Source organism: Enterobacter cloacae complex sp. 677-3DZ2D5B (genome assembly GCF_004136695.1).
In the GTDB taxonomy this organism is placed as follows: domain Bacteria; phylum Pseudomonadota; class Gammaproteobacteria; order Enterobacterales; family Enterobacteriaceae; genus Enterobacter; species Enterobacter hormaechei_C.
The window spans coordinates 1-43,449 of the sequence record NZ_QFLS01000020.1 but is presented as its reverse complement, the minus strand read 5'-3'; the positions used below and the strand labels follow the sequence as shown (position 1 = coordinate 43,449).

The 43,449-nt window shown below is 46.3% G+C and carries 53 protein-coding genes and 2 pseudogenes; 9 read left to right on the top strand and 46 right to left on the bottom strand.

The window, feature by feature from the left end:
- The first annotated feature begins 15 nt into the window (after nt 1–15).
- Together cutA and DD597_RS22865 are read left to right on the top strand one after the other, a co-directional pair.
- On the top strand, nt 16–150 hold the full coding sequence (gene cutA, locus DD597_RS22870) for a divalent cation tolerance protein CutA (RefSeq protein WP_023408307.1): 135 nt from the start codon (nt 16–18) through the stop codon (nt 148–150).
- 4 nt (nt 151–154) lie between these two features.
- Nucleotides 155–1,186, top strand: a complete 1,032-nt coding sequence (locus tag DD597_RS22865; RefSeq protein WP_004201169.1) for a protein-disulfide reductase DsbD domain-containing protein — start codon at nt 155–157, stop codon at nt 1,184–1,186.
- Nucleotides 1,187–1,196: 10 nt separating this feature from the next.
- Here DD597_RS22865 and DD597_RS22860 read toward each other — a convergent pair whose 3' ends face one another.
- The 3 genes from DD597_RS22860 to DD597_RS22850 are packed head-to-tail and all read right to left on the bottom strand — an operon-like array spanning nt 1,197 to nt 3,021.
- Entirely contained in the window at nt 1,197–1,835 is a 639-nt protein-coding gene (locus tag DD597_RS22860; protein WP_004201168.1) for a phosphoribosylanthranilate isomerase, read from the bottom strand.
- A 4-nt stretch (nt 1,836–1,839) separates the two neighbouring features.
- The gene (gene ble, locus DD597_RS22855; protein ID WP_004201167.1) at nt 1,840–2,205 is read right to left on the bottom strand and encodes a bleomycin binding protein Ble-MBL; all 366 of its coding nucleotides are present in this window, start codon (nt 2,203–2,205) and stop codon (nt 1,840–1,842) included.
- Between the two features lie 3 nt (nt 2,206–2,208).
- Entirely contained in the window at nt 2,209–3,021 is an 813-nt protein-coding gene (locus DD597_RS22850; RefSeq protein ID WP_023408309.1) for a subclass B1 metallo-beta-lactamase NDM-5, read from the bottom strand.
- Between the two features lie 234 nt (nt 3,022–3,255).
- Here DD597_RS22850 and DD597_RS22845 point away from each other — a divergent pair, with 234 nt between their 5' ends.
- Nucleotides 3,256–4,236, top strand: coding sequence for an IS5-like element IS5 family transposase (locus DD597_RS22845; protein WP_000019402.1), 981 nt, complete (start codon nt 3,256–3,258; stop codon nt 4,234–4,236).
- Between the two features lie 108 nt (nt 4,237–4,344).
- Here the strand turns inward: DD597_RS22845 and DD597_RS22840 are convergent, their stop codons facing one another.
- Both DD597_RS22840 and DD597_RS22835 read right to left on the bottom strand, forming a co-directional pair.
- The gene (locus DD597_RS22840; protein ID WP_023408311.1) at nt 4,345–5,346 is read right to left on the bottom strand and encodes an IS30 family transposase; all 1,002 of its coding nucleotides are present in this window, start codon (nt 5,344–5,346) and stop codon (nt 4,345–4,347) included.
- A gap of 219 nt (nt 5,347–5,565) precedes the next feature.
- Nucleotides 5,566–8,583, bottom strand: coding sequence for a Tn3-like element IS3000 family transposase (locus DD597_RS22835; protein ID WP_004199413.1), 3,018 nt, complete (start codon nt 8,581–8,583; stop codon nt 5,566–5,568).
- 143 nt (nt 8,584–8,726) lie between these two features.
- Here DD597_RS22835 and DD597_RS22830 point away from each other — a divergent pair.
- Nucleotides 8,727–9,239 (top strand): annotated as a pseudogene (locus DD597_RS22830) (Tn3 family transposase); the annotation flags it as partial.
- 251 nt (nt 9,240–9,490) lie between these two features.
- On the opposite strand, the gene dqlB reads toward DD597_RS22830, so the two are convergent.
- The 6 genes from dqlB to DD597_RS22800 form a co-directional block, all read right to left on the bottom strand.
- A complete protein-coding gene (dqlB, locus tag DD597_RS25295) occupies nt 9,491–9,586 on the bottom strand; it encodes a DinQ-like type I toxin DqlB (RefSeq protein ID WP_000609145.1) in 96 nt (31 codons plus the stop codon).
- A gap of 804 nt (nt 9,587–10,390) precedes the next feature.
- Entirely contained in the window at nt 10,391–10,669 is a 279-nt protein-coding gene (locus DD597_RS22820; protein ID WP_001093608.1) for a hypothetical protein, read from the bottom strand.
- On the bottom strand, nt 10,666–10,941 hold the full coding sequence (locus tag DD597_RS22815) for a hypothetical protein (RefSeq protein WP_000557557.1): 276 nt from the start codon (nt 10,939–10,941) through the stop codon (nt 10,666–10,668). Before DD597_RS22815 ends, DD597_RS22820 begins: the two co-directional genes overlap by 4 nt.
- Before the next feature lie 17 nt (nt 10,942–10,958).
- The gene (locus DD597_RS22810) at nt 10,959–11,213 is read right to left on the bottom strand and encodes a hypothetical protein (RefSeq protein ID WP_000510385.1); all 255 of its coding nucleotides are present in this window, start codon (nt 11,211–11,213) and stop codon (nt 10,959–10,961) included.
- 109 nt (nt 11,214–11,322) lie between these two features.
- The gene (locus DD597_RS22805) at nt 11,323–12,144 is read right to left on the bottom strand and encodes a SprT-like domain-containing protein (RefSeq protein WP_000196235.1); all 822 of its coding nucleotides are present in this window, start codon (nt 12,142–12,144) and stop codon (nt 11,323–11,325) included.
- Nucleotides 12,141–12,320, bottom strand: coding sequence for a hypothetical protein (locus tag DD597_RS22800; protein ID WP_023408316.1), 180 nt, complete (start codon nt 12,318–12,320; stop codon nt 12,141–12,143). Before DD597_RS22800 ends, DD597_RS22805 begins: the two co-directional genes overlap by 4 nt.
- A gap of 272 nt (nt 12,321–12,592) precedes the next feature.
- On the opposite strand from DD597_RS22800, the gene DD597_RS22790 reads away from it, so the two are divergent.
- Entirely contained in the window at nt 12,593–13,243 is a 651-nt protein-coding gene (locus DD597_RS22790; protein ID WP_000351937.1) for a YkgJ family cysteine cluster protein, read from the top strand.
- Nucleotides 13,244–13,280: 37 nt separating this feature from the next.
- On the opposite strand, the gene DD597_RS22785 is transcribed toward DD597_RS22790, so the two are convergent.
- From DD597_RS22785 to DD597_RS22630, 31 genes and pseudogenes are all read right to left on the bottom strand, one after another.
- A complete protein-coding gene (locus DD597_RS22785; protein WP_001293458.1) occupies nt 13,281–13,736 on the bottom strand; it encodes an H-NS family nucleoid-associated regulatory protein in 456 nt (151 codons plus the stop codon).
- Nucleotides 13,737–13,747: 11 nt separating this feature from the next.
- Entirely contained in the window at nt 13,748–16,075 is a 2,328-nt protein-coding gene (gene topB / locus DD597_RS22780) for a type IA DNA topoisomerase (RefSeq protein ID WP_004199098.1), read from the bottom strand.
- Between the two features lie 3 nt (nt 16,076–16,078).
- Nucleotides 16,079–17,341 (bottom strand): ATP-binding protein, encoded by a 1,263-nt coding sequence (locus tag DD597_RS22775; RefSeq protein ID WP_000517490.1) that lies wholly within the window; start codon nt 17,339–17,341, stop codon nt 16,079–16,081.
- Between the two features lie 82 nt (nt 17,342–17,423).
- On the bottom strand, nt 17,424–17,918 hold the full coding sequence (locus DD597_RS22770; RefSeq protein WP_001215543.1) for a thermonuclease family protein: 495 nt from the start codon (nt 17,916–17,918) through the stop codon (nt 17,424–17,426).
- A complete protein-coding gene (locus DD597_RS22765) occupies nt 17,915–18,241 on the bottom strand; it encodes a hypothetical protein (RefSeq protein ID WP_004208538.1) in 327 nt (108 codons plus the stop codon). Before DD597_RS22765 ends, DD597_RS22770 begins: the two co-directional genes overlap by 4 nt.
- Before the next feature lie 85 nt (nt 18,242–18,326).
- The gene (locus tag DD597_RS22760) at nt 18,327–18,641 is read right to left on the bottom strand and encodes a TrbM/KikA/MpfK family conjugal transfer protein (protein WP_000754496.1); all 315 of its coding nucleotides are present in this window, start codon (nt 18,639–18,641) and stop codon (nt 18,327–18,329) included.
- An 87-nt stretch (nt 18,642–18,728) separates the two neighbouring features.
- Nucleotides 18,729–19,121 carry a cag pathogenicity island Cag12 family protein gene (locus DD597_RS22755; protein WP_000738524.1) on the bottom strand — a complete coding sequence of 131 codons (393 nt, stop codon included), beginning with the start codon at nt 19,119–19,121 and terminating at the stop codon, nt 18,729–18,731.
- Complete coding sequence (locus DD597_RS22750) at nt 19,118–20,953, bottom strand: type IV secretory system conjugative DNA transfer family protein (protein ID WP_000053822.1); 1,836 nt, start codon at nt 20,951–20,953, stop codon at nt 19,118–19,120. The genes DD597_RS22755 and DD597_RS22750 overlap by 4 nt, the downstream gene beginning before the upstream one ends.
- 2 nt (nt 20,954–20,955) lie before the next feature.
- Nucleotides 20,956–21,990, bottom strand: coding sequence for a P-type DNA transfer ATPase VirB11 (gene virB11 / locus DD597_RS22745; RefSeq protein ID WP_000650512.1), 1,035 nt, complete (start codon nt 21,988–21,990; stop codon nt 20,956–20,958).
- Nucleotides 21,987–22,184, bottom strand: coding sequence for a DNA-binding protein (locus tag DD597_RS22740; protein ID WP_000629109.1), 198 nt, complete (start codon nt 22,182–22,184; stop codon nt 21,987–21,989). Before DD597_RS22740 ends, virB11 begins: the two co-directional genes overlap by 4 nt.
- 1 nt (nt 22,185) lies before the next feature.
- The gene (gene virB10 / locus DD597_RS22735; RefSeq protein ID WP_001295060.1) at nt 22,186–23,400 is read right to left on the bottom strand and encodes a VirB10/TraB/TrbI family type IV secretion system protein; all 1,215 of its coding nucleotides are present in this window, start codon (nt 23,398–23,400) and stop codon (nt 22,186–22,188) included.
- The gene (locus DD597_RS22730; protein WP_000783386.1) at nt 23,397–24,326 is read right to left on the bottom strand and encodes a TrbG/VirB9 family P-type conjugative transfer protein; all 930 of its coding nucleotides are present in this window, start codon (nt 24,324–24,326) and stop codon (nt 23,397–23,399) included. The genes virB10 and DD597_RS22730 overlap by 4 nt, the downstream gene beginning before the upstream one ends.
- A gap of 5 nt (nt 24,327–24,331) precedes the next feature.
- Nucleotides 24,332–25,060 (bottom strand): virB8 family protein, encoded by a 729-nt coding sequence (locus tag DD597_RS22725; RefSeq protein WP_004199085.1) that lies wholly within the window; start codon nt 25,058–25,060, stop codon nt 24,332–24,334.
- A 194-nt stretch (nt 25,061–25,254) separates the two neighbouring features.
- Entirely contained in the window at nt 25,255–26,310 is a 1,056-nt protein-coding gene (locus DD597_RS22720) for a type IV secretion system protein (protein WP_000235886.1), read from the bottom strand.
- Nucleotides 26,311–26,321: 11 nt separating this feature from the next.
- The gene (locus DD597_RS22715; RefSeq protein WP_000759841.1) at nt 26,322–26,579 is read right to left on the bottom strand and encodes an EexN family lipoprotein; all 258 of its coding nucleotides are present in this window, start codon (nt 26,577–26,579) and stop codon (nt 26,322–26,324) included.
- Nucleotides 26,580–26,588: 9 nt separating this feature from the next.
- Nucleotides 26,589–27,359 carry a type IV secretion system protein gene (locus DD597_RS22710; RefSeq protein WP_000716326.1) on the bottom strand — a complete coding sequence of 257 codons (771 nt, stop codon included), beginning with the start codon at nt 27,357–27,359 and terminating at the stop codon, nt 26,589–26,591.
- Between the two features lie 9 nt (nt 27,360–27,368).
- Entirely contained in the window at nt 27,369–30,122 is a 2,754-nt protein-coding gene (locus DD597_RS22705) for a VirB3 family type IV secretion system protein (protein WP_015060057.1), read from the bottom strand.
- A 24-nt stretch (nt 30,123–30,146) separates the two neighbouring features.
- Nucleotides 30,147–30,437, bottom strand: a complete 291-nt coding sequence (locus DD597_RS22700; RefSeq protein WP_000916156.1) for a TrbC/VirB2 family protein — start codon at nt 30,435–30,437, stop codon at nt 30,147–30,149.
- On the bottom strand, nt 30,421–31,065 hold the full coding sequence (locus tag DD597_RS22695) for a lytic transglycosylase domain-containing protein (protein WP_000953538.1): 645 nt from the start codon (nt 31,063–31,065) through the stop codon (nt 30,421–30,423). The genes DD597_RS22700 and DD597_RS22695 overlap by 17 nt, the downstream gene beginning before the upstream one ends.
- Nucleotides 31,066–31,297: 232 nt before the next feature.
- Nucleotides 31,298–31,807 (bottom strand): transcription termination/antitermination NusG family protein, encoded by a 510-nt coding sequence (locus DD597_RS22685; protein WP_000455437.1) that lies wholly within the window; start codon nt 31,805–31,807, stop codon nt 31,298–31,300.
- 352 nt (nt 31,808–32,159) lie between these two features.
- On the bottom strand, nt 32,160–33,320 hold the full coding sequence (gene mobP1 / locus DD597_RS22680; RefSeq protein ID WP_004199101.1) for a MobP1 family relaxase: 1,161 nt from the start codon (nt 33,318–33,320) through the stop codon (nt 32,160–32,162).
- 2 nt (nt 33,321–33,322) lie between these two features.
- Nucleotides 33,323–33,868, bottom strand: coding sequence for a DNA distortion polypeptide 1 (gene ddp1 / locus DD597_RS22675; protein ID WP_001348698.1), 546 nt, complete (start codon nt 33,866–33,868; stop codon nt 33,323–33,325).
- Nucleotides 33,869–34,208: 340 nt separating this feature from the next.
- Nucleotides 34,209–34,466 (bottom strand): hypothetical protein, encoded by a 258-nt coding sequence (locus DD597_RS22665; protein ID WP_004199355.1) that lies wholly within the window; start codon nt 34,464–34,466, stop codon nt 34,209–34,211.
- Nucleotides 34,463–34,627, bottom strand: a complete 165-nt coding sequence (locus tag DD597_RS24905) for a hypothetical protein (protein WP_000004083.1) — start codon at nt 34,625–34,627, stop codon at nt 34,463–34,465. Before DD597_RS24905 ends, DD597_RS22665 begins: the two co-directional genes overlap by 4 nt.
- A gap of 74 nt (nt 34,628–34,701) precedes the next feature.
- Nucleotides 34,702–35,040 carry a hypothetical protein gene (locus DD597_RS22660; RefSeq protein ID WP_001099725.1) on the bottom strand — a complete coding sequence of 113 codons (339 nt, stop codon included), beginning with the start codon at nt 35,038–35,040 and terminating at the stop codon, nt 34,702–34,704.
- A gap of 93 nt (nt 35,041–35,133) precedes the next feature.
- Nucleotides 35,134–35,376, bottom strand: a complete 243-nt coding sequence (locus DD597_RS22655) for a hypothetical protein (RefSeq protein WP_000008707.1) — start codon at nt 35,374–35,376, stop codon at nt 35,134–35,136.
- Complete coding sequence (locus DD597_RS22650) at nt 35,366–35,635, bottom strand: hypothetical protein (protein WP_001006717.1); 270 nt, start codon at nt 35,633–35,635, stop codon at nt 35,366–35,368. The genes DD597_RS22655 and DD597_RS22650 overlap by 11 nt, the downstream gene beginning before the upstream one ends.
- A gap of 8 nt (nt 35,636–35,643) precedes the next feature.
- The gene (locus tag DD597_RS22645) at nt 35,644–36,195 is read right to left on the bottom strand and encodes a hypothetical protein (protein WP_000662998.1); all 552 of its coding nucleotides are present in this window, start codon (nt 36,193–36,195) and stop codon (nt 35,644–35,646) included.
- A gap of 59 nt (nt 36,196–36,254) precedes the next feature.
- Nucleotides 36,255–36,491, bottom strand: a complete 237-nt coding sequence (locus tag DD597_RS22640; protein ID WP_000792381.1) for a hypothetical protein — start codon at nt 36,489–36,491, stop codon at nt 36,255–36,257.
- 58 nt (nt 36,492–36,549) lie between these two features.
- Complete coding sequence (locus tag DD597_RS22635) at nt 36,550–37,065, bottom strand: DnaJ domain-containing protein (protein ID WP_001025390.1); 516 nt, start codon at nt 37,063–37,065, stop codon at nt 36,550–36,552.
- Between the two features lie 589 nt (nt 37,066–37,654).
- Nucleotides 37,655–37,807 (bottom strand): annotated as a pseudogene (locus DD597_RS22630) (DNA-binding protein); the annotation flags it as partial.
- 610 nt (nt 37,808–38,417) lie between these two features.
- Between DD597_RS22630 and DD597_RS22625 the strand changes: the two are divergent.
- From DD597_RS22625 to ddp1 (DD597_RS22615), 3 genes are all read left to right on the top strand, one after another.
- Nucleotides 38,418–39,431 carry a replication initiation protein gene (locus DD597_RS22625; RefSeq protein ID WP_001348704.1) on the top strand — a complete coding sequence of 338 codons (1,014 nt, stop codon included), beginning with the start codon at nt 38,418–38,420 and terminating at the stop codon, nt 39,429–39,431.
- 8 nt (nt 39,432–39,439) lie between these two features.
- Nucleotides 39,440–39,883: a hypothetical protein gene (locus DD597_RS22620; protein WP_001074369.1), complete on the top strand. Its 444-nt coding sequence runs from the start codon at nt 39,440–39,442 to the stop codon at nt 39,881–39,883.
- A 187-nt stretch (nt 39,884–40,070) separates the two neighbouring features.
- Nucleotides 40,071–40,424 carry a DNA distortion polypeptide 3 gene (gene ddp1, locus DD597_RS22615; protein ID WP_000877224.1) on the top strand — a complete coding sequence of 118 codons (354 nt, stop codon included), beginning with the start codon at nt 40,071–40,073 and terminating at the stop codon, nt 40,422–40,424.
- Nucleotides 40,425–40,444: 20 nt separating this feature from the next.
- Here ddp1 (DD597_RS22615) and DD597_RS22610 read toward each other — a convergent pair whose 3' ends face one another.
- From DD597_RS22610 to DD597_RS22595, 4 genes are all read right to left on the bottom strand, one after another.
- Nucleotides 40,445–40,729 carry a hypothetical protein gene (locus DD597_RS22610; protein WP_001043731.1) on the bottom strand — a complete coding sequence of 95 codons (285 nt, stop codon included), beginning with the start codon at nt 40,727–40,729 and terminating at the stop codon, nt 40,445–40,447.
- Nucleotides 40,730–40,764: 35 nt separating this feature from the next.
- Nucleotides 40,765–41,076 carry a hypothetical protein gene (locus tag DD597_RS22605; RefSeq protein WP_000469598.1) on the bottom strand — a complete coding sequence of 104 codons (312 nt, stop codon included), beginning with the start codon at nt 41,074–41,076 and terminating at the stop codon, nt 40,765–40,767.
- Nucleotides 41,077–41,281: 205 nt separating this feature from the next.
- Nucleotides 41,282–41,566, bottom strand: coding sequence for a hypothetical protein (locus DD597_RS22600; protein WP_001185481.1), 285 nt, complete (start codon nt 41,564–41,566; stop codon nt 41,282–41,284).
- A 99-nt stretch (nt 41,567–41,665) separates the two neighbouring features.
- Nucleotides 41,666–42,328, bottom strand: a complete 663-nt coding sequence (locus DD597_RS22595; protein ID WP_000516402.1) for a division plane positioning ATPase MipZ — start codon at nt 42,326–42,328, stop codon at nt 41,666–41,668.
- A gap of 380 nt (nt 42,329–42,708) precedes the next feature.
- Here DD597_RS22595 and DD597_RS22590 point away from each other — a divergent pair, with 380 nt between their 5' ends.
- Complete coding sequence (locus DD597_RS22590) at nt 42,709–43,371, top strand: recombinase family protein (protein WP_001549893.1); 663 nt, start codon at nt 42,709–42,711, stop codon at nt 43,369–43,371.
- The last annotated feature ends 78 nt before the right edge of the window (nt 43,372–43,449 follow it).

The window sequence follows — 43,449 nt, the reverse complement described above, 5'->3', positions numbered from 1 at the left end:
CGACTATTTGCAACAGTGCCCCCCGCCCTGCAGGAACGCCTGCGCCAACTGCATCCCTACGAACTCCCGGAGCTGCTCGCGGTCGAAGCCGCGTCCGGCCTGCCCGAATACCTGCAATGGCTGGCCGCCGAGAGCCGACCGGTAAACTGAGCCAATGACCGCATCCACGATCCGCCTGCGCCGCTGGCTGGCCGGGCTCGCCCTGCTGCTTGCGCTGCCCGCGACCTCGGCCGTCGCCCAGGACTTCGAACTGCCGCCGGTCGACGAGGTCTTCGTCCTGTCCGCGCAGGCCACCGCGCCGGACCGCATCGAGGTGCGCTGGCGGATCGCCGACGGCTATTACCTGTACCGGCACCGCACCTCGGTCAAGGCCGATGCCGCCTTCACCGGCGCGACCATGGCGCTGCCGAAGGGCAAGGCCTACCGCGACGAATTCTTCGGCGACGTCGAAACCTACCGCAAGGAATTGCTCGGCACCCTCACCGGCACGCCCGCGGCCGGCGCGAGCGCGACCACCCTGACCGTGAAGTACCAGGGCTGCGCCGATGCCGGCGTGTGCTACCCGCCGCAGACCCGCACCCTGAAGGTCGCGTTGCCGGGCGAAGCGGGCGCTGGCGGCTTCGGCTGTAAGGCGCGCGGGCTGCATGATTATGTCGTCAAGAACGGCTCTGCCGATCATCCCAACGCCGAGGTGAAATTCGCACTGGGTGATGTGGTCAACACCATGATCGGCTGCACTAATGGTGAAACGATCATGCTGTGCCACGACACCTCGCTGCCGCGCCCCTATTCTCTCGGCTTTCGGGTGCAAGGCACCGAGGGGCTGTGGATGGACGTCAACAAGTCGATCTATCTGGAGGGCAAGAGCCCACAGCCGCACCGCTGGGAGCCTGCCGAGGGCTGGTTTGCGAAATACGATCACCCGCTATGGAAACGCTACGCCGATCTGGCGGCAGGGGCCGGGCATGGCGGGATGGACTGGTTCGTGATCCACGCTTTTGTCGAGGCGCTGAAGGCCAAGGCCCCGATGCCAATCGACATTTACGACGCGCTGGCCTGGAGCGCGATCACGCCTCTGTCGGAACAATCGATTGCTGAGGGCAATCGCACGTTAGATTTTCCCGACTTCACCCGAGGGCAGTGGCGCACCCGCAAGCCGATCTTTGCGCTGAACGACGCCTATTGATCGACGCGATTTAGGCCAAGCGCACCGCAAAGGCGAAATTGGTAATCTTGTCGGTATCCTTGACGCCCGGCGCGCTTTCGACGCCGCTGGAGGTATCGACCAGCGGCGCTCCGGTGCGCGCAATCGCCTCGGCAACATTCGTCGGATTTAGCCCGCCTGCCAGCCCCCACGGCAAGGCACCGCGATATCCGGCCAGCAGCGACCAGTCGAACGCCAACCCCATGCCGCCGGGCAGCGCGCCTTTGGGGGTCTTGGCGTCGAACAAGATCAAGTCCGCCGCCCCGGCATAGGCTGCGGCGCGTGCGACATCGCTGGCGCTGGCGACGGGCAGCGCCTTCCACACCGGCTTGCCAAACCGCGCGCGCAACTGGGCCACGCGTTCGGGCGATTCCGAACCGTGCAGCTGCAGCGCGTTCAGCTTGGCTGCCACCAGTGCGTCGGCGATGACAGCATCATCCGCATCGACGAACAAACCGACCATGGCGATCTGGCCAGCTGCGCGCGATGTCAAAGCGCCCGCGACATTCGACGTAACCGCACGGGGCGACGCTGGATAGAACACCAACCCGGCATAGTCCGCCCGCGCCGCGATGGTCGCATCGAGCGCCTCGGGTGTGCTGATCCCGCAAATCTTGATTTTCGCGGGCATGCGGTCAGTCGGGGTTCTGGATCAGCCGCACCAGCGTGCAGTCGGGATCGATCAGGTAGCCGATCCTCAGGCCGCTCGCCTCCAGTTGCGGAGCTTTGAAGCGCGGCCAGCCGGTGCTTTTTTCCTCGGCTCCCGCCGCGTTCACCAATGCCACCATGGCATCGAGATCATCCAACCGCAGGCAACAGCCGAACGAGCTCGTAGCTGGGTCGAGGTCAGGATAGGGGAAGAATTCGAGCTGCAAACCGCCGCGCTGCAGGATCATCCAGCCGCGATCCTTCCAACTCGTCGCAAAGCCCAGCTTCGCATAAAACGCCTCTGTCACATCGAAATCGCGCGATGGCAGATTGGGGGTGACGTGGTCAGCCATGGCTCAGCGCAGCTTGTCGGCCATGCGGGCCGTATGAGTGATTGCGGCGCGGCTATCGGGGGCGGAATGGCTCATCACGATCATGCTGGCCTTGGGGAACGCCGCACCAAACGCGCGCGCTGACGCGGCGTAGTGCTCAGTGTCGGCATCACCGAGATTGCCGAGCGACTTGGCCTTGCTGTCCTTGATCAGGCAGCCACCAAAAGCGATGTCGGTGCCGTCGATCCCAACGGTGATATTGTCACTGGTGTGGCCGGGGCCGGGGTAAAATACCTTGAGCGGGCCAAAGTTGGGCGCGGTTGCTGGTTCGACCCAGCCATTGGCGGCGAAAGTCAGGCTGTGTTGCGCCGCAACCAGCCCCTCTTGCGGGGCAAGCTGGTTCGACAACGCATTGGCATAAGTCGCAATCCCCGCCGCATGCAGCGCGTCCATACCGCCCATCTTGTCCTGATGCGCGTGAGTCACCACCGCCAGCGCGACCGGCAGGTTGATCTCCTGCTTGATCCAGTTGAGGATCTGGGCGGTCTGGTCATCGGTCCAGGCGGTATCGACCAACAGCACGCGGCCGCCATCCCTGACGATCAAACCGTTGGAAGCGACTGCCCCGAAACCCGGCATGTCGAGATAGGAAGTGTGCTGCCAGACATTCGGTGCGAGCTGGCGGAAAACCAGATCGCCAAACCGTTGGTCGCCAGTTTCCATTTGCTGGCCAATCGTCGGGCGGATTTCACCGGGCATGCACCCGCTCAGCATCAATGCAGCGGCTAATGCGGTGCTCAGCTTCGCGACCGGGTGCATAATATTGGGCAATTCCATCAAGTTTTCCTTTTATTCAGCATTAAAAACCCCGCAAATGCGAGGCCTAGTAAATAGATGATCTTAATTTGGTTCACTGTAGCAAAAATATGGGGCGAATTCAAACATGAGGTGCGACAGTTTCAAAAGCCATATGATAATCAACAAGCTGAGCAAATTTCTCTAAGGAAGGTGCGAACAAGTCCCTGATATGAGATCATGTTTGTCATCTGGAGCCATGGAACAGGGTTCATCATGAGTCATCAACTTACCTTCGCCGACAGTGAATTCAGCAGTAAGCGCCGTCAGACCAGAAAAGAGATTTTCTTGTCCCGCATGGAGCAGATTCTGCCATGGCAAAACATGGTGGAAGTCATCGAGCCGTTTTACCCCAAGGCTGGTAATGGCCGGCGACCTTATCCGCTGGAAACCATGCTACGCATTCACTGCATGCAGCATTGGTACAACCTGAGCGATGGCGCGATGGAAGATGCTCTGTACGAAATCGCCTCCATGCGTCTGTTTGCCCGGTTATCCCTGGATAGCGCCTTGCCTGACCGCACCACCATCATGAATTTCCGCCACCTGCTGGAGCAGCATCAACTGGCCCGCCAATTGTTCAAGACCATCAATCGCTGGCTGGCCGAAGCAGGCGTCATGATGACTCAAGGCACCTTGGTCGATGCCACCATCATTGAGGCACCCAGCTCGACCAAGAACAAAGAGCAGCAACGCGATCCGGAGATGCATCAGACCAAGAAAGGCAATCAATGGCACTTTGGCATGAAGGCCCACATTGGTGTCGATGCCAAGAGTGGCCTGACCCACAGCCTAGTCACCACCGCGGCCAACGAGCATGACCTCAATCAGCTGGGTAATCTGCTGCATGGAGAGGAGCAATTTGTCTCAGCCGATGCCGGCTACCAAGGGGCGCCACAGCGCGAGGAGCTGGCCGAGGTGGATGTGGACTGGCTGATCGCCGAGCGCCCCGGCAAGGTAAGAACCTTGAAACAGCATCCACGCAAGAACAAAACGGCCATCAACATCGAATACATGAAAGCCAGCATCCGGGCCAAGGTGGAGCACCCATTTCGCATCATCAAGCGACAGTTCGGCTTCGTGAAAGCCAGATACAAGGGGTTGCTGAAAAACGATAACCAACTGGCGATGTTATTCACGCTGGCCAACCTGTTTCGGGCGGACCAAATGATACGTCAGTGGGAGAGATCTCACTAAAAACTGGGGATAACGCCTTAAATGGCGAAGAAACGGTCTAAATAGGCTGATTCAAGGCATTTACGGGAGAAAAAATCGGCTCAAACATGAAGAAATGAAATGACTGAGTCAGCCGAGAAGAATTTCCCCGCTTATTCGCACCTTCCCTAATGGTGTAAGCCAATCTAACGCCTTTCTAGGACGAGTATTCAGTGACATGGCAACTTGATTTAAATAATGCTGATCTGCCTGATTTAAATCAATCCCTTTAGGTAAATATTGCCTAATTAAACCATTCATATTTTCGCATGTGCCTTTTTGCCAGGGTGAATGTGGGTCACAGAAATATACATCTATGCCTAAATCTTCTTCGAGTATTTTATGTTCTGACATCTCACGTCCACGGTCATAGGTCAACGTTTTACGCAGTTCTGCAGGTAAATATTTCAGAGCTTCAGTTAAAGCCTTGCGCACTGATTCTGCCTTTGCATCAGGTAATGTTGCCAAGATACAGAGCCGTGTATTTCGTTCAATAAGTGTTGCTATCGAACTTTTATTGTCTTTACCTTTAATTAAATCAGCTTCCCAATGACCCGGTATTTTTCTTTCTTGAACTTCGGCTGGGCGCTCATGAATAGTTTTAATATCCTGTAATATAGAATCTTTTTTAGGTTCACCGTTAGCTTTTCGCTTTTTATTTTCATGACGTAGACAGGATAATAAGTCTTTTTTCAACTCACCCTTTGGTAATGCTCGTATCGTTGAATAAATCGTTGTATGGCTTACATTCATTGTTTGATCCAAATCAGGAAATGTCTTTAAACGCTTTGCTATTTGCTGAGGAGACCATAAACAACGGATCGCTTCAACAATAAATTTCCAGAGGATTGAATCGATTTTGAGTTTTCTGTGACCACGTCTACGTCTAGCGAAGGTGTTATCAGAAGCATATCGAGCTTGATAAACGTCATTGATGCTATTTCTTTTAAGCTCACGATAGATCGTACTAGGATGTCTTTTAATGAGTTCAGCAAATTTTCTGGCTGAAAAGCCTTCTTTTCTTGACTCAAGCATTAATGCAGTACGATCTTCAAAGTTAAGATGATGGTATGACAATTTTATATACTCCATAAACCCTTTAAATTAATTAGGTGGTTTATGTCGCACTTCAAGTTTTACTCTGCCAACTTTAAATCAGTGGCTCCACTAACACTCTTCACTTATTTATTTAAAATTTAGCGACGTTAAAAGACAATTAAGTATTTTTAGATAATGGGGTTCTAGGGATTTTCCGTCCAAAAACGACAAAGTGCTCTGGAGGCCGCGCCGTCCGTGGCCTCCAGAGGGGTATTACTTTTCGCTGACGGGTAAATATCCCTCGATTGAGCGCATAAGCTCCTCCAGATCTGGCAATTTTTCGCTCAATTCGAAGTGGTAAGTCCCCTTGAGGTTAATGTTGTGCCAGGCCACAGGGGATGCCTGTTTGACGATATCTATTCTCTTGGTATCTCCTTGGTATTCGAAGCTGGTCAACAGCTGGCTGAGTATCCTGGAGTTGAAGTAAACGATGGCATTGGTGACCAGGCGAGCGCACTCATTCCATAGCTGGATTTCTTCGTCTGAACTGCCCCGGAACTGATCCCCATTGACGCTGCTCACGGCCCGACGCAGTTGGTGATAGGCCTCTCCCCGGTTCAGCGCGCGCTGAACATAGTTTCTTAAACTGGCATCATCGATGTAGCACAGTAGATAATTCGCTTTCACCAGGCGATTGTATTCCGTCAGGGCTTCCAGCAGCGGGTGATTGCGCTTGTACTCCGAGAGCTTTCTCACCAAGGTGGCTTGCGTTGTTTTCCGCTGCTTAAGTGATACTGCAATCCGTTGGATGGTATCCCAGTGCTGCGCAATACGATGGGTATTGATTGGCTTTTTTAAGCACAGCTGAATTCGGTGTTCTTTGTCTTCCTTGACATCAAACATGTCATTGATCACTTTGCCAACCTGGGCATAGCGTGGGGCAAACTGGTATCCGAACAGATCCAGTAACGCGAAGTTCACATGGTTCACCCCATGGGTATCGGTTGAGAGCACATCCGGAATGATGTCTGACGTATTGCTCATCAACAAATCAAAGATGTAGTGCGATTCATGTTCGTTGGCGCCGATCACTCTGGCGTTGATCGCAGCGTGATTGGCGATCAAGGTCATGGCAGAAACACCTTTTTGAGTGCCAAAGTACTTCGACGAATAACGGGTTTTGAAGGTCTCGCGCCGGGCTTCGAACTTTTGACCATCGGCACTGGCGTGGATCACATCTTCCTGGATGTTGTAGTACCGGAAGATGGGTAGCTTGGCTGTCGCGTTATTGATGTTGTCGTTAGCAGCATTCAATGTTTCCAGGCGAAGATAGTTCGCCTGGATAGTGCTGAGCTGATCATAGGTACGATCAGAGATCTGTGCCATGCCGTAAATGCCTTGATTGGTTGCATTGCCGACCAGAATTGCCAACAGGTCATATTCATGGGAACGGCTTCTGGATTGGGAACCCAGCACATGAGCGAAGCAGTCAATGAAACCGGTGTCACGATCAACCATGCGCAGTACATCCGCAATCCCCGTTGTGGGAATTTGCTGGAAGAAGGGATTGTTGACCAGATGATGTTTGCTGGCCGAAGGCAGGCGCCAGAAGCGTTTACCCTGCGGATTACGCAAGATGATATTCCGGTTGTCTTCCTGTTCAAGATATTCGCCGACTTCGTACAAACGGGTATCCAATTCCATGGCCATCTGTTTGATCAGCTTTTCAGGCTCCTCCGCTAATTTTGTAAAATGGCTCTGTTGAAGCAGCGTATATTTGTTTTTTCGCCAATGTTCCCCGTCGATCAGGTCGGCGTCGAGTGCCCGGTATTTAGTGATATCAGGCAGCGTCAGCTGGCCATTCAGGCGATCAGGAATCTGTTGATAGAGGAACCACTCATAACGATCGATCAGGATATTCCCTTCACCATCCAGCAGGAATTCACGTGATTTTTTGGAAAGGAGTCTGGTGTCGGCAGTTTGCAACTGAGCGTCCTGGCCGTTGAGTTCGTTTTGTGTTTTCGCCAAGGCGGCCGCTAAGTGCTGGGTGCCGTCGCAGCCTTCGAAGCGCAGACATAGGAACAACTCTCGCAGCAAACCTTTCCGCAGACTTTCTTTCTCGTCGCAGTACTGCCACATGGCTTCATCGACCGATCGTCGCTGCTCGTTCAGGAAGAGACATACAGATTCCAGATCCCTTTTGGTCAGCAGGCTCAGTGCTTGCTGTCTTACTGTTGCAAACGGTAGTTGCAGATCAATGCTGTCATCAATGAACAGGTGCAGTACTTCAGCTGCCTTGCTGACATTTTTAGCTGCTTTTTGCCAATCCTTAAACACCGCTTCCTGCGCATAATCCTTTGCCTTCTGTTTGGTCTGTCTGACATGATGCACAAAGCCATCGGCAATACGTTCCAGCGCTTGCTGCCATCGCGTTTGAAGATAGCACAATAAATACAGCCATTGGCTGCCTACGGTTTGACGTTTCAGTTTGGCACCGTAGTAGTCGACTTTCTCTGCCAGGTGTTGCAGATTTTTCTGCGACAGTGATAGCGTGCTCAACAGCAGATCCACTTCCGGCATCCAATGCTGGATATGGCGATAGACAATCAGTTCTTTCTCCAACTCGGTTCCGGTGAAGTTACGAGCCGATTGTCGCAACTGTCGGAACGGCAGTGGACCTGTGCCGTTCACGAGCTCCGCCAGTGCTTGCTTAAGACCGCGTGACATTGCACGCTCAAGGTGCGCGGCCATGTGTTCCTGTTCGTCTCCCACCACCTGACTGATGATCTTTTGCAGCGTGCTGTAGGCAGGGATTGCGATCTTCTGCCCCGAACAATATTCATTGGCCGCATCGAAGAGGTGCCTAGGCGCTGTCCAGGCTCTGGCTTGCTGGGATAAGTAATCTCTCAACGCCGCTCCATGGTCTTTGACATTCCAGCGCTGGTAGTTGCAGAGCTGGAAAACACGTTGGTAAATCCGTTCGTTCTCTTTTGGCGTGAGATTAAAGGGTCTACAGCCTGGGCCTGGTAGAACGGTTTGATAAACGTATTTGAGGTCCTGCTTGATCTGATGAAAGCCGGGATTCAGCACCACCGGCTTGGCTTTGAAATAGCCCAGCAGTACCACCAGCATGTAACGCTGGCCCCGATGACGGAGGCTTTTAGCGATCGCCAGTTCCTTATCGTTCAGCGAGAAAAAGAAGCGTTGGTCGGCGGAGGTGAAAGCGGGGGGTCCATATAACTCATCTTGTTCTGCCTCGGACAAGATTTGGACACGTTCTTCGAATGCCATGGATTTAGCCCAAAAAGACTAAATCTTACTCAAACAGAGCCCAAATAGGGATCTCGAAAAAAGTAATACCCCTCTGGAGGCCACAGACGGCGGGGCCTCCAGAGCACTTTGTCGTTTTTGGACGGAAAATCCCTAGAACCCCTCAGTGGGACGAAATGATCCGGACCGCTGGCTCCCTGAAGCTGGGCAAAGTACAGGTTTCAGTGCTGGTCCGTTCATTGCTGAAAAGTGAACGTCCTTCCGGACTGACTCAGGCAATCATTGAAGTGGGGCGCATCAACAAAACGCTGTATCTGCTTAATTATATTGATGATGAAGATTACCGCCGGCGCATTCTGACCCAGCTTAATCGGGGAGAAAGTCGCCATGCCGTTGCCAGAGCCATCTGTCACGGTCAAAAAGGTGAGATAAGAAAACGATATACCGACGGTCAGGAAGATCAACTGGGCACACTGGGGCTGGTCACTAACGCCGTCGTGTTATGGAACACTATTTATATGCAGGCAGCCCTGGATCATCTCCGGGCGCAGGGTGAAACACTGAATGATGAAGATATCGCACGCCTCTCCCCGCTTTGCCACGGACATATCAATATGCTCGGCCATTATTCCTTCACGCTGGCAGAACTGGTGACCAAAGGACATCTGAGACCATTAAAAGAGGCGTCAGAGGCAGAAAACGTTGCTTAACGTGAGTTTTCGTTCCACTGAGCGTCAGACCCCTGTTACCGATGCAAGAACAGGGGAGTTTCATGAAATGCCTGTTTAGGAGTGATTAAAGGTAACTTGTGCGCAGAAGGTCAGGTGTGTGGTGGTTAGTACAGACTAGTGAATGTTGTAACTAAACTATATTTTTATTAAAGGCCGGAGGTGGTGTTCCTCCGGCCTTAATTACGTTTCCGTGTTCATTAGTCGATGAACTGGCGGATCAGTTCCAGAATGGCAATCAGCGCGTTTGCAAGCGCCGCTACCGCCCTCAGAACGATGATTAACAGGTTAATCATCCGTTTTCTCCATAAATGGAGTAAAGACACCGTGGCTTGCTCTTACACTGCCTGTCACCACGGCTTCTCTTCGTCTTGTCAGTTGTAGAGAGTCTCACTCCTGCCAGAGCACAGATAACCAGCACCACCTGTATTACCTGTCAGGACTTTGAACCTGTTCATGCCGCATTTAGCGGAATGCAGGGAGAGACTCACCACAGAGCTAACCCTCTGATTATACGTTTATCTAACGTTCAGGCAAACCGTTAACGCACAGTCACTGCCCGTCATATTGCATAATCAGGCTTCACGGATTATCATACTATTGTCAGTTGTAGAGAGTTTCCCTTCCGGGCTGAGTTACCAGCTCGCACCGGAACCGTAAAAAAGCCGACCTCACCAGTCGGTTTTTTTACGTCTGCGGTTTCCCGCTTCGTTTAAATCTATTTTAAATGAATAAATTGTTCTGCGGCAAACCCAACAACATAAGGACGTTAGGGTTGATGGTTGCCGAAATCGCGGTGCGTTACGTGAATTCTGAGGTTTTGCGAGGGGGATTGGGCGCGAGAATTTACGAGAGAGCGCCGGAACAATGCCGGGATCACAAACCATCACCCGTGAAAGAAATCTTCCGGCATTGCCCGGTCAGGTAGTATGACATTCATTGTCAACGGCCATCAATTTATAAGCTGCTTTGCACTTCATAAAAGATCACCACCAGGGCTGCTAAAACAGTACCGATAGCCAGCACGTTAAAAAGTACGTCCTTCATCTTTACGAACGACATACTGATTTGCGTCCTTTCCCTTTTGTCAGCCTTCTCTATCATCCAGCGTTGGTATGAATCACTGTTACTTTTTCTGTCCATGTTCCCCCCAATTCATCAATGAGCACCAGGCGGCCACCAGGCTTCTTGCCAACAAAGTAACGGCCTCGCGGCAGACGTTCGCCAGTCTTCAGCCGTTCGATCCAGTCCTGAAATGCAGGGCGCGGTTTATAGCTGTAGCGGCCAAAATCAGCTAAAGACTGCGTGACCATGACTGTTTGGCAGCCATGCTTTCTCATATCACGAAACGTATTTTCCAGTGCAGCCAGTGTATTCATTTGCACGTTCTCTCTGCTTTTCCCATGAAGATATTAACGACACTCAAAACTAACACCGTTGGCATGATCACGGCAGCATAGCCGACAGCAACGGCCTGATATATGGTCAATGAGTAGTCGGGCTGTTTATACAATACGACTGAAAAAATGCTCCCCAAACAAGCAAGCAGAGTTAAAAACAAGTAATCGACAAATCTGTTTTTATAGATAACCCATGCAACGATGCAGGGATATGACACCAGGCACAGGATAATCGCATTTGTGGTATGCACGTTTCGCTCCTTGTTATTTAAGGGTTGTCAGCCAGATCAAACAGATTGTTCAGGCTGGAACGGAATTGTTTTACCGATGATACCAGCTCCTGACTCCGCGCTTTTTCCTGCGCCAGTTCACGCCGTAGCTGCGCCATCTCGTCTCTGTTACGCTGAAGCTCAAGGATAGCCGTCATAAAGGTTTTGCTGGCTGATGCCTGTCCGGTCGCTTCCTGCGCCTTTTTAATGGCCTGATCTTCGTCGTCATTCGTTCTGATTGTGTAATGCCCCATGATACCCCTCTTTTGCTGTCATTTTTGCGCTGCCGGCGCGAACCCGGGAAGAAACTTTGCTGGCAAAAAACACTGGCCAACAGATGTGACCGGGAAAATTTGCTGGCAATTAATTTTCGATGAAAGCCAGCTCGCAATCGCCGCATTCAATATTCAGTCCGGCTTTGCCCCACACGGCAGCGCCACACCCGCGACACTGATATTTAACTTTATTTCGTTTTGGCTTGTCCTCAAATGCTGCAACTGACAAATCATTGTCATTGCTCCCGGCCATATCATCTGAATGGCTCCCGTTCTGCGGTGACACTGACGGCAGCAGAGCCATAGAAAGCACCGCTTCTATATCAATCCCGGCCTCAGCATTTTGATGCGCCAGAGCAAGCGTTTCGCGCCATTGCTCTATTACGGCGGTCATATCTTTTTGTTGTTCGACCTGGACAGGGAAGCGATCAAACCAGCTCAAAGCAAATTGCCCCTGGAACAGTTCCAGTGTGACGCGCTGGAAGCGGCCACCAGGGATCGGATAGTCATTAATCTTCTGGCCGACTTTCGCACCACCAGGTCTCCCGGTGGAGGAGGGCATAAGTCCGATACTTTCCATTTTTGCCGCCCACTGCGCATTGTGGTACGTCTTACGCGACGGGTTGCCGTAGTGGTACTGCCACATATGGCACTGCTCATGAACCAGCGTTTGCATGACTTCAATAAGCGGGTACACCGGGAAGTATTCAGGATTGAGGGCGATTTCATCAATCATCCTGCCGCTGCCGTCAGCAGCAACAAAGCGCCTGTAACTGAAATAGCCCATTGTGTTCTTGCCGCGCTGGAACGTAATCAGACAGTCAGGGAGTTCGCCGTCAAAAAGGCGCTGGTTATAGAAATCAAACGCCTGTTGTAGCTCGCTGTAAGCGCGTTCCGTGGCTCTTGTCATGCTGAAGTTCGCTTAGCGGCGTTCCGATATTCCTGTAACTCTGCAACAATAGCAGGGAACACATCAGCGCAACGCTGTGCCAGCTTAACCGCCTTTGAACAAACGCCCATACCATGTGCTCTTTTGAGCGCCTCCAACAAATCTACCAGTTCCTCGTCAGTGATTTTTTCAGTCATCTATTAAGCTTCTCCATTATCTGTATCGTACGATACAGATAATATAAACCACACCTTTGATAGCGGCAATCTTTTTTGCTGGCAATTTCACGCCCAGGGCGGGCATCGAGCGGGTAATATTGCTGGCAAAAATCAACGGCCAAACCGGCTGCAGGAAACTGGTTTGCTGGCAAGCGTGATTTACTGCTGGGCTTGACACCTTGCCATTGTATGACGCTTGTTTTAGTGTCAAATGAACAACCAGCGCGAGAAGAATATAGGAAGCAAAAGCAATGGATATCAAACCTAACTCAGTGATCCACCTGGAGCCAGGCGAAACATTACCCGGCTATACCAATCTGAAACCCGTACCTGATAAGTATTTCGATGAGTTAAAGGCACTCATAAATAAACTCAATACTCAATCCGGTAATATTTACCTCAAGTTAAAACAGATGTACGCCTTTTTGGATCGTTTTAACAAAGAATTTGTGAGCACGTTTACCTCCTGTCAAAAGGGGTGCTCTTCGTGCTGTAAAATGGATGTTCATTTAACCGCGCTTGAGGCAACACATATTGCACAAGCAAGTAAACTTACTGCCAGAGACAACCCGCTTACGACCGGGCATGAGTCAAAATGTCCGTTTTTGTCTGAGAAGGGAACATGCTCAATCTACAATTACCGCCCGCTGTTATGCAGGACATATCATGTACTCACTCCGCCGGAGATGTGTAATGACCTGGATGCACAAGTCATGCAGTATGGTTCTCAAAGCGCGAACATGGGAAATCACATCTACAAAACAATAGCAGAGTGGATCTATTTTCAGACGTATCACTGCACTGGTAAGTTAGAAACCAAAGATATCAGAGACTACTTCCCTTATCCCCGCGAAGATATCCAAAGATTTCTTCACCATAACCCCCCGCGCCCTTTTTGCTAAAAAAAAGCCTCTGACGCAGTGTCAGAGGCTTGTTAGATTACTGTTCGTCACCAGCAGTGCTGGAAGCATCTTTTTTGATGAGAAACTCATCAAGAGAACGGCCAGCTTTTAACGCTTCGTCGATTGGTTTTGGTGTCCGGCCACGACCAGACCAGTATTTCGTTTCGCCGTTTTCATCAAACTGATATTTAGGCGGCGCTTTTGGCAACGTCTTTTTGCGTGTTTTTTGCGCATCTTCGGACAGGCCAAGCAGTTCTTCCGGTGAAAAACCTTCTCCGGCAATCAACTGGAGCAGTTCCTGGCGCTTTCTTTCGCGCTCTGCGCGTTCTGCTGCCTCACGCTCTGCTTCTTCACGACGTTCTTCGATCACGGCGTTAAGCTTTTCCTGCATTTCCAGCAGTTGTTCAAAGCTGGTTTCTCGCGCAAAAACACGAACAGAGCGAATATTCAGGAGTAGCTTTTTTGTTGCGTCAAACGTTTCATTTTCACTCATCGAGTTAATCCTTATTTTTTACTGAACTGAAACCCAAGTTTACCCGTAGTTTTATCCTGCAAAACAATTGCAGCGTCAAACTTTTTCCCGGTTTTATTACTGGTAAAGCCTTTAATCTCTCCGGTTTTACCTTTTTTGATTAATGTCTCAACCTGATTTTGTGTCAGTTTTTTTCCTGACACTTCAGACCAGATTTTAAACTCGCACCCGGAACAGAAAAAGCCTTTAGGCCGGATAATAATTTCTTTACTGCATGAAGGGCAGGGGGCTTCGAGCCGGGACATGGAACCTTCTGATCTGGATTTTGCTTCCATATCCGGTTTGCCGTCTTTGTCCGGGAATGTTGTCTTGCATTCAGGGTAGCAGGAGCATCCCCAGAAAAAGCCATTTTGCCCCTTACGCTTACGCAGGAAACCGTTGTTACAAACCGGGCAGGGCGTGGCATTTGAAGAAATCGAAATTCCGTTCCTGTCCAGCTCGTCGATTAACCCCTGGACGTACTCATCATTTTCCTTAATAAACTCCTCAACTGTCAGCTCTCCGGCTTTGATCTGAGACTGCTTTTCAGCCCACAGAGCGGAGATATCCGGTTTAGTGATTTCAGGAGGCAGTGCAGCGCAAAACTCCTGGCCTTGTTTTGTGGTTTTCCATACCAGCTCCGAATACCCCTTTTCTTTTTCGATGGAGATAAGCCCGGTATTTGCCGCCAGTTTCTCAAGAATACCCGCGCGGGTGGCTTCCGTTCCGATACTGCCACGATCACTGCTGCCCTCGTCTTTCGCTTCCAGCGCCTTTCTGAGAGCCGGATCATCAATGAATTTTGCCGCACTCGTCATGGCGGCCAGTAACGTTGACTCTGTGAAATAGCGAGGTGGTGTAGTCTTTTTCTTGTCCACGTCTGCCGATTCACACAGGCCGCTGTCATTAAATTTCAGCAATGAAAGGTCAAAACCGTCCGTTCCGGCATCTTCGGTTTCGTCCTCGTCATCACTATCCTTACCCAGCGCTTCCCAGCCCTTTTGTACCAGAACGCTCTGTGTGGCCGTAAAGGTATCCCCCTTAATATCAAAGTGGATTTTCGTCTTGTTGCGGATCGCATCCGGGTAGAACAGCCCGATAAAGTAGACGGACACCAGGTTATAAACGTTCCGCTCTTTTTCATTAAGCTGAATACCGGCTCCGCTTTTTGTCGTCGGGATGATGGCGTGGTGCGCCTCAATCTTACTGGCATTAAAGGCTTTGTGTTTCTGGCCTTTATCCATATCTACGATCGCAGACGCCAGTTCGGGTACGGTGGCCGCTATAGCAGTGGCAATATCTCCGGCCTGGTAATAATGCTCATCTGAAAGATAGCGATTGTCAGAACGTGGATAGGTCAGAAGCTTGTGAGTTTCATACAGCCCCTGCATCACATCGAGCGTATCTTTTGCAGAATAACCAAATCGCTTTGCGCAGAGCTGCTGAAGCGTGGAAAGGTTAAGCGGAAGCGGAGGCTTGCTATTTTCCGGCTTTGTCGTCGCGATAGTAACAATAGCATCCTTACCCGTAACACGTCCGGCAATATGCGCGGCCTGAGCTTCGGAGATCAGGCGTTTTTTCTCGTCTATCTGATCGTCGTCTGTTGTCTGATATTTCGCCTTAATCTGATGCCCGTTCATCGACAGACTGGCGAATACATCGTAATAAAAGCTTTCTGTGTGATTCTGGTTCGCCAGCGTGCGCATGTTCACCAGACCAAGAACGGCACTTTGTACCCGGCCAACGTTCAGAACGCCGTCATAGCCCTTCTCACGGCCTTTTAATGTACATCCCCGCGTCATGTTATAGCCAAAACCCTGATCGCACAGGGAACGCGCCAGGGCGCTTAACGTCATACCGCGAAATTTATCGTTAGGTTGTAAATTCGACAGTGATTTTTGCACTGGCGCAAGGTTGAGGTCGGCAACAAGCAGTCGCTGGACGGGTTTCTTGTTTCCGGCATAACCCAGAATCTCATCAACCAGCAAACATCCTTCATCATCGGGGTCGCCTGAATGAACGATGCTGTCGGCTTTATCGATAAGAGACAAAATAATGCGGGTCTGTGCTTCTGATTCAGGCTTGATTTTATATTTTGGCGGATAAACCGCTTTAATGGGTAAATCACTATAACGCCAGTTGGAATATTTGTCGTCATAATCCTGTGGGTCGTAAAGCTCCAGCATATGACCATAACACCAGGTAACGACATCAGAACCGTGTTCAAAATAGCCGTTTTTCTTTTCTGTATTGGGATTTCCGCCCAGTCCTTCAAAAATAGCCTTTGCTAAAGACGGTTTTTCTGCAATAAAAAGTCTCATTAATCAATCCTCAAGGTAACTTGAATAGTCAGGCTGCGCACCATTCTTTTTAAAGATTTCTTCCCTTTCCTCTATGTCTTCTTCTGCCTCCTGCACACTAAGGTCAAGGGTTCCTTTCAAAAAGGCACGCGCATTCTTGATTACATCTACTGTTAATTCGTTTTTTGTTCCGCGAATCATGCCAATAGCAATATTTATTATCTCCTTTATTTCAGCAGGAGTCGTTCTGTCCAGCACCGCGCCAAGTTCTTTAAGGTCAATATTTATATCGTCTGGTAAGTACATTTTGGCACAAGCGGCAGCGGCTTTAGTCCGAAAAGCACCTACAGATATGATTCTGTCAATTCTGCCAGGGCGTTTTCTGATGCGCGGATCAATCCGGTTAGGATAGTTCGTTGAAAAAATAACATATGTCCCGGCAAGATTTCGCGGTGTATCAGCCCCATCAAGAAAACTTAACGTTCCGGCATCAGCCCGATAAAGTTCATCAACCTCTTCAGCTATTATGATAACGGGTATTTTCTTTTGAGCTGCGGCATAGCAAACATCTTTAAAGTAATCATCAGCATAAACAAATACATATTTATCCTGATATTTTGCCCCCAAAGCTTTTGCGATAGTCGTTTTCCCTGTGCCCGGAGGACCAGTAAAAAGCACTTTTCGCATTCCTGACTGACCATAACGGGTGTAGAAATCAATATCCGAAAAGAACTGATTAAAGTCATTCTCCAGCTCATTAAACTTTGGATGAACAGAAAAACGTAAAGCGTTTTCTATTTCTTCCTTCCTTGCCTTACCGTGATAATAAACGCCGTCGTAACACCCGATTTTCCAGATACCTTTACGGGGTAAAGAGCGGTTTAATTTAGCGCGTCCAGCTTCGCAAAGATTATGAAGCATCGACATACTTTTGGTTGTGCCAACTGCGTACTCCATTCTGACTTTAGAGTTAAGAATGAAGCGAATAATATGAACCACTTCATTTTGACCAAGATGAATCCGGTATGCTCCCGAACCATCTTTAAACATAAGCTTTTTAATCCTCCCGGCTTTAGCCATAACAGGGCTACTTCCCGTATGAACGACGGTTGAAGCAACGGGTTCGATATCAAGATTCGAATAAATTTTACGATTCTTTCTGTTTATAAAAATCTCTGCCACTTTAGGATAGTAATCACAATCCTTTACGACAGTACCAAAATTATCTTCACCGTAATATTCTTTATGGAGCCGTAAAGCCTGCTCTACCAGAGTTAATTTACCCATATGCGCACCATGTATATTAAAAACCGTGACGTTGCCTGAAGATTTTCTTCAGGCAGAGGAGGGGTTGGACAAGCGAAGCGCGTCAGTTTTGTTTATGACGCCACTCCCACGGAGGAACGGGATTACTGTCAGCCCACAGGCCGCGCTTCTGTGTCTGAGCTTCCCGTTGCAGAGCCGGTAATGAGTTATCGGTGTTGTACCTGTCATAAACCCATGCAGCCCCTTTTAGCACTTGCTGGCGGTTAGCCTCAGTGCCGTTCGCTGTCACCACTCGTCCCAGGACTCGCCCGTAGCGATCTGTTTGCGTATAAGAGACGGTAACTGATTGCCCTGCCAGCAGGGCTTTAAGTTGATTGGTTGACCAGCGACCAAAGGGTTGTTTTTTTTCCGGTGCATCGATATTTATCAATCGGACTCGAATCGGAACTTCATACACAACAATTTTCGCGGGTAGTGTTTTAACTTCGATGGTATCTCCATCGAGAACGCGAATAACTTTCCCCTGAATCTGAGCAGCACACAATGTAGCTGGCAACAGGGCAACAGCAAAGGAAAGAACATTAAAAAAATGTCTCATTGCTTTCTTCCCTCCCATATTGCTGAGAGTCTTTTAAAAATGGATAAAACGACGACTAAAGCCACTGCGATAACAGCCAACGAAGGAAGTACATAGCTGTATAACTCAACCATGAAATTAATAAACTCAATGAGCGATTGCGGCTTTAAGGAAGCATCCCACAAAACGATAACAAAACGATAAAGCCCATAGACAATTGCCGGAAACCAGACCATAAACAACAAAATTTCAGTAAAAACAGAAGCGACCGATTTGACACTATCGATAATTTCAATTCCGGCAATTCTCACACTTCTTGCATCAGGTACGTTAATAATTTTCATCCTCCCACCCCTGTAAAAAATGTTCGCAAGTTCCAGTCTCAAACCTGAAACTTGCGTATTCACATCAGAATTAAATCAAACAGAATTAAAAGTTTTTCAATCGGCCAAAGCTTGAAATAATTTTACTTACTGTACCTGCATCAGCCGCAGGACATTCATTTAGTTTTTTCTTTCTGGCATCTGCCGTGTGATCGGGTAAAAAACCATGTTTATTCTTTTTCCTGATTGACATAAAACTTTTATACATCGGGTCACATTCTGCCGGACTACTTCCGTCAAGTTTTCCGGCAAGGCATAACACCATTGCACATGGATCGTTCGGGTCGGCCTTTTCCTCAGCATGAGCAGTTCCGGCAGCGAACGCACAAAGCAGCACTGCCGTGGTTACGGTCTTTTTCATATACACCTCATGGATAACGGGCAACTAACGCCCTGCGGTTGTTCAACCCCGGCTCAATAAAATTACAAGAATTTTATTAATCCGGCGTTATCGTGATAAATAAACACTGGTAGTCCGGCAAGAAAAACAGTTCATTTTATAACGATACTGTATGACACCGTTTGCACCGTTCGCCCTCAACCAGTTTTTAGCTGTGAAAAAGTCTGTTCCGTTACTGGTTTCAACAATCACTGAATCAGAATGTGCAACAGAATAAAAAACAGCATCATCGTAAAGGCGGTTTTCAGGCCTGAAATTATGGATAACCTTAACCCACGATGAATTAACCTTGTCTGATTTAATAACTGAGTATGTCGGTTGCCAGTCCATTAATTGTGTATTCACCGTTTCAGGATTCTGTTCCCAGTCAACCTGTGGTGGTTCAGGCGGAGAGGAACAGGCAGAGAGAAAAAGGACACTGACCATTAACATTTTTTTCATAGTAAAACCTCTGACTCCAGCTCACCGACGGAGAGCATTTTTTCTTTAGAAGGATATTTAAGCCCTTTAACACCCAATACTTTTTTAGTCTTATTCAGAGAGGCGGTTAACTCGGTAAGTTTGGGGCTTACCATCATCAGCCTGTCCATAAAATACGGGTCGAGGAAGTAGAGGGCTTTCTCAGCTTTAACCGGGTTTTCACCTTTAAGAATGATAAATTCTTCTTTAAAATCCAGCGTTCCCAGCTCCTGCGGGAGCACAAGGGCGCGCTGCGCCTCACTTTCTGAACTGCTTTTCGACGTTGAGCGTCCGCTTGTCTTGCTTGAACCTGTCGATTTGGTGGTGATATAGCCCAGCTTTTCCGAAATCTTTTTAGCGTCATCTTCTTCACTGACAGCGTAGATAATCCGGCAGGGATGCGCACTCATCAGCGTTTTGGCACCTTCAACACCATAGATTTCATTAAGCTGACTGATATTCTGGTAAATCGTCAGAAGTTTGAGTTTAAACCCGGCAATATAACCCGAACCTTTTTTAATGATTGGCATGTAACCAATAGACGGAAACTCATCCAGGAACATCAGACAGTCATGTTTCAGTGTCGGGTCAAAGTCAGGGTTTTCTCGTAACGTGACTTCCACAACGAAGTTAAAGAACAGGTTGAGGAAGTCATAGGCCAGGGACATATCTTCAGCATTAACGCCAACATAAACAGTGATATCTTCCCGGCGCAACTGGCGAAGGTCGAAATCATTGCCGTCTGTACATTTGCGAACAGTCGGAAGATAAAACAGACTCATTTTCTTACGAAACGAACCATCAATACTCGAACGTTGTTCGTCTTCGGTTTCGTGATACTCCCTGATTTTGGTCAGGGCATCGCGCAGATGATACAGCGCGTTTTCATCAAGTCCTTTTGTTCCCTCCAGGTCTTCTCGCTTACTGAGTATCAGCTCCCGGTCGATGTTGCTGTACAAATCGACTACAGAACCAATTGAGAAAACAGGTTTAAGCCCGAACTCACCAAGCCAGGAGGGGTCGTAGTTAATAAAGAAATGAAGCAATTTTGCCAGCCCCGTCCAGTACTGCCCCGCGAGGTTATTAAAGTGTGCTTCCGCTCCGGTCAGACCGTAAGACGGGAACAGGATCTCAATCAGCTTCAGCAGGTCTTTAGCCCCGCTCTCTTCTTTTAAATCAATATAGAAAAGCGGGTTAAACTGATGCGTTTTACTGTTGAAAGGGTCAAGAAGATAGACCTTATTACCCAGCAGTTTTTCACGTACCTTACTGGTGATTTTCCACAGTTCCTGTTTTGGATCTAATGCAATCAGGGAATGTTTCCTGACCAGCAGGTTTGGAATACCTATTGCAGCCCCTTTACCTGCGCGGGTTCCTGCGCCAAGTGATACAAAATCTGGTGCGGTATACCACAGGTATTTACCTTTATATGCACCTACAAGAATATCAGTATCGTTTTCTTTCTCCCATTTCAGAAGTTTCGATTTTCTTAAATCATTATCACTGGCAAACTTCGCGTCACCATAAAGAGCAACATCCGTTTTATTCAGTTGCCAGATAATAAAAACAGGCACAATGAGAGACGAAACCATACCTGATAAAAGAGAGGGGATTGCGGTTAACCTGATATCTGTCCGTATATTACTCTCTGTTATTATCCGCCACAGCAGCATGGAATCAAAATTCTTCCATATATAAAGCGGCGTTTTTCCGTTCAGGAAGTAAACAGCAACTGAGCCAGTATAATACGTCACAAGACACATAACCAGACCGATAAAAGCCCACTGGCCTTTATCGGGTAGTTTCAGAGACATAATCACTCCTTCAGCTTTTCAAAGTATTCCTGAAAATGAATATCACGATAGTAAATACCCGATGCAAATCGGTTATCTTCCTCATCGATGTACTTAATACTCATAATCACATCGACGTTGCTTAACACCCTCCGCAATATAATGTTATAAGGCAAATTCTGACATTCAGGGTTCATATAGCACCGTTGAACCAGTCCAAGCACAGCATCTTCAGGGGTGCTCTCATGGACGGTTGTAAGGTTCCCTGCATGGCCGGAACTTGAGCCTTTGAGAAAATCCCAGGCTTCCGCGCCGCGAACCTCAGTCATGAGGATTCTGTCCGGGTTCATACGAAAACCAGAACGTAAAAGAGAAGCGGAACTGACAGTGCTACTTTCCCCTTCTGACGGGTAATACAATTTCACATGATTTTTGTGGAACCTGAACTTTGCTTCATCTGTATCTTCAATTGAAATACATCGTAAATGATGGGGTATGTACTGAAGACAGGCATTTGCAAAGGTGGTTTTACCCGCCCCCGTTCCGGCACAAAATACCATCGTTTTACCCTTAACCAGGCATTCAGGGACAAATTGTTCAAAACAATTATCTTTAAACATTGAAGATAATTCATCTTCTTTATCCCTGAATTTCCCCCCTTGATTTAGCCTTGAGTAAAACCCTTGTTTAACAAAGGTATCATGGTCGATAAACACACTGGACGGCTTACGGATTGTAATAGACACCGTTTCCCGTTCCGTTGCCGGGGGAATAACTATTTGTACACGCTCCCCTCCGGGGAGCGTAACAGAACGTAAGGGATATTCTGGCGTAACCGACCCACCATCATGATAATCAGAAATTGCCCCTGCAAATGACATACAATCTTTAAAATCCATTTTTAATTCATGCTGCTGCCATTTCCCACTCACTTTAACAAACAGTTCATCAGGCCGATTTACCGCGATTTCAGTTAAACCATCGACTTCATTAAGCCAGTGGTGGAAGTATTCATCTATTATTTCATAAACAATATGTCTGTTCTCTGCATCCTTCATAATTCACCTTTTCCTTTAAGATCTTCAATAAAACGCATGACTTCTTCGTAATTAAATCGATGCGTTTTGATTTGTTTCAGTGGTTTGGGGAAAGGAACGCCATTTATTGGTATGCCCTTACGAATATGATGGTATATTTCGCTTTCCCTTATTCCTAACAGCATTGAAAACTCTTTGATATCCAGCGTTATCAAATTACCTCCGGGTACCCACCATTTTTAATTTGTAGATGCTGGAGAAATCCAAATCCTGACCAACGATCAGAGTAATGATTTCCCCCTGGTTTTTATAAAGCGTTGGAGGGATATTTACGCTGTTTGCAAACGCTTCGCGTGCTATATCAGCAAAAGCCTGGCGACTGTTAGCTGTATAGTCGGTCTGATTGTCTTTATTACTTTTAGCCGCTCCACTTGCGGCCTGTGCCACATCGGGGATCATGCCAACCATCATCGCGCCCATAAAGCGATCTGCAAAATGTGTGTCAATCCAGCCTGAAGCCCCGGCCTCACCCAGCGCTCCCGCCGCCTGTGTATCAATCAGCGGAATATCAATGAAAGGTTCCTTACGTGTTCTAAGCTTCGTAGCAGCGATAAACACGGCTCCCTGACCATGATTGAACGTGCCCGTTTTATACATCAGATATGCGGCTGTTCCCTTTTCAATTAGCTTTACATTCCTGTTTGCACTGTATACGTCCTCATTAATCGTACAGACCAGCTTGCCAGCCAGATCAGAAATAAATCGTCTGTCCAGCGAGCACTTAATCGCGGTATTTTCAGGAATGAAAAGGTTAGGGTCATAAGGAACGCGCGTAATTTTAGAAAGCTGCGCGGGTTGCCCTGCATTAACAGGCTGAACCTCTGCCTGTTTGTCACTGCCGTCCCCCTCGTTCCTGGTATTGCTGGCCGTTGATGAGCTACCACCGGAATTTGAGGAAGCAGAGCTGCTCCCCCCATAGGCCACATCCAGCGCACGACTGAAGTTTTGTTGTACTTTTTCCGGTGGCGTTTCCGCTTTGCCGCTGCTTTCCTTCCGTTCTTCCGTCTTAGCCGGTTCTTCCCTGGTGTTGAATGGATCAACATCATCGCTGAGTCCTGTCGCGCGTTTTACTGAACCAGTAGATACCGCATTACTGGCAGGCTTATCATCACCGCTGGACATTGCACGAATAATCGACGGGATATAGTAGACAGACACCCCGGCGGCCAGCAGAAGGAAAGCGGCCACAATAATCACCAGCCCCTTACGCGATTTTTTAAGCTTCTCGATACCCAGGCGTTTTACTGATTTACCGTCATCTTCATCTCCCTTATCCGTTTTATCGTTTTGCTCAATTTCTTTCTGATGCCGTTCCCGTAGTGCCTGTTCAATTTCTACAGCGGTCGGGATTTTATTTTCCTGTTCGCTCACTGGATCACCTCTTTCTCAACGTTCGGGGAAACGGTATCTCCTGCCGGAAGACGGACTTTGCCAAAGCCCCGGTTTTCAACCCCAACAACCTGATTTCCCATACGCAAAACAAAGCGCTGGTCTACAGGAACACCAACAACGGTGAAACTACCGCTGTTTTTGACTACCGGGTTAGTCAGCGTTTCCTGTTCGCCGCTCATAACAAAGACGCTGGGGATTTTCTTCAGGGGGCTGAAGCCAAACCAGGTATAGCGGCCATCGTCATACGCATAATCCGGGCTGATTGACTGGCTGCCGTCAGCTACCCGCTTCCAGTAATCCCAGTTCTTGGGCGACTTCGCATTTTCAAGAGAACGGTTGATTGCCTGCTCCTCCTGCCGCTTGTTAAGAGCCTCAATCCGTTTCTTCTCGATTTCGGCTTGCTCCTTCCGGCGTTCCTGCGGGTACTGGTAATTAACAACAAACGCGATCTTATCCGGCTGCCGGAACGTTCGGGCGTTCAGCTCCATGCTGTAATTACGTTTTGTTGTGCGAACAAACAGGTTTGTTCGCCAGCGTTCCAGGTCGTTTTCAGGATCAAGGGCTACACTGACCACCTCTGAAGACTGGTTGCCATTGTCATCGGTACTGTTCTTCTGTACGGTCTGTTTGACGGGCTTCACTTCGAGATACACCAGGTTATCTTCTTTGTTCACTTCCCAGCCCTGGGGAAAGCCGGTTCTGGCACTGATGACCGTTTCATCCTCGTCAAATACCAGTGTGGTTGTATAGCCAACCGCACTGTTTATGACTGTCGTGTTTTGCGGGTTATAACTGACAATCTGATTACGGGGATCAAAACGGCTGGCTGCTGGCGTAACGGCTGCATGGCAGACGTGCGACACCAACAGAAGCGCCACAATTAGCGCTCCTTTATTCATTTTCATAGTTTTCACCCTTTCACTTCTTTATCGCGTACATAGCTCGTTACAACGAATTTAAGCGGGTTATTGTTTCGGTCACCCGATGCCATTTCGACCTGTGGTTCAATACGGTAGGTCAACCGGACGTTCCAGTATTCATAATCATCCTGGCCTGTCGCGACATTTCGAATGGTTAATTTAAACCGGATATATGCTCCCATATCCTTATCATCGCGCCGGGATGACGGACTGATAATCACGGACGGATTATCCTGAACAGATGCGGTTTTTTCCGCTTTATTATAAATAACCTTTGGTGACTGGTTGCCGTTGATTAAAGCGTTGTAATCCGTCGCCACATTCTCAGCGCTGTATAACAGAACATAATCATAATCATGCTGGAGACTGAAATAGTTATACCCTTCACGACGCTTCACATACTGAGTAATGAAGTATTTCGCCAGCGCTTCATTTTCAGAGAGGTTTTCTTTTTTAACAGAAGTCAGTCTTTCAGCAACGCCAGTGACACCATTAATAAGATAAGCTTCGACAACCGTACTCTTTAACGGTAGCGCTCCATTCAGTGCCAGCAGAGACAACACACCTACGGCAATTCCTGCAATACCACCGAATTTATAAATGCGGTTCATTTTCTCCTGCATCAATACATTTTTCTCTTCAAAAGTAGTTGAAGAGTCTGTTACTTCTTTTTTCTTGTTAAAACCGGGAAGTTTTAATCCTGAGAGTTTAAACCCCATTGCGCATTACCTCTGCTGAATTAACAGGTTCGCTTTTTCCGGATACCGGAGGTTGTTTATGTGACGCCTGGCATCCGACAAGGCAAAGCGTCACGATAGCCGTGATAAGTAGTTTCATAATGTGAGAACCTAAATAGAGGAGTGAATATTTACTGCGGAATACTCAGAGTTGACAGATTTAAATAATAAATCGGTTAACCTCCATATTTCTTTTTCGCCGCATCTATCGCAGCCTGGCGAAGCCTCTTAGCGCCAATATTAACGCCCTGCCCGGTCAGATTCCCCAACTTACCGGATACACCAGGAGACTGGTTGAACCCTCCATCCTGACGGCGAACGCCTTTCCATGCGCCAATCCCTGCATTTTTACCCATACCAAGCAGATTACGCCCCATACGGGAAGCGCCGAACACGCCAGCACCAATCCCCATTGCGGCTGCCCCTTGCATCGCGCCTTCAACACCTACCCCTGCGAGCTGGGAAGCATAGGTTTTGGCTTGCCAGATAATCCAGGCCATAAATGCACCTGCAACCCCGGCCTGAGCACCTGTTGATATCAGATTTAATTCATCTGCGTTAGCTATCGAGATTGTCAGAATGCCATTAAGGAACGTCATTCCCGCTTTAATTGCCAGTCCACAAAACAAGAATATGAAGCATGAGCTAAATATTAACTGAAGCCAGCTATTAAACATCTGCCTTAAAAAACCAAATGAAAGACAAATAATAAACAACGGCGCGGTAATAGTAAGTATCTTAATAGTAACTTCGGCGGCGAGATAAACTATTGAAGTTAGCAATAATGCAATTATCCCTCCAGCATATGTTAATAAAGATGCGATTGCCCCATCTGTTTTCACATACTTCGAAGTATCTTTGGACATAAGATATGCAGCTACCTGCTGAACTTTCTCCCAAAGCTCGTCAACCCATTTCCAAGGATCACCTCCTGCAAATGTTTCCTTCAGCCCATCAATGGCCTGAGTTGCACTATCTAACCACCCCCCCATATTTTTGACAAAAACAAGAATTAACCAGAATCGACATAGATTCCATAAAAAATCCTGCACTGCGGTTTTTTGCTTCCCAACTATTGTGGTATAAGCATACCACAATATATAAATGGAAATACCATACTTACCCAACTGAGACGCTATTGAAGAAAAGTTATCTAACTGACCAGTCAAAGACTGGTCAAGAGTTTTAACAATAACGTCATGAGCGGCCTGGAAATACCTAGAAGTTGCCATAGTGGCTCCTTTTAACTTCCATCTTTACCCAATACATTTTTGAATGCATCTTTATAGTCAACATGCTTAGGATGTAATTGCTTATACCTAAACAAACCTTCCTTAGCGTTTTTACAATTTTCGCTATCACTCCCAGACTTTTTGCATTCAGCTACTTTTTTCGTTGCATCGTCTACGTGAGACTGCCACCAGTCTACAGATTTAACCTCTTCACACCCGGTAAGAAAGAATGTAAGCCCCAACGCCGCAACTAATCCATATTTTTTCAAAATGCCCCCTCAGTTCATTTCATAACTCTGCTGCTCAAATGCTGCCTTATAATCAACAACTGGAGTTTCTTTATTAACAGCCCCTAATTGTTTCTCCTGGAAAGCAGCCTGTAACATTTTCTCCTTGTATTCTGCAAGATCGCGCTGCTTATCGCGATACATTTCATACTGAAATTTGAGCTTGTTAAATTTCAGGCTTGCCAGAGATACAGCGTTTGTCGCGTCCTGCGTGGCTTTCGTGTCCTGGGCGTTCTTCACCTGGTCGATAAGGTCGGCCATTTCCTGATTATCTTCACGCAGTTTACTTTCCAGCTTATTGCCGTACTCGATCCCCGCCAGTTGGGACAGGAACGAGGCTTCACAGCCCCGCACCAGGTCGCCCGTATATCCCAGCCCCTTACAGGTGTTTGTCACCTTATAATCGGCCAGTAGTGATCTGGCTTGCTCAGACAGGGTGGCTTCCGGGTTCTTAATGTAATCATCAATGAAGGAGTTCCCCTGGTCGTAAATATTCTCCAGCTCCTTACTGACAGATTGCGCAGACTGCACCAGTCCCTGAACATCACGAATGCCCGTTTTGGTCAGCAGCTCCTGCTTATAGGCATTAATCTGTTTCTGGTAGTGGTTCACGGTGTCCTGCCACTGTTTGAGGCGTTCTGTCCAGCGCTGCGCTTCGACAGCCCATTCAGGGTTTGCATCAATGGCAACGGGAACACCAGCCTGAGCACCAGAAATAACCGTAACAGAGGCGATAAGTGCCGCAACGATATGCTTTTTCATAGGGATTCCTTAAATCAGGTTTGCACGTTCCAGATAGGTATCAAGCCACTCTTCCGGCTTCATACCCTCTTTCCAGATTTCATCGAACAGTTCAAGCTGGGGTTTCGATGCGCTGAGAACCGGTAGGTAATACGCCGCTTTTCCCAAATCCAGTCTTGCGAAAGCCGCAAAATCATCACTTTCCCCCTTCCTCTGTGGGTTTTTGACGACCAGGAACTGACGAGATAACGGGTCAATGGCTTTAATTTTGTCAAAATAAAGTTCTCTCACTTCCAACTCGTCTACGTACTCACTACGTTTCGCTTTGGGGTTCGCCAGATAAATATGTGTTGCGCACTGCTCACGAACGGCAGCCGCGATAGGTGATTTAATTAGTTCATCCGGCGATTGTGTCGCTACGACAAGCACCATATCCAGCTTACGCGCGGTTTTGAGTTTGTTATAAACAAAATCTCTGAACGCTTCGTTGTTAATCCATTGCCAGAACTCATCCATGTAGATAAGGAGTCGGCGGCCATCAGCCAGCATGGTGACACGGTAGATGAGATAGAATGAAGCGGCGCTGGAAAGTACTTTGTTATCCAGAAACTCCGTTCCGTCTATACCGAAAACGTCCAGGTTGTCCACATCAAACGTATCGTCCGGGTTATCAAACACCCAGCCAAATTCCCCTCCCTGCACCCAGGCATTCAGGCGTGCTTTAAGCCCATGCCGCCGGGTTTCAGTATCATCAGGCTCCAGAATGAGTGGTCGCAACTTACTGATCGGATAAGAGCGGTTTGACCTCTGCATCAGGCGCTCAACGGCATCAGAAATCAGGCGGTTCTGGTAATCATCAAGCGGCTCACTGTTAAGCGTACAAAGTAGCCTCACCAGGTCTTTCATAAAGGAAATATTTCGTTTGGTTGGTGGCAAAGCCGCAGGGTTCCAGCCAGTCGGCTCTCCTTCTTTCACCCGAAAGTAAGCACCTCCCATTGAACGTATACCGGGTTCCGCTGCCCGATCTTTGTCGAAAAATACTGTAGTTAACTTCTTTAATTTCCTCTCAGGTGGAAAAGACTCCGGCGTTCCGAACTGCTGGGCGGCGAAAGCCTTAGTCATCATCACTACCGTTTTACCCACGTTTGACGTACCAAGAATTTCGGTATGCCCCAGCGTGGGGTTTTTACCGAAGTAATTTTGATGCTCGGTAGTCATGTGATAGTTCAGGTTATAAATATCATTTCCTGAGCCGCCCAGGGTGATAAGGTTGTTACCCCAGGTATTTCCTTTCTCCTTGCCCGTAAAGAAATTATGGAAGCTTTCCATTTCGGCAAAGTTCAGACTGCTGATAGAACTCAGGCGTGGCCGTAACGTGTAGTTACCAGGTAACTGAGCAAAATACGCTGCGCCAAGACTCAAGGTTGAATAGGTTACGATCAGCCCTAAATCCTCCAGGGTCGTCGTTACAATATTGGTGTCCTTCACCAGACGCTCCGGCGAATCTGCGTAAACAATCAGTGTCTGGTGACTTTTCCCGAAAGAAATATAGCCGCTGGAGACCATATCGAGACCAACTTTCAAATCAGCGAGCAAGGATTTAGCGGCATCATCGGTCATTTCGAGTTTGTCGATCTGATCATCCAGCGCCTTGATTGCAGACTGCTTGTCTATCGGAGTTAAAGAGGAAGTCTGTACATACTCAACCGGGAGATACATCAGTGCATCAAAAATTCCGGCATCCGTTTCCTGAAAGTAGTCCTTGATCTCGATGCAACGAAAGTACCGGGCATGGTCAGAGGCAGTGATTTGTCCAGCATCGTTACCAAAGAACAGGTCTTTACCACCCAGGTATGTATAAAACGGACTATTGGTGACTCTGACTTTCTGCCAGCGCCCGGATAGCAGTTTCTGGAACAGCGTAAGCTGTTCTGAATAAACTATATTATTTTCTTCATATAACCCAAGACGACGGGAATGAAACCGGGAGAGATAGGTGCTCAATCTGCCACATATTTCATTCATATCATTAATGGGTTCTTCGAAGATATTTTTATTACCCTTTTTCCTTGAAAGAAAATGCGTCACTTTATCTTCAGCGCTGAACGGTTTATAGCATACGGTTAAGTATAATTTGTTTTCAAAATACTCAGCCGCCGAAAGCGATTCGTAATAATCGTTCATCACTCTGTTGACGAATGGGATCTTGCTGTCAAATACAGGTCGCACTTCTTTTCTAACCCGAATACGATGCGTATAAAAGGTAACGGGTTTCCCATCAAAACTACGTATCAGCGTATTGAGCTGGTCAGTAAGCAAGGCTAGATCCGCTTCATCTACACATTCAAAATAAGCTCCGTCAATCTGCCAGGTCGCCAGTAGATCATGGTTTCTGGTAACAATGAGGTTATCAGTGATGTGTGATGAATACGGGATTAACTCTTCAAGAGAAGACTGGTCTTTAAGCTTCATAAAATTGTCCACTTTCGATATATCGACTGCGTCGTACGAACTCCCCGCATAATGGACGGCATTGAAGCGCTTGTTTGCCAGAGGATTACCTTTGATTTGCATTCGCAGATAAAGCAGGTCAAAAAAGCGTTCATCTATCTTCGTAACTCGCTTGATGGCATACCAGCCAGGGAGGATGAGGGCATACATAGCCTCATGAATCCAGACACCAAGCAAAACGCAGATAACGCACATTCCAAGAAAGGGGTAGAGCGGAACGCCCAGCCCCCTAATCAAAGCGGGGCGTGTCAGCCCTTTAAAAACGGTACTCATTTTTACGCCCCCTTTTATTACATATTACGCTAACCAGTCAGGCAGATATGGCGCAACAATAAAGATGATAATCCCGATAATTAAAGGCGTAATCCACGCTGCATGCTGGCGTGAGAAGATAGCGATATAACCAATTACCAGCGCAATGATGGTGATTGCTGGCTTACGGATATCCGTCAGAAAATCGATAATCTTCTGCAAGAAGCCAGTTGTTTTAGTGGATACATCATCAGCAAAGGCGGGTTCTGCTACACAAAGCATCAATGCAGCCATAAATACAGAAAGAGTTAAATAACGTTTATTGAGTTTTAACATCGTTTGTTTCCTTTTCATCTAAAACAGTGCCACGCATGGCATATTGGGGATATACGGTAACTTCTTTAGGTTTGATACTCTGTGTTACATTCTCCTTTCTGATTGCATCTTTAACTGAAGGAACCACCCAGTTTTTTTTGTTATCAGGCGGATTAAACCCTATGCGCTGTATATAACTGGTGTTATTAAAATCTGATTCAGGTTTAGTTCCTGTTTCTGGATTGCCGGAATAATAGCAACTCAGGCCACGTAAAATATCGCCACCACGTTTATAACAATCCACCAAAATTTGCTCTGAAACCTTGAGATTTTCGCAGGGGTCAAACATTTTCTCAGCGGTTGTATTGAAGTTTGCAAAATTCGTACTCGTTATTTGCATAAGACCGACTGAGTAACGATGATTTCGTGATTCAATTTGATTTACGATCTGGAGTGCAGCCTCCTTAGTTTTGGGAAAGTAGGACACTACGCCTTTGTCACCGGGCTTACGTTCAACCTTCGGTATTATCTCGGCAATAGCATATGGGTTAAAACCAGATTCAACCCTTGCAACTTCATGCGCAGTATCGGGATGAACGCTGGCCGCGCATTGCAAAGCAAGCGCCGCAAAAGCAGTAGTAGATAACATGATTTTCTCCCGGCCAGAACAGCGCGGAAAGTTTAGACTGAATGGTTAGTCATCGAAGTCGTCATCGTCTTCATCGTCTTCGTTTATCAGCTCCTCAATAGCCTGGCTGGAATATTTTTTTATGAGGTACTGGACAACACCAGAGCTTGAAATACGTCGCCCCCTGCGATAGCCAATCTCCAGAGCAATTTTATCCAGTTCCTCACGAGAAGCTGAGGGCAGGTAGAGTGTATTACGTTGGGGCTTGCGTCTCGTTGCGGTTTTTTTTCGGGTAGCAGTCATTTTTCTTCCGTTTCATTTTGTGGGTTAAGCTTCTCTCTGTGATGTAGTGGATGAAAGCCATACTTCTTTGCTGCGGATTATCCATGAGTAGAATTTCAGCAAAATCGTGTGGAATTGATTTCCTTAAAAGATTTGCCTGAGCTGTTGTATGTGATTGTCTGTACAAAAGCTCCGCCATCACATCTTCTGGTACAGGTAAAGGCTCACCGCCAAATGAGATAAAGCGTTGTACGTAAGGGATAGCAGTTATTGTAGTGGAATGAACCTCTTCAAAATCTGCCTGGATAAAAAGATAACCGGGAAAAAGCGGCAAACGTCTTTCTCGATATGAAATTATCTTATCCGGGCGACGATACCTTTCAGTCTCCATAGGACAGAAGTAAGAGAAGTTCAGGCGTTCGAGATGAGCAAAAACTGCTGCAAATCTCGTAGTGGTGAATTGCAAAACATACCATTCCATAGTTTTTCCTTTCAGGCGCTCTCTCGACTCGGATGACCCCGAATCAGAGAAAAAAAACAAAAGGACAAATTTACATCTCATAAAAACTTTATCAGCTACATGTGCTGCGTTCAACCACACAAGCAGATCTTTAGATCGCATTTACGACACATTTCATTTTGTTTGTGCTTGTATTTTATTTATATCTAGATACATATGCTATTTGATAACAAAAAAGCAGATCGATTGATCACCATGCGCTTATTTTATAGTCAAGTTAACTAAATTTTTTACCGCTAGTTACTTTTTACAAAAACTCTGCTAACAAGATAAATAAATCGATCTTAATCAATAAGTTACCGGAGAGTATGAATTATCCTAAACGAATTCCGATTTTCACTTTCTGTTCGCTTTGAATCATCGACTGTTTTATTTGCGAGAAATTTCTCATCTGGAGTTGCTGTTTCTTAATCATCTCCGCGCTGTTCAGCACCAGCTCTTTACTGGATGAAGAGATTCTGTCTATGCCCTTAACCCCCAGGTTCTCTAGCTGCCACTCATTCCTGTGTGCAGTCTTCCAGCCATGCTGTACACCGTTCTTATCAAGTGCAGGGATTTTCACCTCCTTTTGTCCTAACTTCTTCAGCTTAACAAGATCACCTTTCTTAACGTTCTCGCGAGTGGTTAACTCACCAAAATCAGCCCCCCAATATGTTTTCTCCACGCCCTTGTTCAGTGTCTTAAGCTTTATGAAATGCTGCTTTGGTTTGGTTTTATCGTTCTGATAATGGTCGTAGCCAACATCAACAACCTCATAAACGCCCTTCTGTCGTTTTGGCGCTGTTTTGTGCGCATCTTTAATAGACTGGTTAAGTCCATGCTGCTGCTTATGAGTGGCTTTAACGTCATAGCCCTTCATCTTCAGCTCTTCACAAAAACCTGTACGAATTTCCCGTAAATCTTTTTTCCTGATATCAGCTCGTTTACCGTCATTATCACGAATACGAAAAACGACATGCACGTGTGGATGTTCTTTTTTGTCGTTATGATAGCCAAGCACAAAACGATGATTTGGGTACTTCTTGTTCATCGTTTTCCTGACAGACTCAAGCAGATCTTCAGGTTTTACCTTTGCTGATACAGGCGGTGAAAACACAATATTTTGGGTTACTTTTTTATTTTCCTTACCTTTATCATCGAAAACATTTTGAGGGTCATTAGCACGATCTATCATGTGCTCTTTAGCCTCCTGAATCTCATCACCTTTCCATACCTGACCGCTTTCACTCATCACTGGCAGCTCTGACTCCCGGCTCATATAGTCAATACTGTTTCGAACTCCCTGCCGGGTAATCGCACCTCCTGAGATTTTGACAACAACCTCCTTACTGGCACCCTTGCGGTTGATACGTTCCTGAACGTTGCGTTGATAGTTTTTACCACCATTTTTAACTTTATGGGCGAAAGCAGACTTGCGGCCAGCTTCAGAGGACTTACGCTTAACCCTGAATTCCTTGTCAACATAAACGCCCATGATTACACCTCAACCTTGTTAGAAACAGTTCGCCCTTTGCATAACATAATGTAGTTTTCAAACTCACTTTTGAGACTCATTATCTCTGAACTCAACCGCTCAGCGTCCTGATAGAACCCATCTTTATCAAGTACTCTGGCATTATCATTAACGATAATATAATGAAAGTTTCGCCCTATTTTATCTATTGCATTACGGCAACGATTCATCACCAGAAGTTCCTGATCGAAAAAATCAAGTTCATTTTCAAGTGTCGTCTGGATTCGATAACGACATTCTCTGGATAAATTCCAGCCATGACGATGAGCCGCTTTCTCTATTAAAGTTCTTTGTTTCCCTGTCAAATACATTGTGGTTTTGATAAAATCATCATTGTCTTTTGACACATTAACATCTTCATTTTTAACCTTGCTTTTCAGTAAAGCATTGGCAAGCAGCTTCATTCCTTTTGCCACGGTTAAACCCGGTTCATCTGGATAAAGTGTTTTAAGACAATCAAGTAGATCATCATGTTGGCTTTCTTCAATCCTGAATTGAACTTTTTTCATAAAACTCTCCAACAAGAACCGACTGTAGGTCACCGGGCAAACGTTGCGGAATGGCGTCAGAGACGTCATTTTGCGGCGTTTGCCCTATCCTGCATCGCAGTGAACTACCTCCACACATAAATTGTGCTTCAGCGTCCATCGAAATGCAAAAAATGAAAGGCTATCGTGGCTGTGATCTGGTGCGTCTGCGACCGGAGACAACGGATTCGCGGCTAACTTGGGCGGAAATAAATTCGCTACGCGAATGGCCTGGCAGGGGGCGCGAGCGCTGTTTTACGGAATATACAAAAAAAGCACCTCCCGTAAACGGGAGGGCTTCGGCGATTCAGGAACGGGAATTTTATTCTGCCTCTGGTGTGTCGCCTTCCATGCCCTGCCGGGCATCATGGAGCCAGCGGCGGAGGTTACTCATTCTTTCCCGGTTTGCCCGGCTGGGACTTTTTCCCCTGTTACCGCTTAGTATACTCCAGACTCTTAACCCGGCCTCGTTAGTCCAGTGCAATACAATTTCCCCTTTGCTGTTAAATCCCAGCGAAAACCGGACAGCTCCCCGCCTCTGTTCTGCACTGATAAAATCTAAAAACTCCTGTTTTTTCATAGCACCTCCTGTTTTTCTATCAGTGCTTTTGTTTCTTTCTTTTCCAGGGCTTTTCTGAGTAATGCCATGTACTCAGGAAAAGCAGAGAATGGCATCAAGGGAAAAACCGGACGCCCACCCTTTTCAACAGTCTGTATTGCTGATAACATGCGTTCCGACATTTTATATTCCTCGCGAGGGAATTGAGTGTCACGGTATCAGGTTGCCTCCACAACCTGATACCACCCCTAATTGATTAACTCCGCAGTTCTCTTATCGCTTCATTTTTGGCTTCCTCCAGTTCTTTAAGGGTATATGCGAAATTCTTCCAGTTAATTACTTCGTTTATAACCTCAGATTTACTTAAACCACACTCATTAAACCAAAAGTTAATATTTTTCTTGAGGGAATTTTTCGCCGTCAGTTCCTCGGACAACAATTCACTAACAGACGTGATAACATAACCACGACCGCGATTTTTATCTTCGAAAGAATGAACGGCAAGGAAGAGAGTTTCTGAATGGACAAAAGCAGAGCAGGTGATTTTTTCTTTCTTAGTGTTTAAAGCCTGGAAAGTGATAACATACGTGTTCATTTTAGTCTCCCGCCCGTTTGGGCTACTGGATCATGGTAAGGAACTATTCCCGACCTACAAATAAATTATACCATCATATGATGGTAATGCAATTTATTTAGTCACTTTATCCTGATTTTTTTCTCTCTTAACGAGCTGGTAATCTGGATGTTCATCAGCCAGGAGCAAAAGTAATTCATACGTACCAGCGGCTAAACCACGAGACGTTTTACCGGATGTTTCTTTGGCTTGCCAGGCTGATAACGTAAAACCAAACCGTTCAGCGGCTTCCTGCTGCGTAAAGCCAGCTTTAATACGTGCTTGTTTCACCTCTTCAGGTGTTGGCTTAAAACTCATGATTTTGTACCTTCACAATAGTATCTGTATAGAATTTCAATAAAATTGGATCATCAATTTCATCTTTAACGTTCGAGAATTCTTCGTAATAAAATGATTTTTGGAAAACAATCTTTTTAGTTGTTTTTTTATCCGCTTCTTTAGAGCGTACCTTCATCAGTTTTTCAAGTTCAATAAACAAACGTGTTGCATCTTCAGACACAACAATCCTGTATGTTACATTACCTTTGTTTTTCCTGTCGCTCAGGACTTCATTCATTTTTTGCCTCATAGCTGTTTAATAAACCCCGCTACCTTTATGAGCTGATCTACACTCAGGCCACGAATTACCATTTCATATCCGTCGCCCCGTTCTGATACGTTACCATCTAACCCATTCTCAACTTTAAACCCGGTCAATGTCCCATGCCAGCTTTCAAGATGCACTAAACGAGATAGCATTCCTTTCAGGATCAGTTTTTTCTCGCGTTTTTGCTGTAACTGTTGTTCATACTCTCGCGCCATATCTACATTATCTAAAGCATCCGACAGGATTTTCTTTTCAATATCGGCGGCGATTTCTACAGGGTTACGCTCTGGCGATACTGTGCAAGTATGGTAAGGACTTCTCCAGCTGCGACTATCTACGCTTCCAATGATAACTAACCTTCCTTTCTCCATTCGAATATGTATAGAGTAATTTTTAAAATCAGGTGAGGTTAGCTTAATCCTGTACTGGCAATCATCGAGCAGATTTACACGCCAGCCGTTCCCCAGGATTCGACAAACGATTTCAAACACCGGTTTATACCGTTCAAAGAAATTTTTCTGTTCTTTCATCGATTCAGCCTTTTGAACTCAATAAAAAAGCCGTAAATCGAATTACGGCAGTTTTAAGACTATTCATCAAAGTGTCCATCATCACTTGCAGCTTCCTGGGCTTCGCATTCCTGCTGATATGCTTCTTCCTTCGCAAAAAGATGCGCCCATCCTTCTGCGTTTAAGCCACGGTGCAAGACTGAACCATTTTCATTGCATTCTTTGGCTGTAACTTCGATCTCATCCGGGCAAATGTAGGCTCCGTAACTTTCAAAAATGTTTATCAGCTCCGCTTCCGTTATGGTCTTGTTTTTCATCAACGTGTCTCCGAATCAATCTTTGCCATGTTCTAGGGGGCTTTCGCCCCCATTCCGGTTATGCGCTTGCTTCTACACGTGTCCAGCCTGACGCCTTACGTTTACCCGCTGTACCATACATTTCACGAATTTCTTCAATGCTGTGTTCTTTACGGTTCCAGCGGCTTTTGTGTTCTTCAGGACGGTAAAACCATTGTTTTTTCTTAGATGCCCACTTACAGCCCATTTCCTTTAAAATGTCTTTGTGTTCTTTAGTTTCTCCGCTAATCCAGACCCAATTACCAATAACTTCATAGACAATCCCTGTAAGGCCGGAAAGCGTATTCAGAACTTTTTCCAGATCTTCACCGTAGTTGTAACGTGCGTTTTCATCAGTGCTTTGAAACTGATTGATTTTATCAATGTTAGCCATGAGAAAATCAAACGCAGCATTTACTGCTTTCATCAGCTCGGCACCCAATGGATTGCGGTCTGGATGATATTTTAAAGCCGCTTTTTTGTATGCCGCCTTGATGTCCTTTTCAGTCAGATCACCGGATAAACCAAAAACGTTTAATGCTTCCTGAATATTCATTTTTCGCTCCCGCCCGTGTGGGCTTCTGGAATCTGGCAGGGAACCATTCCCAACCAACAAATTCATTATACCATCAAATGATGGTTATGGAATCATTTTTAATGCTTTACATTGTAAAGATTACATAAAGATGTATATTGCTTTACCGCGCATGAAGGGATTTCCGAAAGAGGCGCGAACTGTAGTTACATAATGCGCTGTCGTAACATCGCGCCGGAGACGTTCGCCAGGACTGGCGAACCAACAAGCCCGAATGAGAGCGATAACCCCCCTCACCCCTGCCAGGCCAATTTCTGACTATCAGACGATGTTTAGCCTGTCGCAGTTAGCGCGTGAGCTTGCGAACGGTACGCCGGGTCAGTGTGAAACACTGGCGCGGGGCGCTGTATCTGCGCGTTATGAGATGCGTTAGCAGCGAATTACGGGGCGGGTTGCTGAAACCGATTGATGCCTGACAGCAAAAAATGAATCCGGGCGCCAGCTGCTGCACGAAAATTGCCAGCAAAAAACACTTGGCCATCCTCGCCGGTCGTGAAATTTTGCTGGCGTAAGAAATAATCCCCCCGGTATGAGGGGCTTGTCTGAAAGGTTAGTGGTTGGGCTTACTGAGAGTGAACTGTAACCCGGCTACTGCTGCAAGCTGTGCAAGTGTTGTGATGGTCGGGTTTCCGTTCGGGGATAATGCGCGGTAGATACTCTGACGAGCAAGGCCGGATTTTTTGGCCGCCTCTGTTATACCCCCTGATTAGGGATCAGGTTAAAAACGAGCTGTATGACGTTCTAAGCGCATTTTACCCGCTCCGTTGAACCATGACCGGGTTAAAGCGGTTAAAACGCCTCTGAGGGCTTTTGAGAGCATTTAAGAATTGGATCGGAAAAGGATCCCGTCTGGATCTTTTAGAGAGATTACACCGCTCGCCGCAGCCGAACGACAGGGCGAAGCCCGCGAGTGAGCGAGGAAGCGGAATTTCCACGGGGTTTCAATAGAGCACTTACGCGCTAAGGTTAATATTTGCTCAATTTTTGGTGGTGCAGTGCTCAGGGAGGCCAGACGGATCTATCCTCTGGATTTATGCTGAGTTATCCACAGACGCTGTGCATTAAAAGCCTTATATTTTCTTCTTGATCTTAAAAACTTAAAAACTTAGCTCGCTTCAATTACCTGAAAATTATGGAAAAAAATTGCTAAAGGTGAGAGGATTTTTCACGTAAGGTGAGAGGATTTTTCACGTAAGGTGAGAAGATTTTTAAGTTAAGGTAGTTAGATTTTTCACTAAAGATGAGAGGATTTTTCACGTAAGGTGAGAAGATTTTTAACGGTTTCCACAGTTTGACTGAACATCAAGTGAAACATGCGGTTGTTGCTATCTTTAGATATGAAGATCCTCAGATCTTCATATCTAAAGGTGAGAGGTTTTTTAATTAAAGGTTGTATTGTTGTCTTGAATTACAACCTTTGTGGGGTTATGATTTGCCTACATAGGAAAGGTTATATGAGGCTTATCGTGAAGACAGTAACGGGATTAACGAAAGTTAGACATAGAAATGAAGTTGGGGTAACTCTTGCATCCCTTTCCCTTTCAGCAAAAAGAGTGCTTTTTCTGGCTCTTTGCCAGATTGATACAAAGGAAATGTTAGATGATGATATTTTGGAGGTTGATGCTGACTTTTTTTCAAAAGCTACTTCTTTAGATAAATATGCCTCTTATGCAGCTCTGAAAGAGGGAGCTAAAGTTCTTTCTTCAACTACGTTAGTTTTAAACAGAGATGATTTAAAAAATTTGGCTGATGAACTTGGGATACTATCATCTAAGAATAAAATACCTGATCGCTTGGATTTAAACTTAACAGAATTCTGTGCCTATTACGATCATCTTGCAACTGTACGGATAAAATTCACAAATACAGCTAAGCGATATTTTTCTAAGTTGATTGGTTCTGAAAATAGATATACCACTCAGGTATTGAAATCAGTTGTGTTGTTGAACAGTGTAAACTCAACAAACCTTTATCAAGTCATTAGGAAATATTACAGTCAGAATAGTTCAAAAAAATCTTTTGATATATCCGTGGATGATTTAAAAGAGGAAATGGGACTTTATACTATTGAGGAAGGGGAGAAGAAATATAAGTATCCTAAATACTCATTTTTTGTTCGTGATGTTATCAATAAAAGCATTAATGAGATAATTGAGAAAACGGAAATAAATCAGTTATCTTTCTCTGTTGTTGGGAAAAAAGGGAGAATGGCTCACATGCTTAGATTTGAGTTTAGTATAAATGAAAAATCCTCATCCTTTTCGGAAGATGATATGGCATTTTTAGAGGAGTTTGACAAAGTCGTTCCACCAAAAAAGAATAAGTGAGGCAAAACATGGCTAAAATATATGAGTTTCCGCAGGGAGCCGAACGAAGTAAGCTGAAAAAAGAAATCATCCGGGAACGTAAAAAACGATTGCGAGAAACGAACGGTAACCCGGTTATCCGGCACGCTAAATGGTTCTGGTTTTATCTACGTCTTGCTACGGCTGGCGCACTGCATTTAGTCTCTGTTATTTCTCTGGCAGTCCTGGGGGCTTTCAGTAAAGCTATTTTCTGGATTGGTGGAATGCTCTGTGTTGTTACATGGTTCCACCTTGAGCGCCAGTTCTGGACGCCGCAAAATTTCACGATTCCAGTAATCGTAACGCTGTGGGGATTGAGTTTGTTTGCCACTCCCCTGATGGAGCTGCTTAACAAAAAAATGCCGTGGTATCGTCTTCTGGTTCCTGATGCAAAGCACACTAGCACTGAGGCAACCAATGATGATCAGCCGTGAAGCAACAATGTTATCCAGTCGGCTTGCAGTGCTTCTTTCAGCCTTTTATCATCGGTTAATCATAGCGCACGAGGCGAGTTCTTTTCACTGCGATGCAGGATAGGGCAAACGCCGCAAAATGACGTCTCTGACGCCATTCCGCAACGTTTGCCCGGTGACCTACAGTCGGTTCTTGTTGGAGAGAGTTATGAAATATCAGGTTAAAGAGTTTATTAACGAAAAATATTCTAAGGCTGTTAATATTTTAAAGGATAACCTTAAAGAACACTACCATATTTTTTATGGTTTGAGATTAAGTGAGATTCTTTTTCCTGCCAGCGAATACGGCTCTGAAATGTTTTTTCAGGAGTTTGAAGCGATTAACAGTGTAATATTGCCTTTGGTGATTTTTGATTTGATAGACCGAAAGCCGATTATGGTTATCGGCTTCGGTGAAGTATGTGGAGTTGATTCACTTGTTGATTCTGGTATAGAAGTTGTTTCTTTAGACGGTTTAAGCGATCTGCTACTGGTTGAAAAACTGACGCCATTATTTAACTAAACCTCTGGATAACTATCTTTTCAGTTTTCCAGTAAGATTTTTTCTATATCTGAAAGCACTATTTTTTCAATGCTTTCTATATAGTAATGCTCATTAAAACCTGTCATTTCTGTAAATTTTAGCTCTGCATCATCTTTCGAATAAGCAATAACAACTCTGAAATCATTTTCCCACAAATCCCACCTGTATTTGTCTTTTATACGAACCCTGTACAATCCTTTTTGGATAGTGCCATCTTTTTTCTCTTCCTGTACTTTTTTTAATTTTTCATTTTGCACCTGTTGTTCAAGCCATGATTTATTCATAAATCCCCCACGGTTAACGTCTTTAGGCTCGGTTTTTACTTAACGAAATCTTCCGGTTTTACACCTGTTTTTACCTTCATATACTTGCCCTCCCCCCTTAGCTTCGGCTGAAGTTCGGTAAAGTACCATCCGGCAACGGTAATAATGCCTAAAAATACAAAAATAGCAGGCTTCAGAACATCAATAGCTGATACAGCGCATAACTCAATATTGAGATTAGTACAAGTTCCCTCATCAGGTGCATAGAACCCCCATAAGCCTATACCTATAAGGAACATCCCCAATATCGGTTGGATGTATAACAAGTAGATATTAATAAGAGTTTTAATATATCTGAATATGAACATTTTTCTTTCCTTAGGTTTCTTTCTATTTTGGATTTCCAATTCTTAACCAATGTGATGGTTCGACAATCCATTCTCCGCAGTCATAGGCAACGGCCTTATTATGCCTGTTAGCGAACCATACTAACCAGGCTAATAATCGCTGATTGCCGCTGTATTTGGTTTATCTCTAACCATCACAACATATCTCTTTTTCTTAGCCATAACGCTACCCTAATTTTGCAGATTCAAGCAGCCAGTGGTTTTTCAGGTTCTCGTCCAGGTTATCGAATGCGGCCAGCGCTGCCTTTAGAACGGTTGTCTTGCTCTGGCCTGTTCTCTGCGCCTCCGCTTCCAGGATCTCCTCAAAGTACGCTGGCAGTCTGAAGTTCATCAACTTTGGTTTACCCGCTACAGGCGCTCTGGTAGCGCCGGAGATAAAACGCGCGGTTTCTGCGTTTGTTGCTGGTTGCTGAGATTCATCGATGTTCGGGCGGTTTAGTTTTAAAGCCATGAAAATTTCCCCTTGTACGGTATGCATTAATTGTAAATATCATAGTATCTTTATGGTGTATTTACAATGTAAAGATTTCGATGAATATTGTTGATATTTCTATAAAATGCCAATTTCCTGTGCCACAAGTTCAATCTGTGCTTTCGCTGTTGAAAGGCTCGATGCCCGGCTAACGTCATGTACCCCTGCCCCTTCATTACAGGCGCTTTCATACACATCCAGCTCGGATATCCGGGTTTTCAGAGGTTGAATCCAGATGTTGTCCGAACGCAGTAATTTATCCAGATCAATGGCCGCTTTTCTGTGGCGGGGTTTCGCTGAGTTGATTCTGGTGAACAGCACCCACGGTTCCAGAGCTGCGTTAGCTTTCTGAGCGGTGCGGATTTTCTCTGTAACACTGGTCAGTGTTTCGCTTTCGAAATCAGAGGACGGCTTAACCAGTGTCACCACGATATCTGATACTGTCAGGGCGCTACGGAACTCCTGGCTGTCGTGGCCGGGGCAATCGACAATGAGAACTTCACACAGCTTACTAAGGCGCTTAATTTCGTTGCTGACGTTTCCGTAAGCTGCGTGAACCGGGATAGTGAGTAAGCCGTTATCTGTCCGCTTTTCGTTCCAGCTCAACAGATCGTGGTTTTTATCTGTCTTCAGGATAATTACCGACTTACCTTTGTTGACCAGCATTGAGCCTGTGTTAGCCACGTAGGTGCTTTTGCCTACCCCACCTTTATCTGATACGACAAGCAAGATTTTACCCATTTCAGAATCCCTCTCTTTATGTTGTAAAGCTCATGTAAAGATATGAATGTCTTTACATGGTGTGTTTTTCGTAAAGATACTTTTGTCTTTACAGTGTCTTTATAATGCAATGGCTTTACCATGTAAAGCACAAATAAAGATATATTTATCTTTATGGTGTCTTTACATGGTAAATGTTGCTGTGTCTTTATGTGCGCTTTATGGTGTAAATCTTGGTGTGTCTTTACATCATCTTTATGTTGTAAATTTTTAGTGTGACGTTGTCACTATAGGGCTGGGGTCTGTTTGCTGGTTCTTTTTGAGTGTGCCTTCCCTGAACCAACTGAAATGGGTACTGTATGGGTGTGTCTGGTTAACTCAAAATGAACTGGTTCCCTATAATGACTCAAACAGTACCGAAAGGCTTTGTCAGAGCTTACTTACGCGCATCCACGACTGAACAGGATGCAACACGCGCCCTGGACACGATAAATACCTTCGCCATCGAGCGCGGCCTGAGCATCTGTAACTACTACATTGAAAATGAATCAGGTTCTAAGCTTGAACGCCCTGAGTTGTTCCGGCTCCTGAAAGATTGTCAGCAAAACGATATCTTGCTGGTAGAGGATGTGGACAGGCTTTCACGCCTGGTAGGGGAGGACTGGAACACACTGAAGAAAATGATCCGGCAGAAAGATATCCGGGTTGTGGCCGTCAACGTTCCGACAACCTGGCTCGCATCGGGTCACAATGATTTTGACAGCCGAATGTTTTCGGCCATAAACGATATGTTGCTGGATATGCTGGCCGCCGTCGCCAGGCGAGACTATGAACAGCGCCGGGAACGGCAGCAGCAGGGGATCGCCAGGGCGAAAAGGGAAGGGAAGTATAAAGGCCGCCAGGTTAATCAGTCTCGCTATGACGCCATAAACAGGCTGATTGCGAGCGGCAGCTCCTGGAGCCAGATTCAAAAAGTGCTGGGTTGTAGCCGGGCGACTATCAGCAAAGCTGTGAAGCAACAGACCGTTAACAAAATGAACCATGAACCTGAAGGTAGGGAGTAGTTACAACATAATAAACAGTGTGTTGAAGAATAAAACTGATTCTTTATACTGTATATGCATGGGTCTTCCCCGATCATG

Bases quoted from the DNA above. Each gene is read 5' to 3' on its own strand.
- DD597_RS22865 (WP_004201169.1), top strand. From the start codon at position 155: ATGACCGCATCCACGATCCGCCTGCGCCGCTGGCTGGCCGGGCTCGCC.
- DD597_RS22860 (WP_004201168.1), bottom strand. From the start codon at position 1,835: ATGCCCGCGAAAATCAAGATTTGCGGGATCAGCACACCCGAGGCGCTC.
- ble (WP_004201167.1), bottom strand. From the start codon at position 2,205: ATGGCTGACCACGTCACCCCCAATCTGCCATCGCGCGATTTCGATGTG.
- DD597_RS22850 (WP_023408309.1), bottom strand. From the start codon at position 3,021: ATGGAATTGCCCAATATTATGCACCCGGTCGCGAAGCTGAGCACCGCA.
- DD597_RS22845 (WP_000019402.1), top strand. From the start codon at position 3,256: ATGAGTCATCAACTTACCTTCGCCGACAGTGAATTCAGCAGTAAGCGC.
- DD597_RS22840 (WP_023408311.1), bottom strand. From the start codon at position 5,346: ATGGAGTATATAAAATTGTCATACCATCATCTTAACTTTGAAGATCGT.
- DD597_RS22835 (WP_004199413.1), bottom strand. From the start codon at position 8,583: ATGGCATTCGAAGAACGTGTCCAAATCTTGTCCGAGGCAGAACAAGAT.
- dqlB (WP_000609145.1), bottom strand. From the start codon at position 9,586: ATGATTAACCTGTTAATCATCGTTCTGAGGGCGGTAGCGGCGCTTGCA.
- DD597_RS22820 (WP_001093608.1), bottom strand. From the start codon at position 10,669: ATGAATACACTGGCTGCACTGGAAAATACGTTTCGTGATATGAGAAAG.
- DD597_RS22810 (WP_000510385.1), bottom strand. From the start codon at position 11,213: ATGGGGCATTACACAATCAGAACGAATGACGACGAAGATCAGGCCATT.
- DD597_RS22805 (WP_000196235.1), bottom strand. From the start codon at position 12,144: ATGACAAGAGCCACGGAACGCGCTTACAGCGAGCTACAACAGGCGTTT.
- DD597_RS22800 (WP_023408316.1), bottom strand. From the start codon at position 12,320: ATGACTGAAAAAATCACTGACGAGGAACTGGTAGATTTGTTGGAGGCG.
- DD597_RS22790 (WP_000351937.1), top strand. From the start codon at position 12,593: ATGGATATCAAACCTAACTCAGTGATCCACCTGGAGCCAGGCGAAACA.
- DD597_RS22785 (WP_001293458.1), bottom strand. From the start codon at position 13,736: ATGAGTGAAAATGAAACGTTTGACGCAACAAAAAAGCTACTCCTGAAT.
- topB (WP_004199098.1), bottom strand. From the start codon at position 16,075: ATGAGACTTTTTATTGCAGAAAAACCGTCTTTAGCAAAGGCTATTTTT.
- DD597_RS22775 (WP_000517490.1), bottom strand. From the start codon at position 17,341: ATGGGTAAATTAACTCTGGTAGAGCAGGCTTTACGGCTCCATAAAGAA.
- DD597_RS22770 (WP_001215543.1), bottom strand. From the start codon at position 17,918: ATGAGACATTTTTTTAATGTTCTTTCCTTTGCTGTTGCCCTGTTGCCA.
- DD597_RS22765 (WP_004208538.1), bottom strand. From the start codon at position 18,241: ATGAAAATTATTAACGTACCTGATGCAAGAAGTGTGAGAATTGCCGGA.
- DD597_RS22760 (WP_000754496.1), bottom strand. From the start codon at position 18,641: ATGAAAAAGACCGTAACCACGGCAGTGCTGCTTTGTGCGTTCGCTGCC.
- DD597_RS22755 (WP_000738524.1), bottom strand. From the start codon at position 19,121: ATGAAAAAAATGTTAATGGTCAGTGTCCTTTTTCTCTCTGCCTGTTCC.
- DD597_RS22750 (WP_000053822.1), bottom strand. From the start codon at position 20,953: ATGTCTCTGAAACTACCCGATAAAGGCCAGTGGGCTTTTATCGGTCTG.
- virB11 (WP_000650512.1), bottom strand. From the start codon at position 21,990: ATGAAGGATGCAGAGAACAGACATATTGTTTATGAAATAATAGATGAA.
- DD597_RS22730 (WP_000783386.1), bottom strand. From the start codon at position 24,326: ATGAAAATGAATAAAGGAGCGCTAATTGTGGCGCTTCTGTTGGTGTCG.
- DD597_RS22725 (WP_004199085.1), bottom strand. From the start codon at position 25,060: ATGGGGTTTAAACTCTCAGGATTAAAACTTCCCGGTTTTAACAAGAAA.
- DD597_RS22720 (WP_000235886.1), bottom strand. From the start codon at position 26,310: ATGGCAACTTCTAGGTATTTCCAGGCCGCTCATGACGTTATTGTTAAA.
- DD597_RS22710 (WP_000716326.1), bottom strand. From the start codon at position 27,359: ATGAAAAAGCATATCGTTGCGGCACTTATCGCCTCTGTTACGGTTATT.
- DD597_RS22705 (WP_015060057.1), bottom strand. From the start codon at position 30,122: ATGAGTACCGTTTTTAAAGGGCTGACACGCCCCGCTTTGATTAGGGGG.
- DD597_RS22700 (WP_000916156.1), bottom strand. From the start codon at position 30,437: ATGTTAAAACTCAATAAACGTTATTTAACTCTTTCTGTATTTATGGCT.
- DD597_RS22695 (WP_000953538.1), bottom strand. From the start codon at position 31,065: ATGTTATCTACTACTGCTTTTGCGGCGCTTGCTTTGCAATGCGCGGCC.
- DD597_RS22685 (WP_000455437.1), bottom strand. From the start codon at position 31,807: ATGGAATGGTATGTTTTGCAATTCACCACTACGAGATTTGCAGCAGTT.
- mobP1 (WP_004199101.1), bottom strand. From the start codon at position 33,320: ATGGGCGTTTATGTTGACAAGGAATTCAGGGTTAAGCGTAAGTCCTCT.
- ddp1 (WP_001348698.1), bottom strand. From the start codon at position 33,868: ATGAAAAAAGTTCAATTCAGGATTGAAGAAAGCCAACATGATGATCTA.
- DD597_RS22665 (WP_004199355.1), bottom strand. From the start codon at position 34,466: ATGAAAAAACAGGAGTTTTTAGATTTTATCAGTGCAGAACAGAGGCGG.
- DD597_RS24905 (WP_000004083.1), bottom strand. From the start codon at position 34,627: ATGTCGGAACGCATGTTATCAGCAATACAGACTGTTGAAAAGGGTGGG.
- DD597_RS22660 (WP_001099725.1), bottom strand. From the start codon at position 35,040: ATGAACACGTATGTTATCACTTTCCAGGCTTTAAACACTAAGAAAGAA.
- DD597_RS22655 (WP_000008707.1), bottom strand. From the start codon at position 35,376: ATGAGTTTTAAGCCAACACCTGAAGAGGTGAAACAAGCACGTATTAAA.
- DD597_RS22650 (WP_001006717.1), bottom strand. From the start codon at position 35,635: ATGAATGAAGTCCTGAGCGACAGGAAAAACAAAGGTAATGTAACATAC.
- DD597_RS22645 (WP_000662998.1), bottom strand. From the start codon at position 36,195: ATGAAAGAACAGAAAAATTTCTTTGAACGGTATAAACCGGTGTTTGAA.
- DD597_RS22640 (WP_000792381.1), bottom strand. From the start codon at position 36,491: ATGAAAAACAAGACCATAACGGAAGCGGAGCTGATAAACATTTTTGAA.
- DD597_RS22635 (WP_001025390.1), bottom strand. From the start codon at position 37,065: ATGAATATTCAGGAAGCATTAAACGTTTTTGGTTTATCCGGTGATCTG.
- DD597_RS22625 (WP_001348704.1), top strand. From the start codon at position 38,418: ATGCGGTTGTTGCTATCTTTAGATATGAAGATCCTCAGATCTTCATAT.
- DD597_RS22620 (WP_001074369.1), top strand. From the start codon at position 39,440: ATGGCTAAAATATATGAGTTTCCGCAGGGAGCCGAACGAAGTAAGCTG.
- ddp1 (WP_000877224.1), top strand. From the start codon at position 40,071: ATGAAATATCAGGTTAAAGAGTTTATTAACGAAAAATATTCTAAGGCT.
- DD597_RS22610 (WP_001043731.1), bottom strand. From the start codon at position 40,729: ATGAATAAATCATGGCTTGAACAACAGGTGCAAAATGAAAAATTAAAA.
- DD597_RS22605 (WP_000469598.1), bottom strand. From the start codon at position 41,076: ATGTTCATATTCAGATATATTAAAACTCTTATTAATATCTACTTGTTA.
- DD597_RS22600 (WP_001185481.1), bottom strand. From the start codon at position 41,566: ATGGCTTTAAAACTAAACCGCCCGAACATCGATGAATCTCAGCAACCA.
- DD597_RS22595 (WP_000516402.1), bottom strand. From the start codon at position 42,328: ATGGGTAAAATCTTGCTTGTCGTATCAGATAAAGGTGGGGTAGGCAAA.
- DD597_RS22590 (WP_001549893.1), top strand. From the start codon at position 42,709: ATGACTCAAACAGTACCGAAAGGCTTTGTCAGAGCTTACTTACGCGCA.